This window comes from Dietzia sp. NPDC055340, assembly GCF_053645335.1.
Genome location: NZ_JBSHML010000013.1, coordinates 56,830 through 112,876, shown reverse-complemented (window position 1 = coordinate 112,876; position 56,047 = coordinate 56,830). Strand labels below are relative to the sequence as shown.

Genomic DNA, 56,047 nt, shown 5'->3' with positions numbered 1-56,047 from the left:
GCCCACCGGGGCGGAGCGCCGGGGCCGTCGGCGTCTCCTACGACAATCGCGCCGAATCCCCCACAGAACCAGGCAGGGTGACATCATGATCGACCCCCGAATCGACGACCCGTCCTTCCTCGAGCACCGCCACATCGACCGCGACGGCGTGGGCATCCACTACGTGGTCGCCGAACCGAGCGCGTCCGCAGACCAGCGCCCGGGCACCGTCGCGCTTGTTCACGGCTTCCCTCACTTCTGGTTCACGTGGCACCGCATGATCCCCGTCCTCGTGGACGCCGGGTGGCGGGTCATCGCGCCGGACCTGAGGGGGATGGGCGGCTCCGACGCGCCCACGAATGTCGAGGACTACGCGCCGCGCGAGGTGGTCGACGACCTGATCGCGGTACTTGACGATGCACTCCCGAAGTCGGAGAAGGTCGTGTTGGTGGGCTTCGACTTCGGCGCGGGCGTGGTCTACGACGCCTGTCACCTGGAGCCGGAGCGGGTCCGTGCGGTGATCGGGATGGAGAACCCCTTCATGGGCACCGCCGGGTCGGTCTCCCCTCTGGAGGGCTCGGCGATGATCGCCGAGAAGCACTTCCTGCATCTGCACTACTTCGCGCAGCCGGGCGTCGCCGAGGCCGATCTCGAGGGCCACGAGCGCGACTTCCTCGCCCGCGTGTTCTGGGCCCTGTCCGCCGACTACCACTATCTCGATGTGTGGCAGCACCCGTCGGGCACGACCTACCTCGATGCGCTGCCCGAGGCGCCGGAGCTGCCGTGGCGCTGGCTCACCGCGGAGGAGTTGGACCGCTACGAGACCGAGTACGTCCGCACCGGGTTCGCCGGTCCGCTGCAGTGGTACCGCGCGATGGACGTGTCCTGGTACGCCCGCAAGGAGTTCGAGCGTCAGACCAACCCCGTGCCGTACTACTTCGTCTACTCGGAGCATGATCCCGACCTCGAGGGCTTCCACGGCCGCGAGCCGCTCAAGAAGCTCGACCGCTATCACGACGACGTCCGCCAGGTCCGCAGCGTGCCGCGGGCCGGGCACCTCATGCATCTCGAGGCCACCGAGGACACCCACCGCGAGATCCTGGCCTGCCTCGACGACATCGCAGTGACCATCTCGGCGTGATCGTCGAGGCCGCCCCTCGCCGCGGCTGCAAGACACGGGCGCGCGGTTGCACGACGCTCGTTGCGGTTCAGACCCGGCCTTTCGCGCCGATTGTCGTGCAGGTGATGGGGGATGTCTTGCAACCGCTGCAGGGATTGGCGGTGTCAGGCGCGCGGGCGGTTCTGCGCGCGGGTGTACGCGTTCGTGATGTGGCGCATCGCCTCGTCAGACGTCATGTCCTTGACGATCCGCACGACCTGCCACCCGAGATCGGTCAGCCTCGCGGTGATACGTAAGTCCCGCCGCCATTGATCCGGGTCACCGTGGTGCCTGCCGTCGTAGAAGATCGCGACCTTGGCAGAACCGTAGGCGAGGTCGGCGATCGTGATCCGCTCACCGGTGGGCTCAAAGATCTCGAGTTGAGAAGTCGGCCGGGGGAGCGGCGAGCGTTCGATGCGGAGTCTCAGTAATGTCTCCTGTGGGGACTGCGCACCGGCGTCACATGCGTCCAAGAGTCGCCCGATCGTCGATGCACCATGCAGGCCATGCATGCGTCCCGCGGCCGCGGCGACGGCGTCGAGCGAAGTGCCGGTGGTGAAGCAGAGCGAATCGATCACGCAGATACGCAGGTCGTCCCCGCGGATCCATCGGGCCGTATCCACGGCTGTGCGAGCAGGGGTGGTGACGCGTAGCCCTCCGATCTGGCAGATGTCCTCGTCAGGCACCGGGCGGCGAAGTGAGCGTTTCCGGATCCCGCGCGGAGGCCGCGGCTCTGCTGCGGTGAACACATCGATTCCGCCACGGACCCTTTCTCCGGAGTACGACGCCTCGCCGTGGAGATAGGCGGCAGCCCAGCCTCCGATGATCGCGTCCGACGGAGCCCAGATGCCGAGTGCCCGGATGGTGTCCCAGCTGGTCAGCGGCTCGCCCTTAGCGACGTAGACACCGGGGAAGATTGCGTGGTATCTGACACGGAGTGCGTAGCGGGTGACGAGTCCGGCGGCCAGAGCATCGGCGCCGGCGAACGGTTTGCCGGTCGACACCGCATCCGCCAATGATGTGGGGACCGGGACGGGTGGGCGGGTGTCGCTGACCCAGCGAGTGCGTGCCATGAAGGCAATCGTGAATGGCGACGACGTTTCGCAACAGACAGAAAGCGACTCCTGTGGATGGAGTCGACGACGATCCACAGGAGCTGCGGGTCGCCTTATCTCACGCTCCCAAGCCGGTACCGCCCACAACAACCCCGCGGTTGCAAGACATCACCCCGCAGCTGCAAGACCAGCGGTGCGAAAAACAGCTCAGAAATCGCACCAGATGTCATGCAACTGCGGGGTGATGTCTTGCAACCGGGGAACTGTCAGTCGGTCAGGCCGTACTTCGCGCCGAAGTTGGCGATGGACTCGAGCTTCTGCTCGGTCGAGCAGTCGAAGCCGTGTCCCTCGACCATCCAGGGCATCACGATGATGTCCGTGACCCCGGCCTCGGCCAGCTCGGTGAAGCCGCGCGTGCCGAACTTGTCCAGGCAGACCACCTGGATGGCGAAGGGCTTGCCGTCGCCGCGGTCGGCGAGCGAGCGGCCGTTCTCCTCAAGCAACTCGCCCAGGCGCGTGACGGTGGCCGCGATCTCGTCGAACTTCATCATGGCGCTGGTCCAGCCCTGGCCGATCCGCGCCGCCCGCTTGAGGGCGATCTCGGTGTGGCCGCCCACGTAGAACGGCACCTGCTCGGAGGGGGCCGGGGTGAAGATGAGCTCGTCGAAGTCGAAGTGGTCGCCGTGGAACTCCATCCACTCGCCCTTCAACGCCTCGCGCATGATGGCCAGCGACTCGTCAGTGCGCTTGCCGCGGCCGGAGAACGGGGCGCCGCACCACTCGAACTCGTTGGGATCCCAGCCGATGCCCACGCCCAGATCGAGCCGGTTGCCGGTGAGCAACGCGACCGAGGCGACCTGGCGGGTCAGGAGCAGCGGGTTACGCGGCCCGACCTTGAGCACCTGCGGCGAGAACCGGATGGTCGAGGTGGCCCCACCCATGGCGGCGGAAGCGACAAGCGGCTCGACCCACTGCGTGGTCTCGTCCCACATCCGCGATCCGTCCGGCGTGTACGGGTAGTCCTTGTCCTGTCGACGCGGATGGAACAGGGAATCCGGCAGCACCACGCGGTCGAAACCGGCGGACTCGGCGCCGCGGGCGATCGAGATGTACTGGTCGACGGGGGAGAAGGAGACGGGGACGGAGAACTCGACGTCCACCACGCGTGCCATGTCAGCTGTCCTTCCGGAGGGCGCCGGCGATGGCCGCCCTGTCATCGTCGGTCAGCGGACGCAGGCCCGAGGACATGGCGACATCCTGCTCCCAGAAGGCGCGGAGGGAGACCAGGCGGCCGTCGGCGTCGACGCGGTAGTCCACGGCGATGTCGATCTCCATGATGTTCTCGCCCATATGGGTGCGCATGGTGCCGATGCACAGTAGTTCGTCGCCGACGGCGATCCCGCGGTCGAAGCGGAACTCGATGTGGTCCGGGGTGGCCACGGCCTTCTCCCAGAACTCCAGGAGTCGCTCGGTACCGCGGTGGCCGATTCCCTCGGCGTCGAACATCGACGGGCCCACGGGGTCCTCGATGCAGCCCTCGGGCGACCAGCCGGCGATCCAGGCGTCGCGGTCACCGGCGTTGGTCGCCGCCCACGACCGGCGGGCGGCGGCGTAAGCGGGACTCGCCAGCGCGGCCTCGCTCAACTCGAGTGGCCGGTACTGGCCGCTCTCGTCCAGGTAGGGGTTGCTCATGACTTACGCTCCGTTCCCACGACCCACATCGAGAAGTACTGCGAACCCCCGCCGTAGGCATGACCGAGGGCCTTTCGGGCGTCGGGGATCTGGTGCTCGTCGGCACGGTTCATCACCTGGCGGGCCGCCTCGGCGAACCGCAGCATGCCCGAGGCGCCGATCGGGTTGGAGCACAGGACGCCGCCGGACGGGTTGACCGGCAGCGAGCCGTCGCGCGCGGTGGCGCCGGACTCGGTCATGCGCCAGCCCTCGCCCGGCTCCGCGAAGCCGAGGCTCTCCAGCCACATGGGCTCGAACCAGGAGAACGGGACGTAGATCTCGGCGGCGTCGATCTCCTCGGCCGGGTTGGTGATCCCGGCCTCGGCCCACAGTGCGGCCGCGGCGTCGCGGCTGGCCTGTGGGTTGGCGTAGTCGCGCCCGGCGAAGGTGCCCGGCTCGGTGCGCAGGGCGGTGGCGTGGATCCACGCGACCTGGCGGCCCTCGGACTCCACGGCCTCGGCGGCGTCGGCGTCGCCGATCACGATCGCGCACGCGCCGTCGGAGGACGGGCAGGTCTCGTCGAAGCGGATCGGGTCCCACAGCATCTGGCCCTCGAGCACCTTGTCCACGGTGATGTCGGGCTGCTTGAGGTGCGCGTACGGGTTGATGGAGCCGTTGAGCCGGTCCTTGACCGCCACCATGGCGCCCACGTGCTCGGGGGCGCCGGTGCCGCGGATGTAGGAGCGCACGTGCGGGGCGAAGTAGCCGCCGGCGCCGGCGCCGACCGGTGCGGTGAACGGCACGGGCAGCGACAGGGCCCACATGGCGTTGGACTCGGACTGCTTCTCCCACGCCACGGCCAGCACGCGGCGGTACCGCCCCGACTGGACGTGGGAGGCGGCCACGATCGCGGTGGATCCACCGACTGAGCCGGCGGTGTGCACGCGCAGCAGCGGCTTGCCCACGGCGCCCAGGGCGTCGGCCATCATCAGTTCGGGCATCATGACGCCCTCGAACAGGTCGGGGGCCTTGCCGACGATCACCGCGTCGATGTCGTCCCAGCCCACCCCGGCGTCGATCATGGCGGCGTCGATGGCCTCGCGGCAGAGGCCGGCCATGGAGACGTCGGTGCGGCGGGAGACGTGGTGGGTCTGACCGGTGCCGAGCACGGCGGCGGGCAGGCCGGAGCTGTGGGCGCTCATGCGGTGCGTCCTTCCAGGAGGCAGATGAGGTTCTGCTGCAGCAGATGGCCGCTGGTCGCGTGGGCCAGGGCGCGCTCGGTGCGGCCGGACCAGATGGCCTCGGCGGCGTAGCCGATGCGCTCGAGCCCCGCGGAGAACAGTGGGTCGGCGACCAGCGAGCCGCCCGACGGGGTCACCGCGACGTCGTCGGCCAGGCCCAGCGCCGCGCGCAGGAGGAGTTCCTGGTGCGTGTACTGGGTGTGCAGCTCGGCGACGCCGACGCCGCCCAGGTCGGGACGGTCCGACGACGACGAGCCCGTCGCACGAACCGCGGCAGCACGGGCCGAGGGCGAGTCCGTGAGATCGCGCGCCCCGAACTCGGCGGAGTCGGCGATGTGCTCGATCCCCGAGATGTAGGCGGGGTCGGCGACCAGTTCACGGGCGCGATCGCCCGAAGCCAGGATGATCGCGCCGGCGCCGTCGGTGACCGGCGGGCAGTCGTGACGGCGAAGCGGGTCGGCGACATACGGCTCGGCCAGCAGCTCGGCGGCGTCCCGGCCGTGCGCGCGGGCGGCGACGGCGGCCATCTCGGCCTCCGACCAGCGCCCTGCGTCGATGCCGGACCGGGCCTGCAGCGCGGCCACGTGGTGGCGGCCCGGCCACAGCGGGGTCACGGTGTACGGGTCGAGCTGCAGGGCGAGCGCGGTGTCGAGGTCGGTGCTGGCCGAGGCCTTGCCGAAGCCGTAGACCAGCGCGGTGTCGGCGTGGCCGGCGGCGATCTTGAGGTACGCCTCGAACAGCGCCCAGGCGGCGTCCATCTCGACGTGCGACTCGGAGATCGGCGGCACGGCCCCGATCGAGTCGACGGCGGAGATGAAGGAGAAGGCGCGGCCGGCCAGGTAGTCGGACGAGCCCGAGCACCAGAACTCGATGTCGGTGCGGTCGAGGCCGGTCTGCCGGTAGCACTCGGCGAAGACCGGGGCGAGCATCTCGACACCGTTGGTGGTGCCGAACGTGGACTCGGAATGGCGGGCGTGGGCGAAACCGATGACGGCCACGTCCCGGGGAGCAGTGTGGGTCACGAGGTGTCCTCTACAGGTGTGTGGCGACGGTGGCGGGATCGGAGTCGGGCTCACCGCTCGGCTCGAAGTGCGTGATGGCCTTCATGGACGCGGGCCGCTCGGACTCCGGCGCCCACACGGCGCGCACGCGCATCCCGATCCGCACCTCGGAGGCCTCGCAGCCCAGGACGAGGTGCTGGACGGGCACATCGGAGCCGTCGAGCAGGATGTAGGCCGTGACGTACGGGGGCTTGATCTCCTGCCCCGCGAACGGCACGTTGACGATGCCGAACGTGGTGACGGTGCCGACGTCGGCGACCTCCACGTATTCGCCCATGGCCACGCCGTCGGACGGGCAGTAATCGCGCGGCGGGACGTAGACCTCGGGGCCGTTGGAGCGGCGGCGCCCCAGCATCCGGCCCTGCACGATGGCGCGCAGGAACTCGCTCTCTGCGGGCGCGGCCGTGTGGGTCACCGCCAGGCCGATGGGCGTGACGACCCCCGTGACGGGCTCGGCGGCAGCGGACTCGGCGGCGGCGGGCTCGCGGTCAGTGGGCGGGGCGTCGGTGGCGGCGGTGTCGTCGTCGTACCCCTCGGGGACCACGCACGCGATGTCGTGGACGTCGCCACGTCGCTCGGCCGACCACCGCACGCGCACGCGCATCCCGGTGCTGACGGCCTCGGGGCCGTCGGCGGCCAGTGGCAGGAGCATGGCGGTGTCCGCGCCGTCGAACCGCACGAGCGCCCAGGCGAACGGGGTGTCGAGCGGGTTGACGTCGGTGGGGGAGGGAACCCAGGTCCATGCGACGACGACGCCACCGACGCCGTCGCCCGAGCCGACCTCCACGGTCTCGGTGAGCGGCTCGCGCGTGAGCGGGTCGAACTCGACCGGCGGGACGTGCACGGTGCCCCGGGAGTCGCGGTTTCCCACGATCCGGCGGTCGCGGAGGCCGGTGAAGAACGCTCCCAGCACGGGCCCGGTCGACCTGGTGTAGTCGAAGGACGGCGTGAGCGAGGCGGACAGCACGGGCTCGTCCGGCGCGGTGATATCAACAACGATTTCTCTGGACGTCACGCTCGCAAGTAGAACACGTTCCACTCGATTTCGGGAGACTTTCCGTGGTGGGCATCACGCGGATCCGGCGGCGTGGGTCACACTGTGTCCATGAAATTCGCCTTGCAGCTCGGATACTGGGGCGCGCAGCCGCCCACCAATCACGCCGACCTCGTGGTGGCCGCGGACAAGGCGGGATTCGACACCGTCTTCACCGCCGAGGCCTGGGGTTCCGACGCGTTCACCCCGCTGGCCTGGTACGGCTCACTCACCGAGAACATCCGGTTGTCGACCGCCGTCGTGCAGCTCTCCGCCCGCACGCCCACGGCCACCGCGATGAGCACCATGACGATCGACCACCTGTCCGGCGGGCGCTTCTGCCTGGGGCTGGGCGTCTCGGGGCCGCAGGTGGTGGAGGGCTGGTACGGGCAGGCGTTCGCCAAGCCGCTCGCCCGGACCCGCGAATACATCGACATCATCCGCACGGTGCTGCGGCGCGAGGCCCCGGTCACCTCCGAGGGGCCCGCCTACGCGCTGCCGTACCAGGGCGCGGACGCCTCCGGCTTCGGTAAACCGCTCAAGTCGATCCTGCATCCGCTGCGCGAGGACGTGCCCATCTGGCTCGGCGCCGAGGGGCCCAAGAACGTGGCCCTGGCGGCCGAGATCGCCGACGGCTGGCTGGGCTTCCTCGCCTCCCCGCGTACGGCGTCCGAGTTCAACACGTGGCTGGACGAGGGCTTCTCCCGACCCGGCGCCCGGCGCACCCGCGAGGACTTCGAGGTGGCGTTCCTGTGCCAGCTGCACATCACCGATGACCGCCGCGGCGTGATCGACGCCTACAAGCCGTTCACCGCGCTGTATGCCGGCGGCATGGGCGCGGAGGAGAAGAACTTCCACGCCGAGGCGTTCCGGCGGATGGGCTTCGCCGAGGACGTGGACCGCATCACCGAGCTGTTCCGCGCCGGCCGCAAGGACGAGGCCGCGGCCGCCGTGCCGGACGAGATGGTGGAGGCCACGGCGATCATCGGCGACGAGGCGCAGGTGCGCGAGCAGATCGCCGAGTGGGAGGCCGCCGGCATCACGATGCTGGTGGTGACCGCGCGGTCGGTCGAGGAGATCGAGCGGATCGCGCGGCTGATCGACTGAGCACAGCGGCGCCCGTCGCGCCCGCTCGACGCTGGGGTGCCCGCTCTCCCGGCCCCGCCGCCGGCCTGACTGACATGCGCGCCCGGCCCCGCCGCCGGCCTGACTGACATGCGCGCCCGGCCCTCGGCCCTGCCGCCCGGGACTCGCGCCCGACGACCGGTCGCAAGACATCGCTCCCCGGTTGCAAGACCGGGGAACGAAAAGTGGCCCGAAAAACGCATTAGATGTCGGGCAATCGCGCGGCCATGTCTTGCAACCGCGCGGGGGAGGGCGAACGGGGAGGCCGCGCGGGGAGGGCACGGTCATTAGAGCGGTGGACTCCGACCCGAGGTCTCGGATCAAGTGTGCGCGAGTCCGTCAGTCGGGGAGGGTGACTTCGCGGACCTGGCCTGCCGGGCCGAAGGTGGCGGTGCCGAGGTCGCCGTACTTGCCCTCGGAGGCCGAGACCCGGAATTCGGGGTCCCCGAGCGCGTCAGCCGAGACCTGGACATGGCTGATGACGGTCTTGTCGGGGTCGAGTTCGAGAACACCGGTGGCGGCGGTAATCGCGGCCATCACGTCGGCGGCGTCGATCGAGCTCACGGTGAGATCTGCGTCGGCCTGGATCGGATCGAACCGCCGCTCCTCCCATCCGCCACGGAATTCATGCGTGATCCGCTTGTGTGGATCGGCCGGGTCCTGCTGCGAGAGGGTGGCGTACTCGCCGTAGATCAGGATCGAGTCGATTTCTTGGGCGGGGAACTCGGATTCGGTCTCGGCGAGCAGGCGGGTGACCCCGTTCTCGGTGTGCAGGAGGCCCGGGCCGACCTCGTCTGTGCCGGCGTTCGACGAACCGTCCGTCACGGAGGCGGCGATCGCCCCGCCGGCGATCGCGAGCACCGCCACCGCGACCGCGATCCCGATCGTCCATCCCCGCTTCGCGTGGCTGAGGTCTTCACGGCGACGGGCATCCCAACCGGTGTACGCGGAGCCGGTGGGGGCGTTGTCGTCGTCATCGCCGTCTAATCCCAGGTCGTCGTCACCGCCGCGCAGGTCGGCCACGAGCGGGCGTAGCTCGTCGATGTACTTGGCCTTGATGGCGGTCCGGATGCGCTCGAAGTGCTCGAAATGGTCGAGCCGGCCCGCCGCGAAGGCCTCGTCGATGGCCTGCTGGACGGCGGCGCGCTGGGCGTCGGATGCGCGGTTACGGTGCTTCGCCATGAGCGAGAGCGTAGCCGCCGGACCGGGTCAGATCACCTGGGAGCCTCGACCTCTCGTTCCTGGCCGTCGGGGCCGAAGGTCACGTTGCCGAGCGAGCCGCCGGTGGCCAACGCGACCAGGTACTCGGCCCGGCCGCTGTCGTCCGGATAGATGGACACGTGACTCAGCCGCGCCTCGTCGGTGCCCAGCAGCGTCGGAGTGGCCTCGATCGCGGAGCGGACCACCACCGGGTCGATCGCGTCCAGTGGCAGGGGCGGTGCGGTTCCCAGTCTGGGGCCGCGGGTGGGGGCGGACCAGGTCGAATCACGCAATTCCGTGCGGTGCCTGGTGCCCGGATCGGCCGGATCCACGTAGAACAGGCTCACGTGATCGGCGTAGACCAGGAGCAGATCGACCTCCACGTCGCCGAACTCGTCGGCCGCCGACATGAGCGACGCGGCGAGTTGGTCACTGATCGCGAGGGCCGCGGCGTCGGCGGGCTCGCCGTCGATGGTGGCGTCGGCAGTAGTGGTAGTCGTGGTGGCAGCTGTGTCGGTGGCGGTCGCGGCGGCGGTCGTGTCCGTGCTGTCCCCGGGGTCGTCTGCACTGCACGCCGTGAGCGTCAGGGCCGCGAGCAGGGCGGTGATCAGTGCGGCACCGGCTGCGGCACGGCGGCGGGCGCTCGGGGCACAGGTCATAGACTCAAGACTAGGCGGCGGCGTGGCTCAATCGGGCCGGTCTCAGCGGTATACGGAGGTCGCCAGCACCTGGAGGTCGGGCGAGAAGATGACGGAACCATCGCCGTCGTCCGCGGTCAACGACACCACGTACTCCTGCTCGCCAGTGTCGCCGGTACCGATCCCCACGTGATCGATCTCGGGGTCGGTCAGCTCGGACGCGGCGAGTCGGAGGGAGCACGCGCCTGCTGATGAGCCGTAGAGGGTCGAACCGATTCGTCGGGGAGAAAGACCGCCACTGAGATAGAACACGTTCTATCGTGGGGCGCATGAGTGCACCCACGCCAACAGTCCCCGCCGACGCCGGAATCCTGGACCCGCGGACCGGCGAGCACGTGACCAGCGTCTACCGCATCGCCGAGGCCGAGCCCGACCGGGTCGCGGTGATCGAGGGCGGCTCCGCCGACCAGCCCGGCCGCCAGGTGACCTTCGGCCAGCTCGCCGAGGCCGCCCACGGCTACGCCCGCGGCTTGCAGGACCTGGGCCTGAAGACCGGTGACTGCATCGTGCTGCTGGCGCCCAACTCGCTCGAGTTCCTCGAGGTCTACTACGCCGCGCTGGAGATCGGCCTCTACGTGGCGCCCGCCAACTGGCACCTGACCGGCCCCGAGGTCGCGTACATCATCGACAACTCCGGCTCGACGGTGTTCATCGCGGACCAGCGGTTCGCCGACGTCGCAGGAGTCGCCGCGGCCGAGGCCGGGCTCGACAAGGCCCGCTGCTACGCGATCGGCGACGTGCCCGGATTCCGACCGCTCGCCGAGCTGGCCGCTCCGGCCGCGGGTGACGGTGGGGCGGGGGAGGCCTCGTCGTCGTCGCTTCCCTCGGACCGCACCCTCGGCGCCCCGATGCTCTACACCTCGGGTACCACCGGCCGCCCCAAGGGCGTGCGCCGGCCGCTGACCGGCGCGAGCCCCGACCAGGTGACGGTCCCCAACTACTACTTCTTCGCCGGCTTCGACATCCACGCGCCGGACAATGTCCACATCTGCGGCTCGCCGCTGTACCACACGGCCGTGCTGAACTTCGTCACCATTTCGCTCAACCTGGGCCAGGCCGTGGTGCTCATGGACAAGTGGACGCCCGAGGAGATGCTGCGGCTCATCGACGCGCACGGGGTGACCCAGTCGCACATGGTGCCCACCCAGTTCTCGCGGCTGCTCGAGCTGCCCGAGGACGTGCGCGCGAAGTACGACGTATCGAGTCTGCGCACGATCGTCCACGGCGCCGCGCCGTGCCCCAAGCACGTCAAGCAGGCGATGCTCGACTGGTGGGGTCCGGTGCTCACCGAGTACTACGCCGGCACCGAGGGCGGCGGCTGCACGATCACCGGTGAGGAGTGGCTGCGCAAGCCCGGCAGCGTGGGGAAGCCGTGGAGGACCACGACCTTGAAGATCCTCGACGACGACGGCAACGAGCTGGGCACCGACGAGATCGGGAACGTCTACCTGCAGATGCACGGCTCCAAGTTCGAGTACCACCAGGATGCCGAGAAGACCGCCAAGACGTATGTCGGCGAGCTGTTCACCATGGGCGACATCGGGTACGTCGACGCCGACGGCTACCTGTTTCTGTGCGACCGCAAGAACGACATGATCATCTCCGGTGGCGTGAACATCTACCCCGCCGAGATCGAGTCGGAGATGACGCGTCATGAGGCGGTGCGCGACGCGGCCGTGTTCGGGATCCCGCACAAGGACTGGGGTGAGGAGGTCAAGGCCGTGATCGAGTTGGCCGAGGGCTTTGACGAGTCCGACGAGCTCAAGGCGCAGATCCTCGACGACCTGGCCGGTCGGCTGGCCAAGTTCAAGATGCCGCGCACAATCGACGTGGTGGACGAGCTGCCAAGGCAGGCCAACGGCAAGCTGGTCAAGCGCACGCTGAAGGATCCGTACTGGGCGGACGCGAAATAGATCATCAGCGGACTCAGCGTGCTTCTGGCCGGGCTGGAACCTGTTGCACCTAAGCTGCGGCATGAGTATAATTTTAGAGTGCTGTAAATCACATTCAGCCGCGAATGGTGAATGTGCAGTTTCGCTGCGATGCGTCGATACGAACGCAAGTGGCGAACCCCTACAAGTAGGAGACCTCCTTGAAAGCTACTTTGAAGCGTGTTGCCGCCACCGGCGCCACCGCCGCCCTGCTCGCTGCGGGAATGGGTATTGCGGCGGGTACGGGAGTCGCAAATGCGGACACTGCCGCAACATGCGGTGTTTCGAACACTAAGACTGAGCTCGGAGCGGCAGGAATTGTAGGCATCAGTCTGACAAAGACTGCGAACAAGGCCGAGGTTCAGCCGGGCGGCACGGTCACGTACAAGGTCGAGGTTGCGAAGGCTCAAGGGGTGCCGCCGGTTTTGAGCGCGATGCGGGACATCTATCCGGAAGGCCTCACCTTTGTAAGTGCAAAGGTCAACGGTAAGCCGGTGGATCCGGTGGTTGATGCGAGTGCCAGAACTGTCACCCAGTCCGGAAAGTGGATTATCGGGAACAAGCCGACGCTTGAGGTTACGTATAAGGCGTCGGACGACTTGAAGCCCGGGACCGTTCTCAACAGTGGCGCAGCCATGTACCCCGATATTTGGGGCTGGCAGACGTGGGATCCGATCGACGTCTGCGTGAAAATCCGAGAGAAGAATCCTGTCGAGGCCGTGACCGGCTCACTGGACAGTGCTGGCCTCGGTTCCGCAACAGGCTCTGCTGACGGCGGCTCGGCGGGTTCGCAGATTTCGTCTGACCCCGCGAGCTTCATTGCCGACATCATCAACCAGATCAACCTCGGGAAGCTCATCGGACTCAGCTAAGTCCTGAATCTCGCGGTTCACGTTGCGGGCCCGCCATTCACTTCGGTGAACGGCGGGCCCGCGCGCTTCAGTTCTCGCGGCCGCTGTAACCGTGGGGTCCTTCGCGAGGGCGGGCGTCCGAACGGCAGGATGGCCAAGTGGCTCAGCTCGGCGATATAAGCTACGGCTCACCGACAGTGGGGCAAAGGACAAGCAAAGTCTCAGATTTACCTTGAGGGCGAAGTCTTGCCAAGGGTGTGTTTCGTAACTTGACTTGCGGTTATCTGTGCCGTGAGAGGTCTCCTCCCATGCCAGGGCAGCATGAAGAAAAGGTGATGTAAGTCTGGACGTATGCCTACGTGTGAGTTAGGTTACTCCGCATGCCCGCCTTGTTGCCGCAGTGCACTCCTCGCGCGAAGAGCCGTCGCGGCCCCCTGCTCGTCGCCTCGGCCGCAGTGGTGTCATACTTCGCGGCCGGCTGCATGGCCACCGCCGCACCCAGTGAGTCGGTGCCCGTCGACCGGGAGCGCCAGCAGTACTCCGCTGACGGGGTCGCGTGGGGCGGCGTGGAGTCGATCCCCTGGGACACCACCACGGTTCCCGTTCCCGGCGGCGATCCGAATGCGACCACATTCCATCTTCGGGTCACCGGCGATACGGCTGTCGACGGCGAGGTCTATCTCGGCAACTGGTCCATCGATCGCGGAAGCGCGTGGTTCCGGGTCGACGTCAACGGGGTGCAAGGAGCGGCGCGAATTCTGCCGGTGGCGCAGGCTCTCGGGCCTGGCGTTCTGATGGGTGAGTTCTCGTTGCCTGCTGGTGAGTCCGTGCTGCTGACTCTCAACGTGGGCGTGCCCTTCAGCGAGGTTGAGCAATCGGCTCGCATCACGCCGGACTGGGGGATCACCCTGCAGGAGCGCCCAGGATCCGGCGGCGGTTCCGGCTCCGCCGGCTCGTCGGGCTCGTCCGGAAGTGGCGGTTCTCTCGACTCCGGCTCAATCGGCTTCTCCGGGGGGAGTGGGTCGTCGGGGTCCTCGGGTTCGAGTGGCTCGTCGGGTTCGAGCGGTGGTTTCGGCTCGCTCGGCAGCCCCTCTCTGGGCTTCGGGTAGACGCCCACATCCTGCCCCGGATTCCCCGGGGCTCTTGAACTCGGTCATCAGCGCCAGCTGTTGACCGTCGGCAGACCTGAGTCTGCCCTGTACGAGCGATGAGATGGCCCGTGGCCGGCGACATCGCACCGCTGGTCCGGGCGGATTCGCCGCACGGTACCGATCACCTTGAGGGGGAATCATGAAGAAGAACACCAAGGGGGCTATCGCCCTCGGCGCGGCCGCGCTGCTGTTGGCCGGCGGTGCCGGAACGTATGCGGCGTGGAGTGATGAGGCAACGCTCGATGGCGGTGTCGTGAAATCGGGTCACCTGCGGATCACCGAAGTCGATGGCGGCACGTGGGAGTGGGCTGACGGAGATGACTTCAATCCCTCAAGCGATCTCATCGTTCCGGGCGACGTCGTCCAGTACACGGCCGAGTATCGGCTCGACGTGGCCGGCGATAATCTTGTGGCCAAACTTGCCCCAAACCTTGGCGGTGTGACCGGAGGTCTCAACGACTACCTGAACGTAGATGCCACCTCGAACACAGACGGCATCACGCTCGACAACATCACTCGCGCCGATAATGCCAAGACTGTCTCGGTGACAGTGTCCATCACTTTCGATCCGGAGACCTCAGGCGAGGACGGAATGGATCAGTCCGCCACGCTCGCCGGTTCGACGATCACGCTTGAGCAGACCGCTCCGGCGAGCAACTGATCTGAGCTGATCGACTGATGGCCACTCATCTACGTTGGGCGCTCGCGGCGGCTGCTGTCGCGGGGGTATCCATCTTGTCCGTGCAGCAGACCGGCGCGATGTGGAGCGATTCCGCGGAGACGCCCGGGGCGACCATCAGCTCCGGCCGACTTGACATTGCTGTCGGCACGTCCGAATCCCAGGTGGAGGCGTACTCGTTCACGGGTCTGGAGATGGACGACATGATGAGTGGCGACTTTGTGCAGCGCCCGCTGCACGTGTACAACACCGGCAGTGTCCCCATGCAGTACCGGCTCGTCTCTACTGAGCTCGGCGCGGACCTGCCGTTGAATCTGCGGGTTGCCGCGGTGTCCTCCGAGACCGACTGCCTGGAATCGGGGGATACCGCAGGCAAAGAGCTGTACGCGGGTGAGCTGAAGTCTGCGTTCACCGCGGACCGCGGCCTCGCAGTCGGCGCGTGGGAGATCTTGTGCTTCCGAGTCGAGATGGTCGACGACTCGACCTCCGACGACGAAGGCTCGGCCACCTTCACGTTCCAGGCGACCCAATCATGACTTCGGTCGTGGACCGCCCGGCGGCGGTGGCAGAGGCCGAGTCGGAACGGACCGGCGTGTGGTGGTGGATCCGCACGGTCACGTCCTGTCTGCTTCTGCTGGTGGCGGTGGCGGTGCTGGCCGCACTCGTGGTGGTGCCCCGGCTCGCCGGCGCCACGCCGTACACAGTGCTGACGGGATCGATGGAACCCGCGTTGTCGCCGGGAACGCTGATCGTGGTCAAGCCCGTCCCCGCCACTCAACTTCGCGCGGGTGACGTGATCACCTTCCAGATCGAGTCGGATAACCCGGCGGTAAATACCCACCGCATCACGCAGGTGGTCTACGACTCGGAGGGAACTCCGCGGTTCCAGACCCAGGGCGATGCCAACAATGTCGCCGACAGAGACTTACTGGTTCCCGGGCAGATCCGGGGCAAGTACTGGTACTCGATGCCCTACCTCGGCTATGCCAATAGCGCGTTGACGGGCGACAGTCGTCAGCTACTTCTCGTCGTCGCCATCGGTGGGCTGGGCGCTTACGCGCTGTGGATGTTCGGGTCGAGTGTCGCTGACGCACGGCGCCATCGCAGTGATGCGGCCGATGCGGGATCGGAGAACAACGATGAATCTCTCTGACAGGCGGAGCAGCGCCGAGACGCGGTCCGGGCTGCAGAAGTTCGGCGAGGGACGCGCGTGGGCGTATACCCGCGCCGGGTTGACGCTCGGGATCGTTCTGGGCGCCGGTGCCGTGGGCACCATGGCGGCCTGGTCCGATTCGGCCACGGCAACGAGTGGCACTTTCAGCGCCGGGGAAGTCGAGGTGGTGGACCTCAAGATCAACGGCGATGCTCCGGCCAGCCAGTTCGTCGCTATGAATCGCAGCAGCATGCTCCGTGGCCAGAGTGTGGCTGGAGTCCTCGATGTCCAGAACACGGGCACGGCCGATTTCAACTGGTCGATGTCCGCCCAGGCAACCGGCGCGCAGGAGCTGGTCAAAGTACTTCAGGTTGGCCTGTATGAGGGGCCGGGCAACAACGGATCCACCTGCGAGGGTTCGCAGATCGGGTCGACGGTGGCGATGTCCCCGTCACCGACGCTCGCGACCGAGAAGTTTCTCACGAGTGGAGCTTCCGAGGAAGTCTGTGTGCAGGTGACGGTCGGATCTGATGCCGGGATTGACGCCCGCTTCAAGATCGTCGATCCGACATTCCACTTCGTGGCGGAGGGAGTGTCATGACCGTGATCGAACAGTCGACCATCCCCACTGAAACGTCTCGTACGGACCGACGTCACCGAGTTCGCGAACTGATCCTCAATGTGGGTGCGGTCGTCGGGCTCGTCTGCATCGGGATCGCAGCGGCCTCGATGCTGCTCGGGGTGACCCCACTGGTTTTCCGGTCGGGTTCGATGTCCCCGGAGATCCCGACAGGGTCACTCGCGCTGGCCAGGTCAGTGCCGGCGTCGGAGATCTCCGTCGGTGATGTGGTGAGTGTGGACAACCAGCAGGGTGTCCGCATCACTCACCGCGTGGTCGACCTCGCCCCGGCGCCGGCAGATCACGGCGTCGTGGCCACGCTGCAAGGTGACGCCAACCCGGTCGCGGATGTGTCGCCGTACGTGTTCGGCCAGGCGGATCGGGTGTTCTTCCATGCCCCAGGGCTCGGGTACGCGGTGAGCTGGCTGACCAGCCCGGTCGCGATCTTCCTCGGGGGTGCGCTCGTCGGCGCGGTGGTGGTTCTGGCGGCCGGGTATGGTCCTGCGCCGCGCCGCGCCCGACGACCAGATTATGACGACGACGACAACGTCAGTTCCGAAGCTCAGGAGGGGCACCATGCGTGATCACATGCCGATCAGGACTCGCATGAAGTCGTGGCGTACCGCCGTGGCGGTTGCCGGCGTCGCCGCGATGGCAGTGACGCTGGGACAGTCCGTGTCTACCCTCGCCAATCCAAATGAAGTCGTCTCCACTGATGGCTCCCAGATCGCGACGGGTAACTTCTTCCCGACGCCGCTCCCAGCAACGATCAATTGCGAAAGAGACTATGACTGGAGCGGGAACACAGGAGCGATGATCACATGGTCGACGGCTGGCCCAGGGATGAAGTACCGGGTGCTCATCCTGCGTGACAACGATGAAAGCAAGGTACGCGAAGATTTCTACACCACCGAAACGTCGTATCGGTATCGTTCGAGCGGCGGCACCGCGTCGGATCGCGTGAGAATCTACACCGTCAACATTACAAGCGGGTCAGACGATCCTTTGCGAGTACGGTCATCCGGCTACGTGAGTCATACGACCTACACCTCTTCCAGCGTCCTGACTAGATGTTCCGGTGATCCCCGGTACGACGCACCTAACTCGGACTGGGAGGACACCACCGTGTGGGACCCATCGACGGATGCACCCGCGTCGGCTGGGCGCCAAACTGTGATGGCGGCTCCGCGATCGGCGCCAGCTGCCGAGCTCGATCGGGTTGAAGAAGACCCCGCTGAAGTGAACGCAGAAGCGGGGGAGAGGGAGGTCGGCGAAACTCGGACGTCGGCTGACGAGGCGACTGAGGCAGCCTCACCGTCGTCGACTCCCGCTACCGCTCGGCCGGCCGTTGCCCCGCGCTCCTCCGTGACCGCGGCGCCCAGCCCGTTGGCGTCCACGCGGTCGTCAACCACCGCAAAGTCCACACCGGCACCGACATCGAGCCGCCCGCCGTCATCTGATTCTCCGGCTACGACCACGACGCAGTCGCCGAATAAGTCAGTGCGTCTACCGGGTGGCGGGCAGGCCGAGATCGTCGATGGCGCCAAGCTGGTCGTTTCCGGCACAGGAGCACCCCAGTGTTCGGTTACGGTCCGCAGGGGCTCGACACTTGAGTTGCGTGATGGCGTCCTCGAAGTGGCTGATTCGGTCGAGGCCCGGGCCGTAGATCTGGAGTCGTGCGAGTTGTCCGAGGTCTAGTGCCGTAGGTCGAGCCGCGCTTGCTTAGCCAGCGTAGGCGCGGCTCAATTCCGATGTGCGCCTGACTAGCGACCAATTGGGTGAGCCGGGCGAGGATGCACGTTCACGCAGGACATACCGTCGTTCCGTCTGCCGGGCGGGAAACAACAACGTCCATATGAGAATTTGTTTCTCATCAGAGTTTCGTTATTGTTAGTTGTGTCACACCGTGCGCAGTGTGTCTTCGGCGATCAGCGCCGATCCGCGTTCGGGGGTTCATGAAGACCAGGAGAGGTTCATGAGGAACGAAGTAATTCGCCGGGGGGTAGCCGCAGCGACCGCGATTGCGGGCGCAGCGCTCATTGTGGGCGGCGCAGGGGTCGCGTCAGCGGCGCCGACACCGCCGGCGACCTATCAGGTGGGCGGTGTTGGGTCGCCGTTTAAGATCACACGCACCGTGAGCGAGGCCACGCCGACGTACGGACAAGTTGTCACCGTGAGGACCGAGGTTATGCGCGAATCCGGTGGATATCTCCTCTACCGGGTGCGTGATTTCACTCCAACGTGTTTGGAGTACGTGCCGGATTCGGCACGGTGGCAGGCGACTGGCGGGGATGTCGCGTCTGAAGCAACGGCGGCAGGCGAGTTCTCCAGGACGAGCGAGTATGTGCAGTTCGCCAATGGGGGCGGTGTAACGGCAAGGCCGTTCTGGATGACTGCGGAGTACACGGTGAAGTGTGACGCTACCCAGCCGAACACGGGCCTCAACGCGGGCGGGACTTGGATCAAGCGGGCGCCTGGAGGGAACGATGAACTGGGTAACAGAACCATGGGGCCGCAAATCTCGGTGCAGCGTCTCGGGACTTCGCTCCTGTTTCACCAGCCGGTTAACCCGCAGGTGAACCAGCAGATTACGTTCAATGTCGATGCGAACAACGTCCCGGACAGCTCGGAAGTCGCTTTCACCGCTAACGGGCAGCCCATCGGATCGGGCGCCGTCTCCGCAGGAAAGGCATCGCTTCAGTGGGCGCCGACCGCGGAAGGGGTCACCACCATTCGGGCGACTTTTGCGCAGACTGCGACGCACGGCGGGTCGTCAGCAGAGCGCATGGTTACCGTGTCGCCGGTCAATGAGGACTCGGCCGTTGACGTTGACGTCGCAGGCACACCAAAGGTGGGGCAGACATCGCAGCTCACGGCATCTGTGACTCCCGCAGGCGCGGGTGGAACGGTCGAGTTCCTGGCGAACGGCGAGACGATCGGAGAGAGGGCGGTCCGAGCTGACGGCACCGCGACGATCAATTGGATTCCAGACGCTGCGATTCTCACGACGATTGACGTCAAGTTCTCCGGTAGGCCGGGTGTCAACCCGTCAGCAGGGGCTGCGCCGGCGTTCACTGTCGAGGCAGCCGACCCGGGTGCCCAAGCGACCAGCATGACTCTCGATCCGGTCGCCAGCACTACTGTTGGAGGAAACGTCTCCCTGACAGCGACAGTCAGCCCCACCAATGCCACCGGCAGCGTCACCTTCACAGACGGTGACGCTGTCATTGGTACGGCGATCGTGACGAACGGCGTGGCGACGATCCAGTGGACCCCGGAGGCGGAAGGTGTACGGACAATCCGAGCAGAGTTCGTCCCGTCGGGTAATTTCCACGCTACAGAGGCCAGGACCCAGGCGACTATCACCCCTAAGGTCGTCGACCCAGTCGATCCTGACCCGACCGACCCGACTGATCCGGGTGCAGGAACAGGCAGCCTCGGCTCGCTGACCGACAGCCTCGGTGTCGGGGCTGGGGGCGGCGCCAGCTCGCTCAGCTCGCTCGGCAGCTGACCAGCCAATGACTCGGTGCCCCGTCGTCCGAAGGCGGCGGGGCACCACTATTCGGGTCGCTGCACCGACCCAGTTCGGAAACCCCATGGCAACCGCGACAAAGTGAAGCTTGCGACAGTGTCCCGTCGTGGCTGACTGCCCACGAACGAGTTCCCGCTCCCTGAAAAGGTAGACGCGGCTAGTTTCTCAAGCCAATTTGATGCCGCCAGCGACCATCGGCAGCCAATGAAGTTATGTAGGAGATCCTGATGACCACATTCACCCCGGCTCGGCGGATGATCACCCTGCTCGCCGCGCTCGTGCTCATCGCGACTGTATTCGTCTTAGACCGCGCACCGACAGTGTCGGCTGGTCCGACGCCGCCCGCGACTTACGATGTCGGTGGTGTGGGTTCGCCGTTCAAGATTACACGCACCGTGAGCGAGGCCACGCCGACGTATGGACAAGTTGTCACCGTGAGGACCGAGGTTATGCGCGAATCCGGTGGATATCTCCTCTACCGGGTGCGTGATTTCACTCCAACGTGTTTGGAGTACGTGCCGAGTTCGGCACGGTGGCAGGCGACGGGCGGGGATGTCGCGTCTGAAGCGACGGCGGCAGACGAGTTCTCCAGGACGAGCGAGTATGTGCAGTTCGCCAATGGGGGCGGTGTAACGGCAAAGCCGTTCTGGATAACTGCGGAGTACACGGTGAAGTGTGACGCTACCCAGCCAGGCACGGGGTTGAACACGGGCGGGACTTGGATCAAGCGGGCGCCTGGAGGGAACGATGAACTGGGTAACAAAACCATGGGGCCGCAGATCGCGGTCCAGCAAATCCAATCCGAAGTCGAGCTGACGGCCACGCCCAATTCGGTGTCGGTCGGCGAACCGGTTTCGCTTGCGGCTGGCACGTCAGGTATTCCTGACGGACACGAGCTCGAGCTCTTGGTCAATGGCACCCCATCCGGGACCACAACCGTCAACGCCGGGTCAGCCTCGTTCTCAGACTGGACACCGACGGCGACAGGCGACTTCACACTCGCTGCTCGCTACGCGGGATCCACGAACGTCGCGGGGAGCACATCCCAGGACGTGACCGTGCATGTCGGCAAGATCGCGACGAGAGTTAACCTCGAGGTCGGCTCACCTGCGCATACCGGCAGCGCAATCCCGCTCACGGCCACCACGACCGGCATTCCGGACGGACAGCCAGTCGAGTTTGTCGTCAACGGCGACGTGCAGGGCGTCGCCGACGTCGCTGGCGGTACCGCAACCTATACAGGCTGGATTCCAGAGCGCACGGGGGATTACCCGGTGGAGGCGCGGTTCGTAGCCACAGACACTCACGCCTTCTCGACATCCGGCACACGGATGGTGAGCGTTGCCACCCCGAAGCAGCAGACGTCCACCGCACTCGCCGTGTACCCGGCGCCGGTTGCCGGAGAAGTCTCACAACTCATAGCTACCGTCCACGAGGGCAACGACGGCGACACGGTCGACTTCACTCATTACGGCACCCAGATCGGAGAAGGCACCGTCGTCGACGGTGTGGCCACCGCCGACTGGGACGTCCCGATCGAACTCGCGGGTCAGGATTACAGCATCGTGGCCCGTTACCGAGGATCTGAAGGGTACGCGCCTTCATCTTCGACGCCTGTCACCGGCACCGTAGGCAAGTCCCTGACGCACGTCTCAACGGTCGAAGCAACCGTCCACGGAGAGGTCAATTCCCAGGTGCGACTCTCGGCCACCATTACAGGCGCGGCGGATGGCGGTGAGGTCGTATTTCGCGATGCCACCGACGCGGAACTCTGTTCGGTGACCAAGGGCTCGGGAGCCACCGCGTCGTGCTTCTGGACCCCGACTGCAATCGGCGCCTACGAGATCACCGCCCACTACATGGGAACCGAATCCGCCGCAGCAGCATCGTCGGCTGCGCCTACCGCGGTCACCATTGGTACGGCCGCCTCGTCGATCGAACTTTCCGGGCCGGGTTCGGTCAAGCCAGGTCAGGCCGCAGAGCTGACCATAACCACGGTCGGCATCGCTGACGGGCAACAGATCGGCATCATGGTCGGTACCAACACGGTCGACACCGTCACAGTCAACGGTGATCAGGCCATGTACGAGTGGACTCCGGCCGAGGCTGGCGCCTACGTGATCAAGGCCGTGTACGAGGGGTCGGAAACGGTCTCGCCGTCCGAGTCCGATGAGCTGACTATTACAGTGGACGCCTCCGCCACGCAGACTTCGCGGGTGAGCGCCTCGACCGCGGCGATTGCCGGCCAGCCGGTCACTCTGTCGGCCACGGTCACCGACGGGACCGGGGGTGCCACGGTCGAGTTCCGCGACGGCGAAGCCCTGCTGTGTGAGGGGATCCTCAAAGTTGACGGCACCGTTGAATGCGACTGGACCCCGCTCTCAGTCGGAACGGTCAACGTCATCGCCTACTACCCGGGCGATGCCGCCACAGTTCCGTCGAAGTCGCCGAGGGGCACCACCGTGGCGGTAGACAAGGCAGCATCGACCGTATCGCTCGACGCAACGAGCCCAGTAGGTGTGGGAGGCGAGGTGACGTTCACCGTCACCACCACCGGGATCGCCGACGGCGACACCATCGACATCACGGTTGGTGACACTGTGATCGGCTCGCCCACTGTTACAGACAACCAAGCGAAGTACACCTGGACCGCGCCGGCGACCGCCGGAACGGTCACGGCTGTCGCCGGATACGCGGGCACGGACTTCGTCGCAGCATCCGAGTCCACGCCGGTGACCATCGATGTCACCGCCGCGGGCACGACAACCTCAGATGTCACGGCTTCGCCAAACGCGAGCGTCGGTCAGGAGGTCGTGCTGTCGGCCACGGTTGCCGGCGGCACGCCGGGTGTCGCTGTCGAGTTCCGCAATGGCGATAGCGAGCTGTGCACCGGCACGCTCGCCGCTGACGGCACCGTTGAGTGCAACTGGACCCCGGCGGCTGCCGGAACGGTCAACGTCACGGCCCATTATCAGGGCGACGACGCCACGTCCGCATCGCAGTCGGCGAACGCCACGACCATCGCCGTGGGCACGGCCGCGTCGTCGGTCTCGCTCACCGGCCCGGGTTCAGTGCAGCCGGGTCAAGCGACGGAACTGTCGATCAACGCCATCGGAATTGCTGACGGGCAGCAGATCGACATTGTCGTCGACGGCACCACGGTCGACGCTGTCACCGTTATCAGCGGAGAGGCCGCGTATTCATGGACTCCGGTCGAGGTCGGCACGTATGTGATCAAGGCCGTGTACGGGGGATCGGAGACGGTCTCACCGGCCGAGTCCGACGAGCTCACCATCACGGTCGACGCCGCGGCGACTCAGACTTCTCTGGTGACCGCCTCGGCGGACCCGACGGTGGGGGAGCCGGTCACGCTTTCTGCGACGGTCACTGGGGGGTCCGAGAACTCTCTGGTCGAGTTCCGGGACGGATCGACCTTCCTGTGCTCGGCCAGACTGACTGACGATGGCGCCGCGACGTGTGACTGGACGCCGACCGAGGCAGGCGCCATCAACGTGACCGCCTACTATGCCGGCGACGCCACCACGCACCATTCGCAGTCGCCGACGGCAACAGCGATCGCAGTGGCGGAGGCGCCCGACACCGAGGCGCCCGCAGCGCCCACCGGGGTCACGGTGTCGCCGCAGCCGGCGACGGTCGGGGAGACGGTCACGGTCACGGGCTCGGCCGAGGCGGACTCGACCGTGTCGGTGAAGGTCGGCGGCGAGGAGGTCTGCGAGATCACGGCGACCGACGGCACCTTCACGTGCACCTTCACCGCGACCGAGGAGATGGACGGCCAGCAGGTGACGGTCACCGCCACCGACGAGGCCGGCAACACCTCCACGGCCGCCGACGGCGGGGCGCTCGAGGTCCAGCCCGAGGCCGTCGACCCGACCGAGCCGATCATCACCCTGACCCCGGCCCAGCCGGTGGCGGGGGAGAAGGCCGAGATCGAGATCACCGGTGACGCGGGCGAGGAGGTCGTGATCGTCTCCGGCGACCGCGAGCTCTGCCGCGTCACTCTCGACGAGGACGGCACCGCCACCTGCGAGTGGACGCCGGACGCAGAAGGCCAGGTCGTCCTGACGGTCACAGTCGGGGACCAGACCGTCGAGAAGACGGTCACCGTCCGGCCCGCCGACGACGATGGTGATGACGGCGACGAAGGCGGCGACGACAACGACGGCTCCGGCTCGCTCGACTCCGGCTCCCTCGGCAGCCTCATCGGCGGAACCGGCGGAACGAGTGGATCGCTCGGGTCACTGAGCTCGCTCGGCGGCTGACACCGCGCATTCCCGGGGGCCCGCCTTCTCATCCAGAGGAGGTGGGCCCTCGTCGTCGTCGCCTCCTGCCCCACCGCGCGAGAACAGGTTCTACCCTGGGGGCATGGCCACCACACCCACCGCCCGCGACCTCACTCTCGCCCAGATTCTCGAGCGGCAGCAGCAGGCGTTCCTCGCCGACCCGCAGCCCAGCGCCAAGATCCGCCGCGACCGCATCTCGAGGCTCAAGCGGCTCGTCCTAGACAATGCCGCCGAGCTCACTGAGGCGATGCGCGAGGACTACGGCTCCCGCCCAGAGACGCTGTCGACGCTCACCGACATCGCGTCCTCGATGCCGGATCTGGACCACCAGCGCAAGAACGTCAAGAAGTGGATGAAGCCCACCCGTATCTCCCGCGCACTCGACAAGCTGGGCTTCCAGCAGGAGGTCCGGCACGACCCCAAGGGCGTGGTGGGGATCATCGGGCCCTGGAACTTCCCGCTCTACCTCACGATCGTCCCGGCCGGGTCCGCGCTGGCCGCCGGCAACCGCGTGATGATCCGGCCCTCCTCCGTAACTGCCCGCACCACCGAGGTGCTGTGCAGACGGGCGCCCGACTACTTCTCCGTGGACGAGCTGGCCATCGCCGGCCCCGAACACGGCCGCGGCGCCGACTTCTCCAAGCTCGCCTACGACCACCTGTTCTTCACCGGCTCACCGGGCGTGGGCAAGTCCGTCGCCAAGGACGCCGCCGAGAACCTCACCCCGGTGACGCTCGAGCTTGGCGGCAAGAACCCGGTGGTCGTGGACACCTCCGCCGATGTCGAGCGGGCGGCGCGCAACATCGCCTCGGCTCGCCTGGTCAACGGTGGTCAGGTCTGCATGTGTCCCGACTATGTGTTTGTGCACGATGACCAGTACGACGCGTTCTGCGACACCGTTCTCGACCAGTGGCGTCGCACCCTGCCGGCGATCGTCGGCAACCCGGACTACACGGCCACGGTCAACACCTCGAACTACGAGCGGATCGTCGGGCTGGTGGACGACGCCGTGGCCAAGGGTGCGACCAAGCGGGACGCGACGCCGACGGGGGAGCGGTTGCCGGACGCGCTCACCCGGAAGATCGCGCCCACCCTGCTCACCGGGGTGACGCCCGAGATGGACATCGACTCCGACGAGGTGTTCGGCCCCGTCCTCACCGTGTTCCGCTACTCGAGCATCGACGAGGCCATCCGGTACATCAACGACCGGCCCAGCCCGCTCGTCCTGTACTGGTACGGCGAGAAGAACGAGCGGTTCGAGACGGTGGCCGACCGCACCCGCTCCGGCAACATCTACGGCAACGACTTCGGCATCGGCATGGTCTCCTCCGCCATCCCGTTCGGCGGCGTCGGGAACTCCGGCATGGGCTCGTACCACGGCCATTACGGTTTCCGGACCTTCACGCACGAGCGGGCCGTGGCTCTGCACTCGTTCGACTACTCCGCCGCCGATTTCATGGTGCCGCCGTTCGGGCCGGACAAGAAGAAGCAGGCGTCGATGTACTTCGGCGCGATGAAGCTGCGGACGCGGCTCAAGCTCTGAGGCGCTCGAGCTTCGAGGGGCGGGGTTGCCCAGTGGGCGGCCCCGCCCCGCCCCAGCTGCAAGACAGGGCGCCCCGGTTGCCCGACATCCTGGTCGAAAAGTTCGCTGGATTTCGCAACTGTGGTCAGGCAGCTGCGGGGTGATGTCTTGCAACTGGGGGAGGGGGTGGGCTACTCCCCCCGGAACTCGGCCTTGCGCTTCTCGGCGAAAGCCCGCGGGCCCTCCTTGGCGTCGGCGGAGGCGAACACGCGGCCGCCCACCTCGGCGTCGATCGTGAAGGCCTCCTCCTCGTGCATGCCCTCGGTGCGGCGGATGGTCTCGATCATCCCCTGCACCGCGAGCGGCCCGTTGGCGGCGATCAGCTCGGCGATCTCCAGGGCCTTGTCCAGCGCGGAGCCGTCGTCCACCACGTGGCCGATCAGCCCGAAGCGCTCGGCCTCCTCGGCGGTCAGGTGGCGGCCCGTCATGAGGACCTCCATCGCGACGGTGTACGGGATCTGGCGCACGAGCCGAACCGCCGAACCACCGAGCGGGTACAGCCCCCAGCGGGCCTCAGAGACGCCGAACTTCGCCGAGCGTCCGGCCACCCGGATGTCGGTGCCCTGCAGGATCTCGGTGCCGCCCGCGATGGCCGGGCCCTCGACCGCGGCGATGAGCGGCTTGCTCAGCCGGCGGCCCTTGAGCAGCGCGGGGAGCTTCGTCAGATCCCAGCCGCCGCCGGCGAACTTGTCGCCCGGGGCCTCCTTGTTCATGGCCTTGAGATCGGCACCGGCACAGAAGAAACCGCCCGCGCCGGTGAGGATGCACGCGCGGATCTCGGGGTCGGAATCCACGAGATCCCATGCGGCCTCCATGCCCCGCATCATCGGCCCGGACAGGGCGTTGCGGGCCTCCGGCCGGTTCATGGTGACGATCAGGACGTGACCGCGCCGCTCGGTGAGCAGGTGCTGGTCCTCGGGCGTGACGGCGCTGGTCAACGGAGCCTCCTGGGAAAACTGGTCGAAGTGAGATTCAAGTAACACTCACCACGGGACGGTAACACGTTCTAGTTTGGAGGCATGGCTTACACCATCGGAGATCTTGTCGAGCACAGCGTCGATCGCGTGCCGGACCGCGAGGTCCTGGTCCAAGGTGACCGGGTCCTGACTTTCCGCGAACTGGAGGGCCGCGCCAACCGCCTCGCCCACCACCTCCGCTCGGTCGGCGTGGGCCCCGAGGGGAAGGTCGCGGTCTACAGCCGCAACACCATCGAGGCCGTCGAGGCGATGGTCGCGATCTTCAAGCTGCGGGCGGTCATGGTCAACGTCAACTTCCGCTACGTCGCGACCGAACTCGAGTATCTGCTGAACAACTCGGACAGCGTTGTCGTCGTCGTCGAACGTCGCTACACCGCCACCCTCGCCGAGGCCCTCCCGCAGACGCCGGGCGTCACCCACGTCGTGGTGGTCGAGGACGGCACCGACGGCCCCGACCCGCAGGTCCCCGCCGGCGTCACCGTCTCCCACTACGAGGACGCGCTGGCCGCCCAGTCCGCCGAGCGAGACTTCGGCGAGCGCTCGAACGACGACCTCTACATGCTCTACACCGGCGGGACCACCGGCTTCCCCAAGGGCGTCGTGTGGCGGCAGGAGGACGTGTTCATGGTCCTCGGCGGCGGCATCAACTTCCTCACCGGCGAGAAGGTCGCCGACGAATGGGAGCTCGCCAACAAGGCCGTCGACGACGGTGTCCTGGTCCGCGCCGCCCTCCCGCCGCTCATCCACGGCGGCGCCCAGTGGGCCATCCTCATGGCCCTGTTCGCCGGCCACACCAGCGTGCTCGTCCCCGAGTTCGACGCCGAGGCCGTGTGGCAGACCGTCACCGACCGCAAGGTCAACCTCATGTTCATCACCGGCGACGCCATGGCCCGCCCCATGATCGAGGCCTGGGACCCCGAGAAGTACGACGCCTCGAGCCTGCTCTACATCGGCTCGTCCGCGGCCCTGCTCTCGCCCTCGGTCAAGGACCAGTTCGTCGACGCGTTCCCCCACCTCATGCTCTCCGACGCGATCGGCTCCTCCGAGACCGGATTCTCCGGCCTGTCCACCGCGGAAAAGGGCAAGAACCACACCGGTGGGCCGCGCGTGATGATCGACAGTGAGACCACCGTGTTGGACGACGACGGCAACGAGGTCCAGCCGGGTTCCGGGATCATCGGCAAGGTGGCCCGTACCGGGCACATCCCGCTGGGCTACTACAAGGACGAGGCCAAGACCGCGGAGACCTTCCGGACGTATAACGGCAAGCGCTACTCCATCCCCGGCGACGACGCCCGCGTCGAAGAGGACGGCACCGTCACCATGCTCGGCCGCGGCTCGGTGTCGATCAACACCGGCGGCGAGAAGGTGCACCCCGAAGAGGTCGAGGCCGCGCTCAAGACCCACCCGGACGTGTACGACGCGCTCGTGATCGGCGTGCCGCACGAGCGGATGGGTCAGCAGGTCGCCGCCGTACTGCAGACCCGGGACGGCGTGTGCCCGCCGATCGAGGAACTCAACGAGTACGCCCGCAAGGAGATCGCCCGCTACAAGTGTCCCCGCGCACTGTGGGTCGAAACCACCGTCAAGCGCAATCCCGCCGGCAAGCCCGACTACCGCTGGGCCGCGGAGATCGCCGCGTCCCGCCCCGCAGACGACAGCCAGGAGATCAGCAAGTGAGCATCCGCACCGCCCTCGCCGAGGAGTTCGGCATCCAGTACCCGATCTTCGCGTTCACCCCGTCGAAGTACGTGGCCGCCGCCGTCACCCGCGCCGGCGGCATGGGAGTGCTCGGCGCCGTCCGGTACAACGACCCCGCCGAGCTCGACGAGGTCCTGACCTGGATGGACGAGAACACCGACGGCAAGCCGTACGGCGTCGACGTGGTGATGCCCAACAAGGTGCCCACCGAGGGCAGCTCGATGGACCTGGGCGCCATGATCCCCGAGGAGCACAAGGCCTTCGTCAACCGCGTCCTCGACGACCTGGGCGTGCCGCCGCTCGGCGACGACGCCGGGAAGAACGCCGGCGTGCTGGGCTGGCTCCACTCGGTGGCGCAGTCGCACGTCGACGTGGCGCTGAAGCACCGGCCGGTGCTCATCGCCAACGCGCTCGGTTCGCCGCCGGTCGAGGTGATCGAGCAGTCGCACGCCGCAGGACTCAAGGTCGCAGCGCTCGCCGGTAGCACCAAGCACGCGCTGGCCCACGTGGAGAACGGGGTCGACATCGTGATCGCCCAGGGCGGCGAGGCCGGTGGGCACACCGGTGAGGTGGCGACCATGGTGCTCGTGCCCGAGATCATCCGCGCGCTCGACGGCCGGGCACCCGTGCTCGCCGCCGGCGGGCTCGGCGACGGCACGCAGGTCGCGGCCGTGGTCGGCATGGGCGCGCAGGGGGCCTGGATGGGCTCGCGCTGGCTCACCGCCGCCGAGTACGCCGAGGACGGTGGCTCGCGCGCCATGCAGAAGGCACTGCTCGCCGCGACCAGCCGCGACACCGTCCGCAGCCGCATCTACTCCGGCAAGCCGGCCCGTCTGCTCAAGAGCAAGTGGACCGACGCCTGGGCCGCTGACGATGCGCCCGATGCGCTGCCGATGCCGCTGCAGAACCTGCTCGTGGCCGAGGCGCATCAGCGCATCTCCGAGGCCCAGGACCCCGAGGTCGTGGCCATGCCGGCCGGGCAGATCATCGGTTCGCTGGATGGCATCGTGCCGGTCGCCGACACGATGGCGCAGATCGTGGCCGAGTACGAGGCGGCCGTCGAGCGGCTGCGGGCCTCGCTGGGCTGAGCTGGCTGGCCGGGCAGTGTTGGCTGGTCTGGCTGTGTTGGCTGGCTGGCCTTGCCGGGCTGCCTCCTCCGGAATCCGCTGCGCCCCACCCGGGCAGCGGATTCCGCCCATTTCGAGGCATCTCCGTAAGTTGCAAGACATCGCGCCCGAGCTGCAAGGCAGGAGCTTCGATTCCAAAGCCGAATCTCGCGTGATCTGTCTTGCGACTGCGGAGCGATGTCTTGCAACCGGCCGCGGGTCGGCCTGCGAGTCGCGGGTGTCGCGGCGTGGGTGTCGCGGCGTGGGTGCCGCGGGGCGGCGTGCGGGGGTCGGCCTGCGGTGCGGCGCGGGCTCAGCTGCCGAGGACGAACAGCAGCATCGCGGCCCAGTGGCAGGCGAACGCCACTACCGTGCACGTGTGGAACACCTCGTGGAAGCCGTATATGCCCGGCACCGGGTCGGGCCGCTTGAGCCCGTACACCACCGCGCCGCCCGTGTAGGCGAGGCCGCCGGCCAGCACCAGGCCCACAGCGACGGGGTCCACGTTGATGAGGTCACCGGCGAACCACACCGCGGTCCAGCCCAGGACGATGTACAGCACCACGTACAGCCAGCGTGGGGCCGAGAGCCAGAACAGCCGGAACGCGATCCCCAGCAGCGCGCCCGTCCACACGACGACCAACAGGATCGTGCTGGCCGGCGGCTCGAGTGCGGCCACCGTCATGGGCGTGTATGTCCCGGCGATGAGCAGGAAGATGTTCGAGTGGTCCAGCCGTCGCATCAGTGCCGCGGCCCGCGGGGACCACTTGCCCCGGTGATACAGCGCCGAGATGCCGAACAGCAGCGACGAGGTCGCCAGGAACACCACACACGCCCACTTCAGCGCGGTGCCATCAGCCAGCACGGTGAGTACGACGCCCAACGCGATCGCCACCGGCAGCGTGCCGACATGAATCCAGCCGCGGAGTAGCGGCTTGGGCGGGACGGCGGCGATACCGAAGTCGTCGCCCTCGGCAGGTCGCTGGTCAACGTTCACGGTGGGGTCCACATTCCGAACCTACCCGTGGCGCCTGCGCTGCCCATCACGCTGACGGCGAGAACCCCTCCGCCCCGTGCCCGCGCACCCACACGCGGTCCCCGGCGGGATCGGCGCCGAGCGAGGTGAGATCCCGGGCCCGGAACTTGAAACTCGCGGTCCGCGGCAGCGCCGAGGTGATCCGCAGAAGTGTCGGCCACTGCTTCGGGCCGAGATCGGGCTGCCCGGACAGGAATTCTCCGAGCCCCTCGGCAAACCAGCAGGCCACCGTGGCATCGGCGTCGCCGCGCAACACCACTGCCGCGGCCACGGCGTCACCGATGGCGCCCGGGCCGCGCACCTCGGCCGCCGGCACCGCGTACACGCCCACCTCTGCCACGTCGGGATGACGCCGCAGCACGCGCTCTATCGGTGCTGCCGCAAGATTCTCGCCGTCGACACGCATCCACCCGCCGGAGCGCCCGGCGAAGTAGACGTACCCGTCGTCGTCGACATACGCAAGGTCGCCGGAGTGGAAACGTCCCCCACGCATCCTCTCGGCGTCGGCGGCCTCATCGCCCCAGTACCCGGCGAACAGGCCGGGCCCGTCGGCGATCATCTCGCCCACGGCCTCGTCGGGGTTGACCAGCGCGCCGTCGGCGTCGAACCGGGCGCGCGGGCACTCGGCGCCGGTCTCCACGTCGACGATCCGCACGCCCGCGGGCAGCGGACCGAGCGCGGCGTCCGGGGTGTCGGGCGTGCGCGAAATGGACAGACCGCCCTCGCTGGAGCCGAACCCGTCGACCACCCGCGCGCCGAAGCGGCGGGTGAACTCGTGCCGCACGTCGGCGGGGGCCTCGTTGCCGTAGACGACGCGCATGGGATTGTCGGCGTCGTCGGCGCGCTCGGCGGTGGCGAGGATGTAGGACAGGGGCGCGCCCACGTAGTTGGCGAACGTGCAGCCGTAGCGGCGGACGTCGTCCAGCCAGCCCGACGCGGTGAAGCGGCGGCGCTGCGCGATCGAGCACTGCGCGAACAGTGCGATCGGCCAGGCCACCATCACGGCGTTGGAGTGGAAGAGCGGCATCGCGCTGTACACGCAGTCCTCGGGACCCATTTCGAACCGCTCGGCGAGCATCCGTCCGGGCACCGAGATCTTGGACTGGGTGATGCGCACGGCCTTGGGGTCGCCGCTGGTGCCGGAGGTGAACACGAGCGCCACCAGGTCGTCGGCGCCGGTGGGGACGGTGTCCGGGGCGGGCAGCGTGGCGTCGGCGTGGCGGGTCAGCAGCGACGACCACTCCGGCGAGTCCACCGAGATGACGGGTACGCCGGCGTCGAGGTCGTCGAGGAGGGCCTCGTTGTCCGCGTCGGTGAGGATGACGGCGCAGTTCGCCAGCGTCGCGTCGCGCAGGAGTGCCTCTCCGCGCCGCGTGGGGTTGAGGCCGGCCACGACGAGCTCCGAGCACGCCGCCGCGCCGAGCAGGTGGAGGTACTCCGGGGTGCCGGACATGAGGAGACCGACGTGGGGATGCGGTGCGTCCGGCGCGGCCGCGGCGGGGGCGCCGGGCGACGAGTCCGACGACGACGACACGTCCGCCCGCGACCCCATCAGTTCCCGCAGTGCCGCGATCCGCACTGCGCTCTCCCGGGTCGCCTGCGACCAGGGCGTGAGCTGCCCGTCGGCCCAGATTCCGCGGTCGTCGATATCGGACAGGGCGTGCATCGCGTCGGCAACCGAGCGGAACGGCTCGGCGGCGACGTCGGCGATCGTCCGCACAGCGGCGCTCATGCTGAGTACTCCCATGGGTCTCCTTCGGTGGCCAGCACGTCGCCCAGGTCGAGCAGCTGCCGGGTGGCGCCACCGAGGCGGAACTCGCCGGCCTTGGCGGCGAGGAAGTAGCGGTGCGCGGGCTCGGAGCGGTCCAGGCCCACGCCGCCGTGGATGTGCACGGCGCTGTGGGCGAGGCGGTGGCCGGCGTCGCAGGCCCAGAAGTGGGCGGAGGCGACGGCATCCCGGGCGGCGGGCCCCGGGTGGCCACTACAGGCGTCGAGCTCGTAGGCCGCGCGCAGGGTGGACAGGCGGACCGCGTCCACGTCGATCATCCCGTCGGCCAGCCGGGCCGCGACCGCCTGGAACGAGCCGATGGGACGACCGAACTGGTGACGCGTGGTGGCGTAGGCGGCCGTGCGCTCGAGCGCGGCCTCGAGCACGCCCCACTGGTAGGCGGCCAGGTGGACGCGGCGACGCAGGGCGTCGAGTCCGATCACTTCGGCGGGCACCGGCGGGATGTCGTTCCCCTCGGAGAACTTGTAGTGGGACTCCGTAGCGCCCGGTTTGCGGTCCGCCAGCGGCCAGTACATCGGGGCGCCCGCGACGAGCCCAGCGCACGAGAAGTCCACCGGCACGGTCCGTTCGATCCGGACCGTATCCGCCGCGCGCGCCGTCGCGACGTCGCACACCCAGAGAAAGGAGTGCTCCTTCGACGGTGCGGGCGAGACGATCACGTCGGCGATCGGTGCCCAGTCCACCTCCGCAGAGGGGCGAAGGTTCCCGTCGCCCACCGCTGCGATCTCCGCGCCCTCGGCCACTGCGACGGCGCGGTCGGTCAGTCCGGCCGCAGTAAGCAGGTGTGCCGCGCGGATCCCGGGAGATAGCGGGACGGGCGCCAGCACGCGGCCCAGCTCCCGCAGGACCAGAGCCTCGCCCACCACGCCGAGCCCGGCACCGCCGAGGGGCTCGGGCGCCAGCGCGGTGGGCACGCCGGCGCGGACGAGTTCGTCCCAGAACCGGGCGTGGAATCGGGCGGTCTCACGGTCCGCGCCGCCGGACTCGGTGCCGGGGCCGAAGCGGGCGTCGAGCTCGCGCAGGGACTCGTCGGTGACCAGCTGCTCGCCGATCTCGCGGACGAGGCCGGCCAGCTCCGCGGTGGTGTCGTCGACGGAAAAATCCATGTCAGCTGTCCTTCCGGGCGGTGCTGGGGGACGCGGTGTCGGCGGACGCGGTGTTGGCCGACGCTGCGCTGGCGGGGGCCGGCGCGACGCGCGGCGCCGGCGGCAGTCCGAGACCGGCTGCGGCGATGATGTCGCGCTGCACCTCGTTGGTGCCTCCGCCGAAGGTGAGGATGAGCGCCGAGCGGTGCAGGCGCTCGATGCGGCCGTGCAGCGCCGCGGTGGGGGAGTGGGACCGCTGGTGACCCGACGAGCCGAGAACCTCCATGAGCAGGCGGTATGCCTCGCACGCGGTTTCGGTTCCGTACACCTTGGTGGCCGAGGCGGCGATGCGGGTTGGCGCTGCGGTGTCCGCGGAGACGATCTCCCAGTTGCGTAGTGCCAGGTACTCGGCCATCGCGTGGACGCGCGCGAGGTGGGTGCGGACCCATTCGTTCTCGATCACCATGCCGTCGCCGGGCAGGCCGACCTCGGCGGATCGGGTGGCCCGCGCCCAGGCGAGCACCTGCCGCAGCGAGGCCTGCAGAGGGCCGGCGGAGGTGAGGGCGACGCGCTCGTGGTTGAGCTGGTTGGTCATGAGCGGCCAGCCGCCGTGCTCGGGGCCGACGAGGTTGCTCGCCGGGACCACCACGTCCTGGTAGTAGGTCGCGCTAGTGTCGGGGCCGGCCATGGTGTGCACCGGGGTCCACGAGAAGCCCTCGGCGGTGGTGGGCACGACGATCATCGAGATGCCCTTGTGGCGCTTGGCGGCCGGATCGGTGCGGGCGGCCAGCCAGATCCAGTCGGCGTACGCGACGAGCGACGTCCACATCTTCTGTCCGTTGATCCGGTAAATGTCCTGCCCCTCGTGCTCGCCGGTCCCGGCCTCGCGAACCGCGCGGGTACGAAGCGATGCGAGATCGGTGCCGGAGTCGGGCTCGGAGTAGCCGATGCCGAAGTGCAGCTCGCCGCGACTGATGCGGGGGAGGAAGTAGTTCTTCTGCTCGTCCGAGCCGAACGCCATGATCGTCGGCGCGACGGAGTTGATGGTGAGGAAGGGCACCGGCACGCCGGCGATCGCAGCCTCGTCGGTGAAGATGAGCTGGTCGATCATCGGGCGGGCGCGGCCGCCGAACTCCTCGGGCCAACCCAGGGTCAGCCAGCCGTCGCGGCCCATCTCCGCGACGATCTCGCGGTAGGCGTTGCCGTGGCCGTACTCGCCGGTGGTCGAGGTGAACGCCTCACGTCGCTCGGGGGTCATCAGTGCCGAGAAATACTCTCGCAACTCGCCGCGCAGCCGTTGCTGATCGGGGGTGTAGGTGATGTCCATGGGTCCCTATGCTCGTCGTCGCTGTTGGAACGTGTTCCAGTTATGCGGATCACGCTAACACCGTGGGGCGCCGGATGGCGGGGCTCGGCGCGGGTGGGGCCCGACCGTGGCCGGTGACTTACACTCATGCTCGAGTAGGAACACGTTCTAGTGTCCCGGCTCACATAGAATCGACCCAGCCCCGGGGGCGCCGTGCCCGCTGGACCGACCAAGGAGAACTGGTATGCGGATTGAAGTGGATCCCGACCGCTGCGAGGGGCAGGCCGTGTGCGTGGGCCTCGCGCCCAAGGTCTTCGAGTTGAACGACGACGACGAGATCGTTCGCGTCATCGTGGACGAGGTGCCCGAGGAGCTCCAGAAGCGGGCCCTCAAGGCTGTGGAGAAATGCCCGATGGCGGCGCTCAAGGCCGTCGAGTGAGTGTGGAGGAGAAACGCGGAATGCTCGATCAGGATCTGTCCCTCGACGGCCGGGTGGCCGTGGTCACCGGCTCCGGCTCGGGCCTGGGGGCCTCGGAAGCCGTTGAGCTGGCCCGGTCGGGCGCGGCCGCTGTCGTGATCAACGACATCCGGGCCTCCGAGGCCACGGATGCGGTTATTGCGGATATCGAGGCCGCGGGAGCCAAGGCGGCTCTCGTCGTGGGCGACGTCTCCGAACGGGAGACCGCCGACGCGATGATGGCGGAGGCCATCAAGCTGGGCGGCCTGCACGTCGTCGTCAACAATGCGGGTATCACCCGCGACAAGATGCTCTTCAACATGTCCGACGACGACTTCGACGCGGTGGTCAAGGTCCACCTGCGTGGACACTTCCTGCTCACCCGCAACGCCGCCGCCCACTGGCGCGCGGAGGACAAGAAGCGCACCGAGGGCAGCGCGCCGATCTACGGCCGCCTCATCAACACGTCGTCCGAGGCAGGGCTCTTCGGCCCTCCCGGTCAGGCCAACTACGGCGCGGCCAAGGCCGGCATCACGGCGCTCACGCTCTCGGCGGCGCGCGTTCTCGGACGCATCGGCTGTACGGCCAACGCCATCGCCCCCCGGGGGCGTACCGGCATGACCGAGGCGGTCTTCGAGGCGTGGGACGAGTCCCAGGGGCCGGACCCGCTGTCCCCGGACCGCGTGGCCGACCTGGTCTCCTACCTCGCGTCGCCGGCGGCGGCGGGGGTGTCGGGGCAGCTGTTCGTGGTATATGGCGGAATGGTGGCGCTCGTCGAGGCCCCGGTCGTGGAGAAGCGGTTCGACGCTTCAGGGGGCATCTGGGATCGTCGCGCGTTCGCTGATGCTGTGTCGGGGCACTGGTCAGGGCGCGCGGAGGGCAAGTCCTTCTCGGCCGCGGAGATCATGAAGCTCTGACCCCGACAGGTGGCCCCTGACGTGTTTGTACGAGTTCACGCCAGGGGCCGCTGTGATGGGTGGGGCGCATGTTAGATTCCGTCCACATAATGCAAGGGGTCCGCTCGGGGGGTGCCGAGGAAGCCCTTGCGGGATAGAACGTGTTCTAGCTAGTTTGTTACCGCGATCACACCGGGTGGTCACCGTCGCGTGACTTGATCGAGACCTGTGGTCCGGGGGATGAAAGGTAGGAGGGGGGCGTCATGGCGAATGTTCTCGACAAGCCACTCAGGGGAGTCGGCGACTTTTTCGCGATGACGCTCGACACCTTCGTCGCGTTCCCGTCGATCGTCCGCCAGGGGCGCGAGTTCATCGACCAGTCGTGGTTCATCGCCCGCGTATCGATGATGGCCACGATCCTCGTGGCGATCCCGTTCACCGTCCTTGTGAGCTTCACGCTCAACATCCTGCTGCGGGAGATCGGTGCGGCCGACCTCTCGGGCGCCGGCGCCGCGCTCGGTGCGGTCACCCAGGTCGGACCCATGGTCACCGTGCTCATCGTCGCGGGGGCCGGGGCCACCGCGATCTGTGCCGACCTCGGTGCCCGCACCATCCGCGAGGAGATCGACGCGATGGAGGTGCTGGGCATCGACCCGGTCAAGCGTCTCGTCGTTCCGCGCGTGGCCGCCTCGACGTTCGTCGCGCTCCTGCTCAACGGCCTGGTGTGCACGATCGGCATCCTCGGCGGCTTCCTGTTCTCCGTCCTCCTCCAGGGCGTCAACCCCGGCGCGTTCGTCAACGGCATCACGCTGCTGACCGGGCTGGGCGAACTCGTCCTGGCCCAGGTCAAGGCCGGCGTCTTCGGCATGTTGGCCGGCCTCGTCGCCTGCTACAAGGGGCTCTACGTCCGCGGCGGGCCGAAAGAGGTCGGCAACGCGGTGAATGAGACCGTCGTCTTCGCCTTCATGGCGCTGTTCGTGGTCAATACCGTCATCACCGCCGTCGGCGTCAAGGTTCTGGGAGCGTGACATGGCGGTGATAGAGACCACGCGGTTCCCGCGCCTGTCGCGTGCTCGCCATCGGGCGATCGGCGGGTTCGACAACTTCGGCGATCACGCCCTGTTCTTCTGGCGCGCGCTGGCGGCCACGCCCCGCGCGCTGACCCAGTACCCCAAGGAGACGCTGCGGCTCATCGCCGAGATCGCCATGGGAACCGGTGCGCTCGCGATGATCGGCGGCACGGTCGTCATCGTCGCCTTCCTCACCCTGGCCACAGGCGGCGTCATCGCCGTGCAGGGCTTCTCCTCGCTGACGGATGTCGGCGTGGAGGCGCTCACCGGCTTCTTCGCCGCGTTCATCAACGTCCGTATCGCCGCGCCGGTGATCGCCGGCATCGGTCTGGCGGCCACCATCGGCGCCGGCGCCACCGCCCAGCTGGGTGCCATGCGTGTCTCCGAGGAGATCGACGCGCTCGAGGTCATGGCCATCGATTCGGTGACCTACCTGGTGTCCACGCGCATCGTCGCCGGGATGATCGCGGTGATCCCGCTGTACTCGCTCGCGGTCATCGCCTCGTTCCTGGCGAGCCGCTTCGCGACGGTCGAGATCTACGGTCAGTCCGGAGGCGTCTACGACCATTACTTCTCGACGTTCCTCATTCCGACGGACATCCTCTGGTCGTTCGTCCAGGCCATCGCCATGGCCATCACGATCATGCTCATCCACACCTACCACGGGTACAACGCGGCAGGCGGCCCCGCCGGTGTCGGCGCGGCCGTGGGCAACGCGGTGCGCACGTCGCTCATCGCCGTGGTGACGGTAACCCTTCTCGTCTCGCTCGCGATCTACGGCGGAGACGGCAACTTCAACCTGTCGGGATAGGAGAGACGATATGGCGAGGACGGTGAGCCAGAGCGACACGGTGCCCAAGCGCATCGCGGCCGCGGGCCTGGCGTTGTTCATCGTCGTGGTGGTCGCGCTGTCCCTGCTCCTGTTCGTCCGGGCATTCGACAGTCGCGTCCCGATCACGGTGCGAAGTGACCGCGCGGGACTGGTGATGGAGGAAGACGCCAAGGTCCGCTCGCGCGGCGTGGAGATCGGCAACGTCACCCGGATCACGCAGGAGTTCGACGGCGCGACCCTGGATCTCGAGGTGGATCCTTCCGCGCTCGAGGCCATCCCCGCGAACTCCCCGGTCTCCATCGGGTCCAACACCGTGTTCGGCGCCAAGTCCGTCGACTTCCAGGCCCCTGCCACACCGGACGCGGCCACCCTCGCTCCCGGCGCCGTGGTCCAGGCCACCAACGTCACCACCGAGGTCAACACCCTGTTCCAGGACCTGTCCGATCTGCTCCTGGCGATCGAGCCGGAGAAGCTCAACGCCACGCTCGGCGCGATCTCCGGGGCCGTCGACGGGCGGGGCGAACAGGTCGGGCAGACCATCACGGACCTCAACGCCTACCTGGAGGAGATCAATCCGCAGATCGAGACGCTCCAGCGCGACCTCGCCAAGGGCTCGCGGGTGGCGAACCTCTACGCGGACGTCACCCCGGACGTCATGCGGATTCTCGACTCCGGTACCGACGTCGGCGCCAACATCGTCAACAACCAGGCCCGCTTCGAACAGCTGCTCGCCTCCGCGATCGGCACCGGCGAGACCGGCAAGCGGTTGCTGAGCGAGAACGGCGACCAGCTGGTCAAGGCGCTGTCCGACCTGCGGGCCTCGACCAGCCTGCTCGGCGAGTACTCGCCCATGCTCACCTGCCTGATCGTCGGCCTCAACCAGGGCGTCGAGGGCGCCGGGCAGGCGTTCGGTGCGTCCAACCAACCGGGCCTGACTTTCAAGGCCGGCTTCCAGCAGGGCGCGCGAGCCTACGAGTACCCCAAGGACCTGCCTAAGGTGAACGCGAGCACCGGCCCGAACTGCTACGGCCTGCCATTCCCCGACCCGAGCGTCCACGCGCCGTTCGTCGTCACCGACACCGGCTCCAACCCCGTGGAGGGAATGCCCGACGTGTTCACCTCGCGACCCGGTCCGCTCTTCGGCCCGCTTCCGTCGACCGAGCCCGGAAGGCCCGCGCCGCCCACACTGCTGCAGGTCATGCTCGGCATGGACGGAGGGAACCCGTGAGCGCCGGGCGCGCGGCAGCGCGCGCGGGCCGGGTTACCGCGGTCAAGCTCGGGATCTTCACCACTGTGATGGCCCTGGTACTGGCCGGGCTCGTCGTGGTGTTCAGCGAGTACCGCTCCGGCGACTTCGAGCGATATAACGCGCACTTCACCGACGTCTCAGGGCTCGAGTCCGGCGACAAGGTGCGTATCGCCGGCGTCGAGGTCGGCCAGGTCGGGAAGGTCGAGCTGGCGGAGGAGAACACCGCCCGCGTCCGCTTCACGGTCGCCGGAAACCAGAGCGTCCACCAGAGCACCGAGGCCGTGGTGCGGTACGAGAACCTGACCGGCGACCGCTACCTCGAGCTCAAGCGCGGAGAGGGGAGCCAGGCTCCGCTCGAACCAGGCGGCACCCTGCCACTCTCGCAGACCGCGCCCGCGCTTGACCTGGACGCGCTTCTCGGCGGATTCCGACCGCTGTTCAAGGCGCTTGACCCCGGGCAGGTCAACCAGCTGTCCGAGTCGATCGTCAAGGTGTTCCAGGGTGAGTCCGGCACCATTCAGGACCTGCTTGCCTCGACGTCGTCACTCACCCAGACCCTCGCGGACCGGGACCAGCTCATCGGCGACGTGATCACCAACCTCAACTCCGTGCTCACCACGGTGGCGGACAACCAGGACAACGTCGACTCGATCGTCAACGACCTCCAACAGTTGGTCTCGGGCCTGGCAGCCAACTCCGAGCCACTCGCCGAATCCGTGAGCCGACTCAACGACTCGAGTGCCAACATGACCACCCTGCTCGCCGATGTTCGCCCGTCTCTGAAGGAGGACATCGCGCAGATCGACCGCGTGGCGACCCTGATCAATGACGACGAGGAGTTCGTCGAGAACGTCATCAACCGGCTGCCGTCGGACTTCGAGAAGATGGGCCGCCTCGGCGTCTACGGCAGTTTCTTCCAGTTCTACCTCTGTGGCGTCATTGTTCGAATCACTAACCCGGCCACCGGCAATGACCTCTTTCTTCCGCAGTATGAGCAGACGACGGGACGGTGTGCGTTCCCCGATGAGTAAGAAGAACAGTGACGGCGCGCCCCCCAAGGCGCCTCGCGGACAGCTCCGTTTCCGGGACCGTGACCCGAAGGTCATCGGCGTCTGGGGCGCGGTCGGCGTAGTGGCTCTGATGGCGGTCTCGCTGAACTACGACCGGATCCCCTACATCAACGGCATGCATGGCGCGACGGTCTACGTGGCCGACGCCGCCGGGCTCAACACCGGCGACGAGGTCCAAGTGGCCGGCATGCGCGTCGGCTCCGTCCGGAAGCTCCAACTCGACGGTGACCGGGTAAGGGTCAAGTTCGATATCGATACCGACGTCGACCTCGGCGCCGACACGTCGGCGCAGATCAAGACGGACTCGATCCTCGGCCGGCGTGCACTCGGGATCTTCTCCGACGGTCGCGGCGAACTCGAGGACCGTACGATCCCGATCGATAGGACGTCCGTTCCGTACTCTCTGACCTCCGCCCTCGGTGATCTCAGCGACACGGTCGAGGCCATGGATACTGACTCGGTGCAGGACGCGCTCGACGTGCTGGCAGAGACCATGGAGGACTCCTCGCCGGAGGTCCGCGGCGCCATCGACGGCATCACACGGCTGTCCCGTTCGCTCAACGAGCGGGATGGGGCCGTCCGCGACCTACTGGACAAGGCGGCCGGGACCACCGACGTGCTGGGTCAGCGCAGCGACCAGATCAACCAGCTCATGGTCGACGGCAATGTCCTGTTCACCCAGCTCGACATGCGTAAGCGCGCGTTGAGCGAGCTGATCGTCAACATCGACGAGCTCGCCCGGCAGCTGTCGGGGCTGGTGCAGGACAACGAGGCCCAGATCGGCCCGGCGCTCGACAAGCTCGAGCAGGTGTCCGATCTGTTGATCCGGAACAAGGAGGACATCGATCTCGGCCTGCGCCGGATCGTGCCGTTCTCCACTGCACTCAGTGAGGCCGTCTCCTCCGGCCCGTGGTTCAACGCCTACGTGTCCAACCTGTCGCTGGGCCAATACCAGCAGACGATCCTCCGCGACCTCATGCCGCTCATCGATGACCGCGTCCAGCCTGAGCCCGGGCTGGTCACCGAGCCCACAATTCCCGGCGTACCGGGGCTAACGACGATGGACGAGTTCCCCGGCTGGGGCGAGAAGAGGTTGCCGCGATGAACCGATTCCTGCCGGGCACCGCCGCGAAGGTGGTCGCCCTGATCGCCGTGGTGGCCCTGATCGCGGGAGCCGTGTGGATCTTCTCCGGTCGGACCAAGACGATCACCGCGTTCTTCCCGTCCACGCAGGGCGTCTACGCGGACGACACCGTCCGTGTGCTCGGCGTCGAGGTCGGCCGCATCACCGACATCGCTACGGAGGACGGGATGTCCAAGGTCACCATGAAGGTCGCCCACGACGTCCCTGTGCCGGAGGACGCCAACGCCCTGCTCGTGGCCCAGTCGCTCGTCGCCGAGCGGTTCATCCAACTCACCCCGGCCTACACCGGCGGCGAGGAGATGCCGGACGGCGGCACCATCCCCGTCGAGCGCACGGCGGTCCCGGTCGAGTGGGACGGCGTCAAGGAGCAGCTCATGAAGCTGTCCACCGCGCTGAGCCCCGCCAAGGGGGAGAAGACCGGCCCGCTCGGCGACTTCGTCGACTCAGCCGACGCGATGTTCGAGGGCAACGGCGCCGACATCCGCGACGCGCTCAATGAGGTCTCACACACCATGTCGATCCTGTCCGACGGTCGCGAGAACCTCTTCACCACGCTGAAGAACCTCCAGCTGTTCGTCACCGCGCTGTCCCAGAGCGAGGAGCAGATCGTCTCCTTCGGCGGCAAGCTCGCCAGCGTCTCGCAGGTGCTGGGGGACCAAACCGAGGATATCGACGCCGCCCTGCGCGACCTCGATCTCGCGGTGATGGACATCAACCGCTTCCTCGAGAACAACGGGGAACGGCTCTCCGTGGGCGTCGACAAGCTCGGCCGCGCCACCCAGGTGATCCGCGACCGCCGAGCCGATCTCGAGGGCATCCTCCACGTCGGCCCCACCGCCATGGCGAACTTCTACAACATCTACCGCCCGTATCAGGGCACACTCAACGGTGTACTGGCGATGAACCAGATGGCCAATCCGACCAACTTCATCTGCGGCGCCATCGCCGGCCTGGCCAACAACACCGCGGAGTCCGACGCGGAGCTGTGCGCCCAATACATGGGGCCGCTGTTCAACTCGCTGACCTCGAACTACCCGTACGGTGTGGTCGCCCCGCCGATCACCCCGACCGCCGAGCCGGACCAGATCTGGGACCTACAGAAGCCGGGCACACAGACGGCGCCGGGCGTCCAGCCCGTCTCGGACCGCCCTGACCCGCTGGTCAACGTGGTCAACAAGGGTGACAACCTCACCGACACCCTGCTCGTGACGGGAGGCGCATGATGAGCGGCATGACCGTACCGACCGGAAGGATCCTCCGTTCGCGGGTCCTCGCTGCCGGCGCGCTCGCCAGCACCGTCCTGCTCGTCGGGACCGGTTGCGCGTGGGACGGGCTCAACTCGCTCCCGCTGCCCGGAGCCGAGGGCAAGGGCGACGGCGCCTACGAGGTCACCATCGAGATGCCCAACGTCACCACCATCACCCGGAACTCACCGGTCCGGGTCAATGACGTCAATGTCGGCTCCATCGCGTCGATGAGGGTCGAGGACTATACCGCAATCGTCACCGTCTCACTCAACGAGGAAGTACGGCTCCCGGCCAACGCCTACGCCAAGATCGGGCAAACCAGCCTGCTGGGTTCGCAGCACCTCGAGCTGTTCCCGCCACCGGACGGCAGCGCGGAGGGGACGCTCGCGGCAGGTGATGTCATCCCCATCGAGCGTGCCGGTGTCTACCCGACCACCGAGCAGACGCTCTCGGCACTGTCGGTGGTCCTCACCGACGGTGGCCTGGCGCAGTTCGAGACGATCTCGCAGGAGCTCAACACCGCCCTCGACGGCCGTCAGCTCGACGCCAAGGAGGTCATCACCCAGCTGGAGACCACCGTCAGCGGACTCGACGACCAGCGCGCCGACATCGTCGCCGCGATGGAGGGACTCGACCGGCTGGCCCGGCAGATCGACGAGCAGAACGACACCCTCGCCCGTGCTCTCGCGCAGATGCCCGAGGCAGTCGGTCTGATCAACGACCAGAAGCAGGAACTGACCACCGCCCTGGTCTCGCTCGGCGACTTCGGAAACAAGGCCAACCAGATTATCGACGCCGGCGGCGGACAGAACCTGGTGGCGAACCTCCGCGACCTCACGCCGGTGCTCGAGGGACTGGCCAACTCCGGCCGCGATATGACCCGGGTGCTGAGCACGCTCATCACCTTCCCGTTCCCGCAGGCTGGCATCGACAACTTCCTGCGCGGTGACTACGCGAACCTTTATATCGACGCAGATCTCACCAATCCTCGTCTGGAGGAGACGTTCCTGCTGGGTACCGAGTTCGGTAATCGCATGGCCGGCCTCGAGGGCTACGTGGGGCTTGCTCCCGGGTCGGTGGTCAGTCCCGACCCGTTCTCCTTGGACGTGCCCCGGCCCGACGCGGACGTCGAGAACCCGGACGCCGGGAACCCGCCCGTCAGTGGGCAGTCGGCCGACGACCCCGGCGGCCCCGCCGCACCGACCGAGGAGGCCCCCCGATGACCCGGCTCGTGAAGATCCAGCTGACGATCTTCTCTGTGGTCACCGTCGTGGCGTTGCTGGTCATGTCGGTGGTGTACCTCCAGGTGCCTCGTGCGCTCGGCTGGCAGCGCACGGATGTCGCACTAGAGATGCCGGACACCGGCGGCCTGTACCAAAACTCCAACGTCTCCTACCTCGGTAAGACCATCGGCCGTGTGGACTCCGTGACGCTCAAGCCCGGCATGGTCGTGGCCGAGCTCCACTTCGACTCCGGTGCCGACGTGCCCGAAAACGTGCGTGCCGAGATCCGCAGTGTGTCCGCGGTGGGCGAGCAGTTCGTCGAGTTCGTGCCCGAGGGGAAGCCGGAGGGCCGCATGGCCGACGGCACCGTGATCGGCGAGGACCGCGTCGACATGCCGCAGAGCATCGGCCCGGTCCTCGACCAGGCCACCGTTCTCATGGCGTCGATCGATGATGCCAAGATGCGGCGGGTCATCTCCGAGTCGTTCGACGCGTTCAACGGATCTGCCCGGGACCTGCAGCAGTTCCTGGACTCCGCGCAGCTGCTGCTGGAGGAGGCCCAGCGCAACTCGGGAGTCACGCGTCAGCTCATCGAGGACGCGGAGCCGGTGCTCGACTCGCAGTTGCGCTCGTCCGACTCGATTCGCGCCTGGACCCGGAACATCGCCGACATCACCGATCAGCTGCGTGAGAACGAACCCCAGGTGACGTCGTTGATCCAGCGCGGCCCGGACGCACTGGGCCGGGCCACCAAGGTGCTCAACGAGCTTCAGCCCACGATGCCGGTGCTCGTGGCCAACCTGGTCAGCGTGGGTGAGGTCGGCGTGGTCTATAACCGTTCGATCGAGCAGCTGTTGGTGATCTACCCGGCGCTGGTGTCATCGCTTATCACCGCGATCGAAGGGGCCCGCGAATCCGGCCAGATCAAGGTGGACTTCAACCTGCAGATCAACGAGACCCCGCCCTGCACGACGGGGTTTCTACCAGCAGAAGACCGGCGGTCCCCGGCCGATCTGTCGGTGCCGCCCCTGATCAACGGGATCTACTGCAAGGTGCCGATGGACTCGCAGATCGCCGCACGAGGTGCACGCAACCTGCCGTGCATGGAGTTCCCGGGGCGTCGGGGAGCCTCCCCCGAGGAGTGTCGCGCCGGCAACTACGTGCCCGAGGGCCATAACCCGCCCAACACCAGCGAGGTCGGGCCGCCCGGCAACAACCCCAATGCCTACAACGTCGTGCCGTCGTCCACCTCGGGCGAGCCCGAGATCCGTACCTCCGCCGCGGTGTACGACGCCGAGACGGGCGAGTACTTCGGCGCCGACGGCAAGACGTATCGTCAGCTGAACCTCGGTACCGAGAGCCGGCTCGCCGCGGACGCCGACCTGGCTGACATCCTGACGAACGGAGTGACCTAGTGCCACAGTCTGACCAGACCCCCACCGATGGTGGGCGGACCGGACTGATCGTGGTTTCGGTGATCGCGGCCCTGTGCCTCGTCGCGGCGGTCGTCGCGGCCGGGCTGTGGGTGAGTGAGCGGAACGAGGCGGCCACCGTCCGTGCCGACCGCGCCTCGTCCGCAGAGCTCGACGCGTCCTACCGTGACTTCGCGACCGACGTCATGACCAAACTCATGACCATCCGGCAGGAGACATTGTCGGCTGATGTGGACGAGATCGTCGGACTCATCGAGGGCGACTTCTCCGAGCAGTTCGCCCCGCGCCGCGACTCGTACGAGGACGTCGTCACCACCACCAACGTCGTGGCCGACGGCGCGGTGTCCGCGGCGGCGGTCGAGCACTCCTACCCCGATCGAGCCGAGGTGATCATGGCCATCGACCAGACCATCGGCAATCCCAAGGCCGAGGACAACCAGGACCGCCAGTACCGCGTGCGCGTCACGGTGAACCGCCATGACGACGGTGTGATGAAGGTGTCGGGGGTGAACTTCATCCCGTGAGTGAGTCAGACGACAAGACAACCGAGACGAACGTCCGCGCCGCCCGCCGCGCCCAGCGCGAAGCCGAGCGTGCAGCTCGAGCCCAGCGCAAGGCCGATGCCGCGCGCCAGCGTGCGATGGAGGCGGCCCGGGCCGGCGGCCTCTTCGAGGGAATGGAGGCGTCTCCCGGCGGAGCAAGCGGAGCAGGCGCAGCAGGCGGAGCCGCGGCAGGCGTCGCCACCGCCGCGGGCGCAGCGACCACCCCGTCAGCCGCCACCCCGTCCGCATCTACCGCGGCGGCATCCGCCACGCCCGGCGACTCCGCTGACCCGGCGGCCCCCACGGCGAACGTGCGAGACACCCCGGCCCGCGAACCGATGGACCCGGCCCGCCAGCGGGCGCTGACCAGGATTCTGGCGGCGGTGTCGGTGGTCCTCGTCGTCGTCGCGGGGTTGGCCACCTGGCAGTACGTCGAAGCCCGCGAGGCCACGGCAGCCGAGGAACAGATCGCGAACGCGCCGACCGCGGCGACCGACGCGGCGCGTGAGATCGCCACCCAGATGTTCACCTACGACCACCGCACCGTCGACACGGACCTCGCCTCCGTGCGGCCCGGCCTCACCGAGCCGGCGCTCGGCGAGTTCGTGGAGCAGTCCATGCCGACGGTCGCCTCGGCGGCCAAGCAGCAGGAGGCCACCGTCTATGCGACCGTCGCCGCCGCGGCACCGCAGGACGTGGTCGACCAGGACAACGTCACCGTGCTGGTCATGCTCAACCGCATGGTCTCCACGAAGGATGCCCCCGAGGCCGCCAGTTCGGCGTCGCGGCTGAGCCTGGAGATGAAGCGCGAGGGCGACACCTGGAAGCTGGCCAAGCTCAACGCCCTGTGACGCGGGCGGCCGGAGAAACCGGCCCTGTGACTCAGGCGTTCGAGGTGGCGTCGAGGGTCGTGAAGAAGCGGCGCGCCCACGCGTGGACGTCGTTGCCCAGGACCTGACGCCGTAGCGACCGCATGCGGCGGCGGCGCTCCTCGCGCGGGTCGTCGATCGCGGACATGATGGCGTCCTTGACGCCGTCCAGATCGTGCGGATTGCACAGGTATGCCTGGCGAAGCTCATTGGCGGCGCCGGCGAACTCGCTGAGGACGAGCGCGCCCTCGCCGTCGGTGCACGCGGCCACGTACTCCTTGGCCACGAGGTTCATGCCGTCGCGCACGGGCGTGACCAGCATGACGTCGGCTGCGGCGTAGAACGCGGTGAGCTCCGACTTGGGCACGGGCCGGTGGATGTAGGTGACGACCGGCTGCCCGATCTCGCCGTACATGCCGTTGATGCGGCCGACCGACTCCTCGATCCGCGACCGCATGATCTGGTACTGCTCGACGCGCTCACGGCTCGGCGTGGCCAGCTGCAGCAAAGTCACCTCGGACGGGTCGAGGCGCTCCTCCTCGATCAGCTCCTCGAGCGCGCGCAGCCGCACGTCGATGCCCTTGGTGTAGTCGAGTCGGTCTACGCCCAGCAGGAGCACGCGTGGGGAGCCCACCTCCTGGCGGAGCCGGTCGGCGCGGACCAGGGTCTCGCGGCCGCGGGCACTGCGGTCGACCGCCGCCGAGTCGATGGAGATGGGGAACGCGCCGACCCGCACCATGCGGTCGTCGACCCGGATCTCGGCGGCCTTGGTCTTACTGGAGGTCAGGCGCACCGACGGGTGTCCGCGCAGTTTGTTGGCGAGGATGCGGAAGTTGTCGGCCCCGCCGGGCAGGTGGAAGCCCACCAGGTCGGCGCCGAGCATGCCCTCGACCAGCTCCGCGCGCCACGGCAGTTGCATGAACAGCTCGACGGGCGGGAACGGGATGTGGAGGAAGAACCCGATGGTCAGATCGGGTCGCAGCTCGCGCAGGAGTCGCGGGACGAGCAGGAGTTGGTAGTCCTGGACCCACACGGTGGCGCCGGGGGCCGCCGCGGCGGCGGTGGCCTCGGCGAAGCGGGTGTTGACGTCGCGGTAGGCGTTCCACCATTCGCGGTGGTACTCGGGCGGAACCACGACGTCGTGGAACAGCGGCCACAGGGTGGCGTTGGAGAAACCCTCGTAGTACTGCGAGATGTCCTCGGCGGACAGCTGGACCGAGTGGAGCCGGATGCCGTCGGAGTCGAACGGCTCCGGCGCGGCGTCGGGGACACCGGGCCACCCCACCCAGGCACCGTGGTTGGCCCTGAGGATGGACTCCAGTGCGGTCACGAGACCGCCGGGGCTGGCCTTCCAGTGTTCGGTGCCGTCGGCGTCGCGGACGAGGTCCACGGGGAGCCTGTTGGCGACGACGACGAAGTCGGCTCCCGCATCACCTGGGGTCATGCCGGAATCGCGTGTCACTCGTCTGCTCCCTGTCCGGTCACCGTCGGGTACTGCGCTCGCTGAGCTGCTGCCGCTTACTCGGCGACAGCAGGCTCGGGCGTCTCGGGCCCGATGCCGAGCATGTCGAGGAGCATGCGGCACTCCTCGGCGTCTTTGGAGTAGGAGGCCACGACGAGGCGGGCCTGGTCCGCGGTCTCGTCTGCGACCGGCTCCAGGTCGTCGATCTCGGTCTCTTTGCTGTCGGCGGCGGCTGCCATCGATGTCCTCCTGTGGTCGGGGTCGGACCGCCGGCGCCCGGCGTGGGGCGCGGAAGTCCTCCTGCCGATCCTACGTCACTGGTCGGCGGCTGCCGACCGGCGGAGATTGCGGGCCATCCACTCGCCGAACACGATGCCGGCGGCCAGTGCCAGCGCGATCGCCAGCGCCGTGAACATGAGGCCGAGACCGACACCGGTCTGGTCGCTCGTCAGAGCCGACAGGCCGCGGTAGACGGAGAGGCCGGGCAGGAACGGGGTGATGCCGGCGATGGTCACCACCAGCGGCGGGACGGTCGCGATACGGGCGAGGATGCCGCCGACCAGGCCCATCGCGCATGCGGCGAGGGCGGAGCCCACCACGATGTCGAACCCGGCGCCCAGAACCGCCTGGTAGATCGACATCCCCAGGGCGCCGACGCTCGCGGCGAGAAGGGTCGCCCGCACGGTGGCGTAGCTGGCCACCGCGAATCCGGCCGCGCCGACACCCGCCGCGAGGATCGCCACGTGTACCGCGGCGTCGCCCTGGATCGCGGGGTCGATCGGGGGAGGGGAGAAGCCGAGGCGGCCGAAGAGCGCGAGCGCGATGGTGATGCCGCCCAGGACGCCGCCGGTGAGGATCAGCGTCTCGACCCCGCGGCCGGCCGAGGTGACGGGGAAGCCCGTGATGGCGTCCTCGATCGAGCCGACGAGTGTCAGTCCGGCGAGGAGGACGATGATTCCCGCGGCGACGAGTTGGGATGGTCTGACCTCGATGAACGCGCCCGCGACGAGGACGAAGGCGGCCAGTGCCCACGCGGTGGCGATGAAACCGCCCACGACCTGCTGGAAGAAGGTCGGCAGTCGCATCCCGTCGAGGAAGCGGTTGGCGTACATCAGGGCGAACGTCGACACCATCGACAACAGGCCTGCCAGCGGGGTGCCACCGAGCTGGATGACGACCGCGCATCCCAGCATCGCCCAGCCCAGCACGGCCACCCGGAACGAGTGCGGGTGTGGGGACTCGATGATCTTCTCGACCTCGGCCGTGGCCTGGTCCACGGTGAGCTGACGGCGCACGATGAGGTCGATCAGCCGGGCGACGCGTGTCACGCGGGTCATGTCGACCGTGCGGTAGTTGACCACCCGGATGACCGACAGCGGAGGGCGACCGCGCCGACGGTTCACGCCGATCGTCAACGATGTGAACGTCACCTCGACCGTCGCGCCGGGAAGACCGAACGCCGCGGCCACGGACTCGGCCTGCGCGACAGTGTCGGCCGCGCCTTCACCGGAGGACAGCAGGATGCCACCGATCTCCAGGGCGAGGTTGAGTACGTCGGTGACGGCGCCGTCGTCGTCGAGATCCACCGGCGCCATGGGCGACAGCGGCGGCTCCGCCGCAAGATCCATCGCGGACTTGCGGACACCCAGCCACGCCAGTGGGCGGGTGAACCGGGAAAGGGCGTCGCGGGTCTCCACGTAGGGACACGGTAGTCGGGAGCGGCGGCGGTGGTCAGGTTAGGATGATCCCTGATCGCCGAGTACGCGACGGGTTCGCACCCGCCGGGCTTCCCGCCCGGGGATCCGGGCGTCCGTCGCGTGGTCGTAGGTCGTGCTGGAGTGGCGCAATTGGTAGCGCACCCGACTTGTAATCGGGCGGTTGCGAGTTCAAGTCTCGTCTCCAGCTCTCGTGCCGGTGGCCGTACCGGCGGCAGGGGACAGGAGCTCCCATGAAGCGCGCACTGGTGGCCGGCGCCGCGGTCATACTCGGGGTCATGGTCCCACTCTCCGGATGCGCTTCGTTCGACCCGCCGAAGGGGCCGTCTCCCGTCGGCATCTGGGGAGAGCCTGACGGCCCCCATCTGGACCTCGGCGAGGACGGCCGGCTGTCCGGCTCCGACGGCTGCAACCGCCTCATGGGCACCTGGGAGGCCGAGGGCCAGACTGTCGAGTTCGTGGGGGTGGCCACCACGATGATGGCGTGCCTCGACGTCGACGACTGGCTCAGCCGCCTGCACACCGGCACGGTGGACGGCGACGAGATGACGATCTTCAACATCGACGGCGGGGAGATCGGGCTGCTCGCCCGGCAGTAGGTCAGTCCGAGGCGAGCCTGCCGATCGCGGCCCATGCGCCCTCGATGCGGCCCCGCGCCGCGCGCAGTGCCTCCTCGGCCCCGGCGAGGTCGCCGAGCGCGGCCGCAAGCGACTCGTCCGTCGACCACGAGGAGCCGGAATCGACGCGCAACTCAGCTGGGTCCCAGGTTTCGCTCGCGGCGCGGATGAGTGCGAGATCGTCGGCGAGAACCGCTATTGTTCTGGCGATTTCGCCCATCTGTGGGTAGAGGTCCTGAGGTCGGGAGGTCATCGTGGAGGTACCTCGGAGGTCGGCGGGTAGGATGCTCTCATCAATGCTCGAATCGAGTACTGCTGACGTGTGACGAGCATCGACCATATCCAGGGAGCGGGGCCCGAGATGGACCAGTCGGCCACTGATATCGCGACAGCCTGGATGAGGGCCGTCGTCTCGGGTGACGCGGACACGGCGATCGCGTTGTCGTCGTCGTCCATCGTCTACACCACGGGGCAGGTACGTCACTACTCCGGTCACCAGGGGATCCACGACATCGTCTCGGATTTCGACCGGCTGTCCGGGATCCTCGAGGTCGCCGTCGAGGGCGAGATCCTGGAGTCCGACGGGGTGGTCGCCCTGCGTCGGATCGAGCGGTACCTGCTGCCCAGCGGCGGGATCGAGATCCGCGGATGCTCGTTCGTGGAGGTCGAGGACGGCCTCGTCACGCGGTGGTCGGACTACAAGAGCATGGAGTCCATCGACTCGGTCGCCGGGTAGTGGACGAAGGAGCGAGGGATGAGTGACCGACAGATGTCCGAACGCGGCCCCGCCGACGTGGCGCGCGCGCTCGTCGACGCCGCGTTCTCGGGGAACTACGAGGCGGCCGCCGCATGCTGCACGCCCGACCTGGAGTTGCGGATCGAGGGGATCCAGACCGTGCACGGGCACGAGGGGCTGCGGCACGTCATGGAATTCAACGGCGAGGTCTCGACCGACGTCAGGGTGACGATCCACCACGTCCTGGCGGCGGGGGACACCGCGGCGCTCAACCGGACCACCCATCTGACCATCGGCGGCCGGGCCCTCGCGCTCGAGGTGGGCGCGTTCTTCGAGTTTCGCGACGGTCTGGTGTGCCGGTGGGTCGACTACCAGGACATGAGAATCGTCACCGACGCGCTCGGGCACTGAGGGCTCAGGGCTCAGGCCTCGGGGACGAACTCGCCGTAGCCCAGCTCGCGCAGTGACCGGCGGAGGGTCTCGGCGGCGGCGTCGGACTCCTCGGCCGGGGCGTCGGGATCGGCCAGCGACAGGTCGAAACCGGACATGTCGTTCGCGGGGAAGACGTGGATGTGCGTGTGTGGCACCTCGAAACCGGCGATGAGGTAGCCCGCGCGGGACGCACCGAACCCGCTCAGCACGGCCTTGCCCACGGCCTGCGCGACCTCGTTGAGCCGCGTCAGCAACGCGGGCTCGAGGTCGGTCCAGCGGTCCACCTCGGCCCGCGGAACGACGAGGGTGTGCCCGGGCGCGACCGGCGCGATGGTCAGGAAGGCGACCACCTCCGGGTCCTGCCAGACGAACCGGCCCGGTAGCTCACCGGCGATGATCTTGCTGAATACCGTCGACATGACTCTCAGCCTACGGACCCGTGCCCGCGCTTCCGGCGGGCTCGTGGCAACAAGTGGTCTAATGGGTTTTATATGGCCCCGCTCACGGGCGGAGGCCGCATGTCACAGCGAAGAGAAGGAGCGTCGCAATGATCGAGGCTCAAGTTCCCACAGCGGCGGACGCCGCGAAGGCGGCTCCAGTGAACGAGGGTGGCAAGAAGAAGTCCTACCACCACGGGGACCTGCGCAACGCCATCATCCTCGAGGCCACGGCCCGGGCCCGCGAATCCGGTGAGAAGGCGATCGTGCTGCGCGAGATCGCCCCCCGGATCGGTGTCTCGGCAACGGCCGCGTACCGGCATTTCGCCAACCGGCAGCAGTTGGTCGAAGAGGTCTCGGGGAGAGGCTTCGACGCGATGCGTGACCGTATCGCCGCGATCGAGCCGACGACGGCGACGACCGATCCCGTGCTGGCCGCCTACATCGACCTGCGCAACGCCGCGATCGCGGTCGTCGGTTTCGCCGTCGACGAGCCCGCCTGGGCGAGGATGATGCTCGAGACCCTCGGCGTCTCGTCCGTCGTCGCCGAGTCGGGCATGTCGGTGCGCGAGGTCATGCAGGACATCGTCGATCGCGGTATCGACGAGGGCGCCTTCATGCCCGGACTGCGTCTCGACGGCCAGCGGGCCATGTGGGCGGCGATCGACGGGCTGAGCGCGCAGGCGATGTTCGGGGTCCACCCCATGGACACCGAGAGCGCCGGCCAGGCGATCGCCCGCACCCTCGACCTGTGCCTGACGGACCTGCTCACCGAGCGGGCCATCCAGGCCCGGGCCGCGGTCGACCTGCCTCCCGGGATCATCACCGACGCGCGGGTCTGAGCCCGTCCCGGTCCCGGATCGCGGGGCGAACCGGCCGGGCCCGGGCTGGGCGTCGAGGTCGCGGCGCTACTGTAGGCGCTGTGCGCATTCTCGTGATCGGATCCGGTGCCCGTGAGCACGCCCTTCTCGTCGCCCTCGCGGCCGACCCGGTGGTGACGGAGCTCCATGTCGCGCCGGGGAACCCCGGCATGGCGCAGGCGACCAGTCATGACGTCTTGGTGACGGACCCCGCGGCGGTCACCGCGCTGGCCCGCCGGGTCGGCGCCGAGCTCGTCGTCGTCGGACCCGAGGTCCCCCTCGTCGCCGGCGTCGCGGACGCGCTACGCGCCGCCTCCATCCCCGTCTTCGGACCGTCCGCCGACGCGGCGCGCATCGAGGGCTCCAAGGCGTTCGCCAAGGACGTCATGGCCGCCGCCGGCGTGCGCACCGCACGCGCCGAGATCGTCGACTCGCCCGCGGACCTCGACGAGGCCCTCGACCGCTTCGGACCCACCTGGGTGGTCAAGGACGACGGCCTGGCCGCAGGCAAGGGCGTCGTGGTGACCGGGGACCGCGCCGCCGCCCACGCCCACGCGCTGGCCTGCCTCGACGACGGCCACCCGGTCCTGCTCGAGTCCTTCCTCGACGGCCCCGAGGTCTCCCTGTTCTGCCTCGTCGACGGCGAGACGGTCGTCCCGCTGCTGCCCGCCCAGGACCACAAGCGCGTCGGCGAGGGCGACCGCGGCCCCAACACCGGCGGCATGGGCGCCTACACCCCGCTGCCGTGGCTGCCGGACGGCATGGTCGAACGGATCGTCAGCGAGGTGTGCGAGCCCGTCGCCCGCGAGATGGTGGCACGCGGATGTGGCTTCTCCGGGCTGCTCTACGCCGGGCTCGCGATCACCTCCAACGGGCCCGAGGTCGTGGAGTTCAACTGCCGCTTCGGCGACCCCGAGACCCAGGCCGTCCTCGCGCTGCTCGAATCGCCTCTCGGGCAGACCCTGCACGCCGTGGCCACCGGCACGCTCGCCGAGCAGCCGCCGCTGGTGTGGCGCGACGGCGCCGCGGTGACCGTGGTGCTGGCCGCCGAGAACTACCCGGGCGTGCCGCGTCGCGGTGACCTCATCGAGGGCGCCGAGCAGCCGGGCGTGCTGCACGCCGGCACCGCCCGCGACGCCGACGGCCACCTGGTCTCCGCCGGCGGGCGCGTGCTGTCGGTGGTCGGCACCGGCGCCGACCTGGCTGCCGCCCGCGCCGAGGCGTACCGGATCCTCGACGGGGTCGGGCTGGCCGGAGGCCACTTCCGGCGTGACATCGGCCAGGCCGCCGAAGAGGGACGCATCAGCATCCCCGGCTGATCTCGGCTCGTCCCGGGCGTCTCCTGACTGCCTCCCGGCCCGCCCCGACTCGCCCGCCGGGAGGCGGGTTCACTGAATCCTTATTTCCACGCGCCGCCGGGATTTCACAATGTGGTCACACCAGTCCACTATGTGGAGCCCGGCGGCGATCGCTGATCGGTCATCAACGCTATGTGGCCACGGTGATCACGGGTGGACGGTTCGTGTTCAGGTTCGTGCCCCCGTGGCGACACTTCGATGTTCCGCCCGCTCCCTACGGTTCGACTTCGCAAGAAGCACTTCACTTTTCCTGAAGGAGAACCGATGTATCTGCAAGCGAACCGTGCAGGCGCCGCGCGCCTCGCCGGGGTTCGAATCGCGGTGGCCGGGGTGTCGGCCGTCGCCGCGGTCGGGCTGTCCGTCACGCCCGCCATGGCCCAGGACGGCGGGAGCCTGCCCCTCGGATCGGTGAGCGGGGCCGACGGGTCGAGCGGATCGCTCACCGGCTCGCTCGGCGACCTTCTCCCCGGCGGACCCGGCGGGCCCGGCAACGACGGCCTCTACGCCGGAGGCATCCAGGTGGTCGACGGCGAGGCCGAGAATCCGGAGATCCTCACAGGTCAGGTGTTCGACGACGCCAACAAGAACTCGCGGATTGACGGTGGGGAAGCCGGCATTCCGGGGGTCAGCGTCTCCAACGGCCTCGACGTGGTCCAGACCGATGCCGAGGGCCGCTACGAGCTGCCGGTCCGCGGCGACTTCACCGCGTTCGTGACCCAGCCGGCCGGCTGGCAGGTGCCGGTCGACGAGCAGAACTTCGCCCAGTTCAGCTACAACCACTACCCGGAGGGCTCGCCGGAGCTGGAGTTCGGCGGCCTCGAGCCGACCGGAGATCTTCCGAAGGCCGTGAACTTCCCGATGGCGGCCTCCGGGGCCACCGCGGCTGCCGAGCAGTCCTGCGCGATCGCCTCGGATACCCAGGCCTACGACATGGAGGAGATGGAGTACGCGCGCGCCGGCGCGATCGCCGACCTCATGGCCCGCGACGACTACGCGGGTTGCGGCCTCCTGCTCCTGGGCGACAACGTGGGCGACGACCTCGCGCTGAACCCTGCGCTCAAGGACTCTTACGCCGCGGCCAACGGCCCGGTGCGCGCCATCCCGGGTAATCACGACATGGACTTCGATGCTGCGGGCCCGGAGAACTCCGTCGACACCTACCGGCGCGACTTCGGCGCCCCGTACTACTCCTACGACGTGGGCCAGACGCACTTCGTGGGCCTGTTCAACGTCATCTACAACGGCACGTCGGCCGATGGCGGCAACGGCGGATACGCCGAGGCGATCACCGACGAGCAGCTCGAATGGCTCCGCAACGATCTGGCCACCGTGGACGAGAACACACCGATCGTGGTGGCCGCGCACGCCCCCATC

Annotated in this window: 53 protein-coding genes and 1 tRNA gene (1 of these 54 cut by a window edge); 35 read left to right on the top strand and 19 right to left on the bottom strand. The window is 68.1% G+C overall.

Going from position 1 to position 56,047, the window contains the following annotated elements; all coding sequences use genetic code 11:
• The first annotated feature begins 85 nt into the window (after positions 1-85).
• Complete coding sequence (locus tag ACWIFB_RS11450; RefSeq protein ID WP_454058316.1) at positions 86-1,120, top strand: alpha/beta hydrolase; 1,035 nt, start codon at positions 86-88, stop codon at positions 1,118-1,120.
• Between the two features lie 143 nt (positions 1,121-1,263).
• Here ACWIFB_RS11450 and ACWIFB_RS11445 read toward each other — a convergent pair whose 3' ends face one another.
• The 6 genes from ACWIFB_RS11445 to ACWIFB_RS11420 all read right to left on the bottom strand — a co-directional run bounded on the left by ACWIFB_RS11445 (position 1,264) and on the right by ACWIFB_RS11420 (position 7,181).
• Complete coding sequence (locus ACWIFB_RS11445) at positions 1,264-2,211, bottom strand: hypothetical protein (protein WP_454058315.1); 948 nt, start codon at positions 2,209-2,211, stop codon at positions 1,264-1,266.
• A 248-nt stretch (positions 2,212-2,459) separates the two neighbouring features.
• Positions 2,460-3,365 (bottom strand): TIGR03619 family F420-dependent LLM class oxidoreductase, encoded by a 906-nt coding sequence (locus tag ACWIFB_RS11440; RefSeq protein ID WP_454058314.1) that lies wholly within the window; start codon positions 3,363-3,365, stop codon positions 2,460-2,462.
• Between the two features lies 1 nt (position 3,366).
• The gene (locus tag ACWIFB_RS11435; protein WP_454058313.1) at positions 3,367-3,885 is read right to left on the bottom strand and encodes a nuclear transport factor 2 family protein; all 519 of its coding nucleotides are present in this window, start codon (positions 3,883-3,885) and stop codon (positions 3,367-3,369) included.
• Positions 3,882-5,066 carry a thiolase domain-containing protein gene (locus ACWIFB_RS11430; RefSeq protein WP_452099566.1) on the bottom strand — a complete coding sequence of 395 codons (1,185 nt, stop codon included), beginning with the start codon at positions 5,064-5,066 and terminating at the stop codon, positions 3,882-3,884. The genes ACWIFB_RS11435 and ACWIFB_RS11430 overlap by 4 nt, the downstream gene beginning before the upstream one ends.
• Positions 5,063-6,127, bottom strand: a complete 1,065-nt coding sequence (locus ACWIFB_RS11425; protein ID WP_454058312.1) for a thiolase domain-containing protein — start codon at positions 6,125-6,127, stop codon at positions 5,063-5,065. The genes ACWIFB_RS11430 and ACWIFB_RS11425 overlap by 4 nt, the downstream gene beginning before the upstream one ends.
• A 10-nt stretch (positions 6,128-6,137) precedes the next feature.
• Positions 6,138-7,181 carry an OB-fold domain-containing protein gene (locus ACWIFB_RS11420; protein WP_454058311.1) on the bottom strand — a complete coding sequence of 348 codons (1,044 nt, stop codon included), beginning with the start codon at positions 7,179-7,181 and terminating at the stop codon, positions 6,138-6,140.
• Positions 7,182-7,271: 90 nt separating this feature from the next.
• On the opposite strand from ACWIFB_RS11420, the gene ACWIFB_RS11415 reads away from it, so the two are divergent.
• Positions 7,272-8,306, top strand: a complete 1,035-nt coding sequence (locus ACWIFB_RS11415) for an LLM class F420-dependent oxidoreductase (protein ID WP_454058310.1) — start codon at positions 7,272-7,274, stop codon at positions 8,304-8,306.
• A 357-nt stretch (positions 8,307-8,663) separates the two neighbouring features.
• On the opposite strand, the gene ACWIFB_RS11410 is transcribed toward ACWIFB_RS11415, so the two are convergent.
• Genes ACWIFB_RS11410 through ACWIFB_RS11400 form a run of 3 tightly spaced genes read right to left on the bottom strand, consistent with a single transcriptional unit; the run spans position 8,664 to position 10,474 of the window.
• Positions 8,664-9,506: a DUF1707 SHOCT-like domain-containing protein gene (locus ACWIFB_RS11410; RefSeq protein WP_454058309.1), complete on the bottom strand. Its 843-nt coding sequence runs from the start codon at positions 9,504-9,506 to the stop codon at positions 8,664-8,666.
• A 32-nt stretch (positions 9,507-9,538) separates the two neighbouring features.
• Positions 9,539-10,183, bottom strand: coding sequence for a hypothetical protein (locus tag ACWIFB_RS11405; RefSeq protein ID WP_454058308.1), 645 nt, complete (start codon positions 10,181-10,183; stop codon positions 9,539-9,541).
• A gap of 42 nt (positions 10,184-10,225) precedes the next feature.
• The gene (locus ACWIFB_RS11400) at positions 10,226-10,474 is read right to left on the bottom strand and encodes a hypothetical protein (protein ID WP_454058307.1); all 249 of its coding nucleotides are present in this window, start codon (positions 10,472-10,474) and stop codon (positions 10,226-10,228) included.
• A gap of 17 nt (positions 10,475-10,491) precedes the next feature.
• Between ACWIFB_RS11400 and ACWIFB_RS11395 the strand changes: the two genes are divergently transcribed.
• From ACWIFB_RS11395 to ACWIFB_RS11340, 12 genes are all read left to right on the top strand, one after another.
• Positions 10,492-12,135 (top strand): AMP-binding protein, encoded by a 1,644-nt coding sequence (locus ACWIFB_RS11395; protein WP_454058306.1) that lies wholly within the window; start codon positions 10,492-10,494, stop codon positions 12,133-12,135.
• A 179-nt stretch (positions 12,136-12,314) separates the two neighbouring features.
• Positions 12,315-13,025: a hypothetical protein gene (locus ACWIFB_RS11390; protein ID WP_454058305.1), complete on the top strand. Its 711-nt coding sequence runs from the start codon at positions 12,315-12,317 to the stop codon at positions 13,023-13,025.
• Positions 13,026-13,384: 359 nt separating this feature from the next.
• Positions 13,385-14,113 carry a hypothetical protein gene (locus tag ACWIFB_RS11385; protein ID WP_454058304.1) on the top strand — a complete coding sequence of 243 codons (729 nt, stop codon included), beginning with the start codon at positions 13,385-13,387 and terminating at the stop codon, positions 14,111-14,113.
• A gap of 181 nt (positions 14,114-14,294) precedes the next feature.
• Positions 14,295-14,816, top strand: a complete 522-nt coding sequence (locus tag ACWIFB_RS11380) for an alternate-type signal peptide domain-containing protein (protein WP_454058303.1) — start codon at positions 14,295-14,297, stop codon at positions 14,814-14,816.
• 17 nt (positions 14,817-14,833) lie between these two features.
• Positions 14,834-15,370, top strand: a complete 537-nt coding sequence (locus tag ACWIFB_RS11375) for a hypothetical protein (protein ID WP_454058302.1) — start codon at positions 14,834-14,836, stop codon at positions 15,368-15,370.
• Positions 15,367-15,987: a signal peptidase I gene (locus ACWIFB_RS11370; protein ID WP_454058301.1), complete on the top strand. Its 621-nt coding sequence runs from the start codon at positions 15,367-15,369 to the stop codon at positions 15,985-15,987. The genes ACWIFB_RS11375 and ACWIFB_RS11370 overlap by 4 nt, the downstream gene beginning before the upstream one ends.
• On the top strand, positions 15,914-16,588 hold the full coding sequence (locus ACWIFB_RS11365; RefSeq protein WP_454058300.1) for a SipW-dependent-type signal peptide-containing protein: 675 nt from the start codon (positions 15,914-15,916) through the stop codon (positions 16,586-16,588). The genes ACWIFB_RS11370 and ACWIFB_RS11365 overlap by 74 nt, the downstream gene beginning before the upstream one ends.
• The gene (locus ACWIFB_RS11360; RefSeq protein ID WP_454058299.1) at positions 16,585-17,190 is read left to right on the top strand and encodes a signal peptidase I; all 606 of its coding nucleotides are present in this window, start codon (positions 16,585-16,587) and stop codon (positions 17,188-17,190) included. The genes ACWIFB_RS11365 and ACWIFB_RS11360 overlap by 4 nt, the downstream gene beginning before the upstream one ends.
• Positions 17,183-18,304, top strand: a complete 1,122-nt coding sequence (locus ACWIFB_RS11355) for a hypothetical protein (protein ID WP_454058298.1) — start codon at positions 17,183-17,185, stop codon at positions 18,302-18,304. Before ACWIFB_RS11360 ends, ACWIFB_RS11355 begins: the two co-directional genes overlap by 8 nt.
• A 490-nt stretch (positions 18,305-18,794) precedes the next feature.
• A complete protein-coding gene (locus tag ACWIFB_RS11350) occupies positions 18,795-20,117 on the top strand; it encodes an Ig-like domain-containing protein (RefSeq protein ID WP_454058297.1) in 1,323 nt (440 codons plus the stop codon).
• A 248-nt stretch (positions 20,118-20,365) separates the two neighbouring features.
• A complete protein-coding gene (locus ACWIFB_RS11345) occupies positions 20,366-24,421 on the top strand; it encodes an Ig-like domain repeat protein (RefSeq protein ID WP_454058296.1) in 4,056 nt (1,351 codons plus the stop codon).
• A gap of 103 nt (positions 24,422-24,524) precedes the next feature.
• Positions 24,525-25,985, top strand: coding sequence for an aldehyde dehydrogenase family protein (locus tag ACWIFB_RS11340; protein WP_454058295.1), 1,461 nt, complete (start codon positions 24,525-24,527; stop codon positions 25,983-25,985).
• A 170-nt stretch (positions 25,986-26,155) separates the two neighbouring features.
• Here ACWIFB_RS11340 and ACWIFB_RS11335 read toward each other — a convergent pair whose 3' ends face one another.
• The gene (locus tag ACWIFB_RS11335) at positions 26,156-26,962 is read right to left on the bottom strand and encodes a crotonase/enoyl-CoA hydratase family protein (RefSeq protein WP_454058294.1); all 807 of its coding nucleotides are present in this window, start codon (positions 26,960-26,962) and stop codon (positions 26,156-26,158) included.
• A gap of 81 nt (positions 26,963-27,043) precedes the next feature.
• Between ACWIFB_RS11335 and ACWIFB_RS11330 the strand changes: the two genes are divergently transcribed.
• The gene (locus ACWIFB_RS11330) at positions 27,044-28,681 is read left to right on the top strand and encodes an acyl-CoA synthetase (protein WP_454058293.1); all 1,638 of its coding nucleotides are present in this window, start codon (positions 27,044-27,046) and stop codon (positions 28,679-28,681) included.
• 2 nt (positions 28,682-28,683) lie between these two features.
• Positions 28,684-29,790, top strand: a complete 1,107-nt coding sequence (locus tag ACWIFB_RS11325; RefSeq protein ID WP_454058318.1) for an NAD(P)H-dependent flavin oxidoreductase — start codon at positions 28,684-28,686, stop codon at positions 29,788-29,790.
• A gap of 331 nt (positions 29,791-30,121) precedes the next feature.
• Here the strand turns inward: ACWIFB_RS11325 and trhA are convergent, their stop codons facing one another.
• The 4 genes from trhA to ACWIFB_RS11305 are packed head-to-tail and all read right to left on the bottom strand — an operon-like array spanning position 30,122 to position 35,045.
• Positions 30,122-30,817, bottom strand: coding sequence for a PAQR family membrane homeostasis protein TrhA (gene trhA, locus ACWIFB_RS11320; RefSeq protein ID WP_454058292.1), 696 nt, complete (start codon positions 30,815-30,817; stop codon positions 30,122-30,124).
• Positions 30,818-30,851: 34 nt separating this feature from the next.
• Positions 30,852-32,591, bottom strand: coding sequence for an AMP-binding protein (locus ACWIFB_RS11315; protein WP_454058291.1), 1,740 nt, complete (start codon positions 32,589-32,591; stop codon positions 30,852-30,854).
• A complete protein-coding gene (locus ACWIFB_RS11310; protein ID WP_452099541.1) occupies positions 32,573-33,739 on the bottom strand; it encodes an acyl-CoA dehydrogenase family protein in 1,167 nt (388 codons plus the stop codon). Before ACWIFB_RS11310 ends, ACWIFB_RS11315 begins: the two co-directional genes overlap by 19 nt.
• 1 nt (position 33,740) lies before the next feature.
• Positions 33,741-35,045 (bottom strand): acyl-CoA dehydrogenase family protein, encoded by a 1,305-nt coding sequence (locus tag ACWIFB_RS11305; RefSeq protein ID WP_454058290.1) that lies wholly within the window; start codon positions 35,043-35,045, stop codon positions 33,741-33,743.
• 223 nt (positions 35,046-35,268) lie between these two features.
• On the opposite strand from ACWIFB_RS11305, the gene ACWIFB_RS11300 reads away from it, so the two are divergent.
• From ACWIFB_RS11300 to ACWIFB_RS11245, 12 genes are all read left to right on the top strand, one after another.
• A complete protein-coding gene (locus ACWIFB_RS11300; RefSeq protein WP_182631440.1) occupies positions 35,269-35,463 on the top strand; it encodes a ferredoxin in 195 nt (64 codons plus the stop codon).
• Between the two features lie 20 nt (positions 35,464-35,483).
• Positions 35,484-36,398 (top strand): 3-oxoacyl-ACP reductase, encoded by a 915-nt coding sequence (locus ACWIFB_RS11295; RefSeq protein WP_454058289.1) that lies wholly within the window; start codon positions 35,484-35,486, stop codon positions 36,396-36,398.
• A gap of 242 nt (positions 36,399-36,640) precedes the next feature.
• Positions 36,641-37,405: an MlaE family ABC transporter permease gene (locus ACWIFB_RS11290; RefSeq protein WP_295648583.1), complete on the top strand. Its 765-nt coding sequence runs from the start codon at positions 36,641-36,643 to the stop codon at positions 37,403-37,405.
• A 1-nt stretch (position 37,406) separates the two neighbouring features.
• Complete coding sequence (locus ACWIFB_RS11285) at positions 37,407-38,258, top strand: MlaE family ABC transporter permease (protein ID WP_182631437.1); 852 nt, start codon at positions 37,407-37,409, stop codon at positions 38,256-38,258.
• 10 nt (positions 38,259-38,268) lie between these two features.
• A complete protein-coding gene (locus ACWIFB_RS11280; RefSeq protein WP_454058288.1) occupies positions 38,269-39,507 on the top strand; it encodes an MCE family protein in 1,239 nt (412 codons plus the stop codon).
• The gene (locus tag ACWIFB_RS11275) at positions 39,504-40,559 is read left to right on the top strand and encodes an MCE family protein (protein ID WP_454058287.1); all 1,056 of its coding nucleotides are present in this window, start codon (positions 39,504-39,506) and stop codon (positions 40,557-40,559) included. Before ACWIFB_RS11280 ends, ACWIFB_RS11275 begins: the two co-directional genes overlap by 4 nt.
• Positions 40,552-41,703 (top strand): MCE family protein, encoded by a 1,152-nt coding sequence (locus ACWIFB_RS11270; RefSeq protein WP_454058286.1) that lies wholly within the window; start codon positions 40,552-40,554, stop codon positions 41,701-41,703. The genes ACWIFB_RS11275 and ACWIFB_RS11270 overlap by 8 nt, the downstream gene beginning before the upstream one ends.
• Positions 41,700-42,965 (top strand): MCE family protein, encoded by a 1,266-nt coding sequence (locus ACWIFB_RS11265; RefSeq protein WP_454058285.1) that lies wholly within the window; start codon positions 41,700-41,702, stop codon positions 42,963-42,965. Before ACWIFB_RS11270 ends, ACWIFB_RS11265 begins: the two co-directional genes overlap by 4 nt.
• Before the next feature lie 8 nt (positions 42,966-42,973).
• Positions 42,974-44,212, top strand: a complete 1,239-nt coding sequence (locus tag ACWIFB_RS11260; RefSeq protein ID WP_452099535.1) for an MCE family protein — start codon at positions 42,974-42,976, stop codon at positions 44,210-44,212.
• Entirely contained in the window at positions 44,209-45,627 is a 1,419-nt protein-coding gene (locus tag ACWIFB_RS11255) for an MCE family protein (protein ID WP_452099534.1), read from the top strand. The genes ACWIFB_RS11260 and ACWIFB_RS11255 overlap by 4 nt, the downstream gene beginning before the upstream one ends.
• Positions 45,627-46,169 (top strand): hypothetical protein, encoded by a 543-nt coding sequence (locus ACWIFB_RS11250; RefSeq protein WP_452099533.1) that lies wholly within the window; start codon positions 45,627-45,629, stop codon positions 46,167-46,169. Before ACWIFB_RS11255 ends, ACWIFB_RS11250 begins: the two co-directional genes overlap by 1 nt.
• Entirely contained in the window at positions 46,166-47,038 is an 873-nt protein-coding gene (locus ACWIFB_RS11245; RefSeq protein WP_452099532.1) for a hypothetical protein, read from the top strand. The genes ACWIFB_RS11250 and ACWIFB_RS11245 overlap by 4 nt, the downstream gene beginning before the upstream one ends.
• Before the next feature lie 31 nt (positions 47,039-47,069).
• Here the strand turns inward: ACWIFB_RS11245 and ACWIFB_RS11240 are convergent, their stop codons facing one another.
• From ACWIFB_RS11240 to ACWIFB_RS11230, 3 genes are all read right to left on the bottom strand, one after another.
• Positions 47,070-48,518 (bottom strand): alpha,alpha-trehalose-phosphate synthase (UDP-forming), encoded by a 1,449-nt coding sequence (locus ACWIFB_RS11240; RefSeq protein ID WP_454058284.1) that lies wholly within the window; start codon positions 48,516-48,518, stop codon positions 47,070-47,072.
• Between the two features lie 56 nt (positions 48,519-48,574).
• Positions 48,575-48,757: a hypothetical protein gene (locus ACWIFB_RS11235; protein ID WP_452099530.1), complete on the bottom strand. Its 183-nt coding sequence runs from the start codon at positions 48,755-48,757 to the stop codon at positions 48,575-48,577.
• Positions 48,758-48,832: 75 nt separating this feature from the next.
• Entirely contained in the window at positions 48,833-50,215 is a 1,383-nt protein-coding gene (locus ACWIFB_RS11230) for a threonine/serine ThrE exporter family protein (RefSeq protein ID WP_452099529.1), read from the bottom strand.
• Positions 50,216-50,350: 135 nt separating this feature from the next.
• Here ACWIFB_RS11230 and ACWIFB_RS11225 point away from each other — a divergent pair.
• Together ACWIFB_RS11225 and ACWIFB_RS11220 are read left to right on the top strand one after the other, a co-directional pair.
• Positions 50,351-50,423: transfer RNA gene (locus ACWIFB_RS11225), tRNA-Thr, on the top strand.
• Positions 50,424-50,466: 43 nt separating this feature from the next.
• Positions 50,467-50,832, top strand: a complete 366-nt coding sequence (locus tag ACWIFB_RS11220; protein ID WP_454058283.1) for an META domain-containing protein — start codon at positions 50,467-50,469, stop codon at positions 50,830-50,832.
• 1 nt (position 50,833) lies between these two features.
• Here the strand turns inward: ACWIFB_RS11220 and ACWIFB_RS11215 are convergent, their stop codons facing one another.
• On the bottom strand, positions 50,834-51,103 hold the full coding sequence (locus tag ACWIFB_RS11215; protein WP_452099527.1) for a hypothetical protein: 270 nt from the start codon (positions 51,101-51,103) through the stop codon (positions 50,834-50,836).
• 69 nt (positions 51,104-51,172) lie between these two features.
• On the opposite strand from ACWIFB_RS11215, the gene ACWIFB_RS11210 reads away from it, so the two are divergent.
• Positions 51,173-51,586, top strand: a complete 414-nt coding sequence (locus ACWIFB_RS11210) for a nuclear transport factor 2 family protein (RefSeq protein ID WP_452099526.1) — start codon at positions 51,173-51,175, stop codon at positions 51,584-51,586.
• A gap of 18 nt (positions 51,587-51,604) precedes the next feature.
• Complete coding sequence (locus tag ACWIFB_RS11205) at positions 51,605-51,997, top strand: nuclear transport factor 2 family protein (protein WP_452099525.1); 393 nt, start codon at positions 51,605-51,607, stop codon at positions 51,995-51,997.
• Positions 51,998-52,008: 11 nt separating this feature from the next.
• Here the strand turns inward: ACWIFB_RS11205 and ACWIFB_RS11200 are convergent, their stop codons facing one another.
• Entirely contained in the window at positions 52,009-52,437 is a 429-nt protein-coding gene (locus ACWIFB_RS11200; RefSeq protein WP_452099524.1) for an HIT family protein, read from the bottom strand.
• Between the two features lie 128 nt (positions 52,438-52,565).
• On the opposite strand from ACWIFB_RS11200, the gene ACWIFB_RS11195 reads away from it, so the two are divergent.
• From ACWIFB_RS11195 to ACWIFB_RS11185, 3 genes are all read left to right on the top strand, one after another.
• The gene (locus ACWIFB_RS11195) at positions 52,566-53,297 is read left to right on the top strand and encodes a TetR/AcrR family transcriptional regulator (protein ID WP_454058282.1); all 732 of its coding nucleotides are present in this window, start codon (positions 52,566-52,568) and stop codon (positions 53,295-53,297) included.
• An 80-nt stretch (positions 53,298-53,377) separates the two neighbouring features.
• Positions 53,378-54,634, top strand: coding sequence for a phosphoribosylamine--glycine ligase (gene purD, locus ACWIFB_RS11190; protein WP_454058281.1), 1,257 nt, complete (start codon positions 53,378-53,380; stop codon positions 54,632-54,634).
• A 303-nt stretch (positions 54,635-54,937) separates the two neighbouring features.
• Positions 54,938-56,047 carry the 5' portion of a calcineurin-like phosphoesterase C-terminal domain-containing protein gene (locus ACWIFB_RS11185; RefSeq protein WP_454058280.1) on the top strand. Its footprint extends 819 nt past the window's final position, so 1,110 of the gene's 1,929 nt are visible here — the first part of the coding sequence; its start codon is at positions 54,938-54,940; its stop codon lies off the right edge, out of view.

Bases quoted from the DNA above. Each gene is read 5' to 3' on its own strand.
- ACWIFB_RS11450 (WP_454058316.1), top strand. From the start codon at position 86: ATGATCGACCCCCGAATCGACGACCCGTCCTTCCTCGAGCACCGCCAC.
- ACWIFB_RS11445 (WP_454058315.1), bottom strand. From the start codon at position 2,211: ATGGCACGCACTCGCTGGGTCAGCGACACCCGCCCACCCGTCCCGGTC.
- ACWIFB_RS11440 (WP_454058314.1), bottom strand. From the start codon at position 3,365: ATGGCACGCGTGGTGGACGTCGAGTTCTCCGTCCCCGTCTCCTTCTCC.
- ACWIFB_RS11435 (WP_454058313.1), bottom strand. From the start codon at position 3,885: ATGAGCAACCCCTACCTGGACGAGAGCGGCCAGTACCGGCCACTCGAG.
- ACWIFB_RS11430 (WP_452099566.1), bottom strand. From the start codon at position 5,066: ATGAGCGCCCACAGCTCCGGCCTGCCCGCCGCCGTGCTCGGCACCGGT.
- ACWIFB_RS11415 (WP_454058310.1), top strand. From the start codon at position 7,272: ATGAAATTCGCCTTGCAGCTCGGATACTGGGGCGCGCAGCCGCCCACC.
- ACWIFB_RS11410 (WP_454058309.1), bottom strand. From the start codon at position 9,506: ATGGCGAAGCACCGTAACCGCGCATCCGACGCCCAGCGCGCCGCCGTC.
- ACWIFB_RS11405 (WP_454058308.1), bottom strand. From the start codon at position 10,183: ATGACCTGTGCCCCGAGCGCCCGCCGCCGTGCCGCAGCCGGTGCCGCA.
- ACWIFB_RS11395 (WP_454058306.1), top strand. From the start codon at position 10,492: ATGAGTGCACCCACGCCAACAGTCCCCGCCGACGCCGGAATCCTGGAC.
- ACWIFB_RS11385 (WP_454058304.1), top strand. From the start codon at position 13,385: ATGCCCGCCTTGTTGCCGCAGTGCACTCCTCGCGCGAAGAGCCGTCGC.
- ACWIFB_RS11380 (WP_454058303.1), top strand. From the start codon at position 14,295: ATGAAGAAGAACACCAAGGGGGCTATCGCCCTCGGCGCGGCCGCGCTG.
- ACWIFB_RS11375 (WP_454058302.1), top strand. From the start codon at position 14,834: ATGGCCACTCATCTACGTTGGGCGCTCGCGGCGGCTGCTGTCGCGGGG.
- ACWIFB_RS11370 (WP_454058301.1), top strand. From the start codon at position 15,367: ATGACTTCGGTCGTGGACCGCCCGGCGGCGGTGGCAGAGGCCGAGTCG.
- ACWIFB_RS11360 (WP_454058299.1), top strand. From the start codon at position 16,585: ATGACCGTGATCGAACAGTCGACCATCCCCACTGAAACGTCTCGTACG.
- ACWIFB_RS11355 (WP_454058298.1), top strand. From the start codon at position 17,183: ATGCGTGATCACATGCCGATCAGGACTCGCATGAAGTCGTGGCGTACC.
- ACWIFB_RS11350 (WP_454058297.1), top strand. From the start codon at position 18,795: ATGCGCGAATCCGGTGGATATCTCCTCTACCGGGTGCGTGATTTCACT.
- ACWIFB_RS11345 (WP_454058296.1), top strand. From the start codon at position 20,366: ATGACCACATTCACCCCGGCTCGGCGGATGATCACCCTGCTCGCCGCG.
- ACWIFB_RS11340 (WP_454058295.1), top strand. From the start codon at position 24,525: ATGGCCACCACACCCACCGCCCGCGACCTCACTCTCGCCCAGATTCTC.
- ACWIFB_RS11330 (WP_454058293.1), top strand. From the start codon at position 27,044: ATGGCTTACACCATCGGAGATCTTGTCGAGCACAGCGTCGATCGCGTG.
- ACWIFB_RS11315 (WP_454058291.1), bottom strand. From the start codon at position 32,591: ATGGGAGTACTCAGCATGAGCGCCGCTGTGCGGACGATCGCCGACGTC.
- ACWIFB_RS11310 (WP_452099541.1), bottom strand. From the start codon at position 33,739: ATGGATTTTTCCGTCGACGACACCACCGCGGAGCTGGCCGGCCTCGTC.
- ACWIFB_RS11305 (WP_454058290.1), bottom strand. From the start codon at position 35,045: ATGGACATCACCTACACCCCCGATCAGCAACGGCTGCGCGGCGAGTTG.
- ACWIFB_RS11300 (WP_182631440.1), top strand. From the start codon at position 35,269: ATGCGGATTGAAGTGGATCCCGACCGCTGCGAGGGGCAGGCCGTGTGC.
- ACWIFB_RS11295 (WP_454058289.1), top strand. From the start codon at position 35,484: ATGCTCGATCAGGATCTGTCCCTCGACGGCCGGGTGGCCGTGGTCACC.
- ACWIFB_RS11290 (WP_295648583.1), top strand. From the start codon at position 36,641: ATGGCGAATGTTCTCGACAAGCCACTCAGGGGAGTCGGCGACTTTTTC.
- ACWIFB_RS11285 (WP_182631437.1), top strand. From the start codon at position 37,407: ATGGCGGTGATAGAGACCACGCGGTTCCCGCGCCTGTCGCGTGCTCGC.
- ACWIFB_RS11280 (WP_454058288.1), top strand. From the start codon at position 38,269: ATGGCGAGGACGGTGAGCCAGAGCGACACGGTGCCCAAGCGCATCGCG.
- ACWIFB_RS11270 (WP_454058286.1), top strand. From the start codon at position 40,552: ATGAGTAAGAAGAACAGTGACGGCGCGCCCCCCAAGGCGCCTCGCGGA.
- ACWIFB_RS11265 (WP_454058285.1), top strand. From the start codon at position 41,700: ATGAACCGATTCCTGCCGGGCACCGCCGCGAAGGTGGTCGCCCTGATC.
- ACWIFB_RS11260 (WP_452099535.1), top strand. From the start codon at position 42,974: ATGACCGTACCGACCGGAAGGATCCTCCGTTCGCGGGTCCTCGCTGCC.
- ACWIFB_RS11255 (WP_452099534.1), top strand. From the start codon at position 44,209: ATGACCCGGCTCGTGAAGATCCAGCTGACGATCTTCTCTGTGGTCACC.
- ACWIFB_RS11235 (WP_452099530.1), bottom strand. From the start codon at position 48,757: ATGGCAGCCGCCGCCGACAGCAAAGAGACCGAGATCGACGACCTGGAG.
- ACWIFB_RS11220 (WP_454058283.1), top strand. From the start codon at position 50,467: ATGAAGCGCGCACTGGTGGCCGGCGCCGCGGTCATACTCGGGGTCATG.
- ACWIFB_RS11215 (WP_452099527.1), bottom strand. From the start codon at position 51,103: ATGACCTCCCGACCTCAGGACCTCTACCCACAGATGGGCGAAATCGCC.
- ACWIFB_RS11205 (WP_452099525.1), top strand. From the start codon at position 51,605: ATGAGTGACCGACAGATGTCCGAACGCGGCCCCGCCGACGTGGCGCGC.
- ACWIFB_RS11200 (WP_452099524.1), bottom strand. From the start codon at position 52,437: ATGTCGACGGTATTCAGCAAGATCATCGCCGGTGAGCTACCGGGCCGG.
- ACWIFB_RS11195 (WP_454058282.1), top strand. From the start codon at position 52,566: ATGATCGAGGCTCAAGTTCCCACAGCGGCGGACGCCGCGAAGGCGGCT.